Annotated in this window: 52 protein-coding genes and 1 pseudogene (2 of these 53 running past the window's edge); 35 read left to right on the top strand and 18 right to left on the bottom strand. The window is 65.8% G+C overall.

The features are described from left to right. The 5 genes and pseudogenes from ACFFJ6_RS12330 to ACFFJ6_RS12310 form a co-directional block, all read left to right on the top strand. Nucleotides 1–797, top strand: the 3' portion of a protein-coding gene (locus ACFFJ6_RS12330) for a hypothetical protein (RefSeq protein ID WP_378388048.1). It extends 106 nt beyond the left edge of the window; only the last 797 of its 903 coding nucleotides appear in the window; the start codon falls outside the window, past its left edge; the stop codon is at nt 795–797. After that, the gene (locus ACFFJ6_RS12325) at nt 794–1,165 is read left to right on the top strand and encodes a DUF2019 domain-containing protein (protein WP_378388046.1); all 372 of its coding nucleotides are present in this window, start codon (nt 794–796) and stop codon (nt 1,163–1,165) included. Before ACFFJ6_RS12330 ends, ACFFJ6_RS12325 begins: the two co-directional genes overlap by 4 nt. Nucleotides 1,166–1,269: 104 nt before the next feature. Further along, nucleotides 1,270–1,359 (top strand): annotated as a pseudogene (locus ACFFJ6_RS12320) (phage major capsid protein); the annotation flags it as partial. A gap of 137 nt (nt 1,360–1,496) precedes the next feature. Further along, a complete protein-coding gene (locus tag ACFFJ6_RS12315) occupies nt 1,497–1,871 on the top strand; it encodes a DUF2019 domain-containing protein (protein WP_378388044.1) in 375 nt (124 codons plus the stop codon). A 196-nt stretch (nt 1,872–2,067) separates the two neighbouring features. Then, complete coding sequence (locus ACFFJ6_RS12310; RefSeq protein ID WP_378388042.1) at nt 2,068–2,316, top strand: hypothetical protein; 249 nt, start codon at nt 2,068–2,070, stop codon at nt 2,314–2,316. A 30-nt stretch (nt 2,317–2,346) separates the two neighbouring features. Here ACFFJ6_RS12310 and ACFFJ6_RS12305 read toward each other — a convergent pair whose 3' ends face one another. After that, nucleotides 2,347–2,664, bottom strand: coding sequence for a hypothetical protein (locus tag ACFFJ6_RS12305; RefSeq protein WP_378388039.1), 318 nt, complete (start codon nt 2,662–2,664; stop codon nt 2,347–2,349). 283 nt (nt 2,665–2,947) lie between these two features. Continuing rightward, entirely contained in the window at nt 2,948–3,712 is a 765-nt protein-coding gene (locus tag ACFFJ6_RS12300; RefSeq protein ID WP_378388037.1) for a S1 family peptidase, read from the bottom strand. A gap of 62 nt (nt 3,713–3,774) precedes the next feature. Here ACFFJ6_RS12300 and ACFFJ6_RS12295 point away from each other — a divergent pair, with 62 nt between their 5' ends. The 8 genes from ACFFJ6_RS12295 to ACFFJ6_RS12260 all read left to right on the top strand — a co-directional run bounded on the left by ACFFJ6_RS12295 (nt 3,775) and on the right by ACFFJ6_RS12260 (nt 7,574). Then, the gene (locus ACFFJ6_RS12295; RefSeq protein ID WP_378388035.1) at nt 3,775–4,344 is read left to right on the top strand and encodes a head-tail connector protein; all 570 of its coding nucleotides are present in this window, start codon (nt 3,775–3,777) and stop codon (nt 4,342–4,344) included. Continuing rightward, nucleotides 4,341–4,661 (top strand): head-tail adaptor protein, encoded by a 321-nt coding sequence (locus ACFFJ6_RS12290; protein WP_378388033.1) that lies wholly within the window; start codon nt 4,341–4,343, stop codon nt 4,659–4,661. Before ACFFJ6_RS12295 ends, ACFFJ6_RS12290 begins: the two co-directional genes overlap by 4 nt. Nucleotides 4,662–4,837: 176 nt before the next feature. Then, nucleotides 4,838–5,245 carry a DUF3168 domain-containing protein gene (locus ACFFJ6_RS12285; protein ID WP_378388031.1) on the top strand — a complete coding sequence of 136 codons (408 nt, stop codon included), beginning with the start codon at nt 4,838–4,840 and terminating at the stop codon, nt 5,243–5,245. Nucleotides 5,246–5,261: 16 nt separating this feature from the next. Further along, complete coding sequence (locus tag ACFFJ6_RS12280) at nt 5,262–5,669, top strand: phage major tail protein, TP901-1 family (protein WP_378388029.1); 408 nt, start codon at nt 5,262–5,264, stop codon at nt 5,667–5,669. Nucleotides 5,670–5,680: 11 nt separating this feature from the next. Beyond that, nucleotides 5,681–5,998 carry a gene transfer agent family protein gene (locus ACFFJ6_RS12275; protein WP_378388027.1) on the top strand — a complete coding sequence of 106 codons (318 nt, stop codon included), beginning with the start codon at nt 5,681–5,683 and terminating at the stop codon, nt 5,996–5,998. Further along, nucleotides 5,995–6,195, top strand: a complete 201-nt coding sequence (locus ACFFJ6_RS12270; protein WP_378388025.1) for a rcc01693 family protein — start codon at nt 5,995–5,997, stop codon at nt 6,193–6,195. The genes ACFFJ6_RS12275 and ACFFJ6_RS12270 overlap by 4 nt, the downstream gene beginning before the upstream one ends. Further along, nucleotides 6,192–6,779, top strand: coding sequence for a phage tail tape measure protein (locus ACFFJ6_RS12265; protein WP_378388023.1), 588 nt, complete (start codon nt 6,192–6,194; stop codon nt 6,777–6,779). The genes ACFFJ6_RS12270 and ACFFJ6_RS12265 overlap by 4 nt, the downstream gene beginning before the upstream one ends. Before the next feature lie 159 nt (nt 6,780–6,938). Further along, entirely contained in the window at nt 6,939–7,574 is a 636-nt protein-coding gene (locus ACFFJ6_RS12260; RefSeq protein ID WP_378388021.1) for a phage distal tail protein, Rcc01695 family, read from the top strand. Nucleotides 7,575–7,608: 34 nt separating this feature from the next. Here the strand turns inward: ACFFJ6_RS12260 and ACFFJ6_RS12255 are convergent, their stop codons facing one another. From ACFFJ6_RS12255 to ACFFJ6_RS12245, 3 genes are all read right to left on the bottom strand, one after another. After that, on the bottom strand, nt 7,609–9,060 hold the full coding sequence (locus ACFFJ6_RS12255; RefSeq protein WP_378388018.1) for an argonaute/piwi family protein: 1,452 nt from the start codon (nt 9,058–9,060) through the stop codon (nt 7,609–7,611). Beyond that, the gene (locus ACFFJ6_RS12250) at nt 9,060–10,817 is read right to left on the bottom strand and encodes an SIR2 family protein (RefSeq protein WP_378388015.1); all 1,758 of its coding nucleotides are present in this window, start codon (nt 10,815–10,817) and stop codon (nt 9,060–9,062) included. The genes ACFFJ6_RS12255 and ACFFJ6_RS12250 overlap by 1 nt, the downstream gene beginning before the upstream one ends. Before the next feature lie 685 nt (nt 10,818–11,502). Beyond that, a complete protein-coding gene (locus ACFFJ6_RS12245; protein ID WP_378388013.1) occupies nt 11,503–12,744 on the bottom strand; it encodes a YeeE/YedE family protein in 1,242 nt (413 codons plus the stop codon). Between the two features lie 321 nt (nt 12,745–13,065). On the opposite strand from ACFFJ6_RS12245, the gene ACFFJ6_RS12240 reads away from it, so the two are divergent. After that, nucleotides 13,066–13,971, top strand: coding sequence for a phage/gene transfer agent baseplate hub protein (locus ACFFJ6_RS12240; protein ID WP_378388010.1), 906 nt, complete (start codon nt 13,066–13,068; stop codon nt 13,969–13,971). Nucleotides 13,972–14,005: 34 nt separating this feature from the next. Beyond that, the gene (locus tag ACFFJ6_RS12235; protein WP_378388008.1) at nt 14,006–14,449 is read left to right on the top strand and encodes a C40 family peptidase; all 444 of its coding nucleotides are present in this window, start codon (nt 14,006–14,008) and stop codon (nt 14,447–14,449) included. Between the two features lie 99 nt (nt 14,450–14,548). Here ACFFJ6_RS12235 and ACFFJ6_RS12230 read toward each other — a convergent pair whose 3' ends face one another. Further along, nucleotides 14,549–15,037, bottom strand: coding sequence for a hypothetical protein (locus ACFFJ6_RS12230; RefSeq protein ID WP_378388007.1), 489 nt, complete (start codon nt 15,035–15,037; stop codon nt 14,549–14,551). 169 nt (nt 15,038–15,206) lie between these two features. Between ACFFJ6_RS12230 and ACFFJ6_RS12225 the strand changes: the two genes are divergently transcribed. Both ACFFJ6_RS12225 and ACFFJ6_RS12220 read left to right on the top strand, forming a co-directional pair. Continuing rightward, on the top strand, nt 15,207–19,058 hold the full coding sequence (locus ACFFJ6_RS12225; RefSeq protein ID WP_378388006.1) for a baseplate multidomain protein megatron: 3,852 nt from the start codon (nt 15,207–15,209) through the stop codon (nt 19,056–19,058). 22 nt (nt 19,059–19,080) lie between these two features. Further along, nucleotides 19,081–20,412 (top strand): DUF2793 domain-containing protein, encoded by a 1,332-nt coding sequence (locus tag ACFFJ6_RS12220; protein ID WP_378388003.1) that lies wholly within the window; start codon nt 19,081–19,083, stop codon nt 20,410–20,412. Nucleotides 20,413–20,432: 20 nt separating this feature from the next. Here the strand turns inward: ACFFJ6_RS12220 and ACFFJ6_RS12215 are convergent, their stop codons facing one another. After that, entirely contained in the window at nt 20,433–21,905 is a 1,473-nt protein-coding gene (locus ACFFJ6_RS12215; RefSeq protein WP_378388001.1) for a hypothetical protein, read from the bottom strand. A gap of 350 nt (nt 21,906–22,255) precedes the next feature. Here ACFFJ6_RS12215 and ACFFJ6_RS12210 point away from each other — a divergent pair, with 350 nt between their 5' ends. The 10 genes from ACFFJ6_RS12210 (at nt 22,256) to ACFFJ6_RS12165 (ending at nt 32,405) form a co-directional block, all read left to right on the top strand. Continuing rightward, entirely contained in the window at nt 22,256–23,071 is an 816-nt protein-coding gene (locus tag ACFFJ6_RS12210; RefSeq protein ID WP_378387999.1) for a glycoside hydrolase family 19 protein, read from the top strand. 2 nt (nt 23,072–23,073) lie between these two features. Next, nucleotides 23,074–23,643, top strand: coding sequence for a 3TM-type holin (locus ACFFJ6_RS12205; RefSeq protein WP_378387997.1), 570 nt, complete (start codon nt 23,074–23,076; stop codon nt 23,641–23,643). 95 nt (nt 23,644–23,738) lie between these two features. Further along, entirely contained in the window at nt 23,739–24,425 is a 687-nt protein-coding gene (locus ACFFJ6_RS12200) for a response regulator transcription factor (protein WP_378387995.1), read from the top strand. A 40-nt stretch (nt 24,426–24,465) separates the two neighbouring features. Continuing rightward, nucleotides 24,466–25,863: a sensor histidine kinase gene (locus ACFFJ6_RS12195; protein ID WP_378387993.1), complete on the top strand. Its 1,398-nt coding sequence runs from the start codon at nt 24,466–24,468 to the stop codon at nt 25,861–25,863. 100 nt (nt 25,864–25,963) lie between these two features. After that, the gene (locus tag ACFFJ6_RS12190) at nt 25,964–26,464 is read left to right on the top strand and encodes an RT0821/Lpp0805 family surface protein (protein ID WP_378387991.1); all 501 of its coding nucleotides are present in this window, start codon (nt 25,964–25,966) and stop codon (nt 26,462–26,464) included. Nucleotides 26,465–26,673: 209 nt separating this feature from the next. Continuing rightward, nucleotides 26,674–28,074: a hypothetical protein gene (locus ACFFJ6_RS12185; RefSeq protein ID WP_378387989.1), complete on the top strand. Its 1,401-nt coding sequence runs from the start codon at nt 26,674–26,676 to the stop codon at nt 28,072–28,074. Between the two features lie 160 nt (nt 28,075–28,234). Continuing rightward, the gene (gene ccmI, locus ACFFJ6_RS12180; RefSeq protein WP_378387987.1) at nt 28,235–29,338 is read left to right on the top strand and encodes a c-type cytochrome biogenesis protein CcmI; all 1,104 of its coding nucleotides are present in this window, start codon (nt 28,235–28,237) and stop codon (nt 29,336–29,338) included. Between the two features lie 100 nt (nt 29,339–29,438). Then, nucleotides 29,439–29,927 (top strand): cytochrome c maturation protein CcmE, encoded by a 489-nt coding sequence (ccmE, locus tag ACFFJ6_RS12175; protein ID WP_378387985.1) that lies wholly within the window; start codon nt 29,439–29,441, stop codon nt 29,925–29,927. Beyond that, nucleotides 29,924–31,906, top strand: coding sequence for a heme lyase CcmF/NrfE family subunit (locus ACFFJ6_RS12170; protein ID WP_378387983.1), 1,983 nt, complete (start codon nt 29,924–29,926; stop codon nt 31,904–31,906). Before ccmE ends, ACFFJ6_RS12170 begins: the two co-directional genes overlap by 4 nt. Before the next feature lie 4 nt (nt 31,907–31,910). After that, entirely contained in the window at nt 31,911–32,405 is a 495-nt protein-coding gene (locus ACFFJ6_RS12165) for a cytochrome c-type biogenesis protein (RefSeq protein WP_378387981.1), read from the top strand. Between the two features lie 23 nt (nt 32,406–32,428). Here ACFFJ6_RS12165 and ACFFJ6_RS12160 read toward each other — a convergent pair whose 3' ends face one another. The 3 genes from ACFFJ6_RS12160 to ACFFJ6_RS12150 form a co-directional block, all read right to left on the bottom strand. Continuing rightward, on the bottom strand, nt 32,429–32,800 hold the full coding sequence (locus ACFFJ6_RS12160) for a nuclear transport factor 2 family protein (RefSeq protein ID WP_378387979.1): 372 nt from the start codon (nt 32,798–32,800) through the stop codon (nt 32,429–32,431). A gap of 73 nt (nt 32,801–32,873) precedes the next feature. Next, on the bottom strand, nt 32,874–33,314 hold the full coding sequence (locus ACFFJ6_RS12155; protein WP_378387977.1) for a nuclear transport factor 2 family protein: 441 nt from the start codon (nt 33,312–33,314) through the stop codon (nt 32,874–32,876). Between the two features lie 93 nt (nt 33,315–33,407). Continuing rightward, nucleotides 33,408–34,163, bottom strand: coding sequence for an SDR family NAD(P)-dependent oxidoreductase (locus tag ACFFJ6_RS12150; RefSeq protein ID WP_378387975.1), 756 nt, complete (start codon nt 34,161–34,163; stop codon nt 33,408–33,410). 92 nt (nt 34,164–34,255) lie between these two features. On the opposite strand from ACFFJ6_RS12150, the gene ACFFJ6_RS12145 reads away from it, so the two are divergent. Together ACFFJ6_RS12145 and ACFFJ6_RS12140 are read left to right on the top strand one after the other, a co-directional pair. After that, the gene (locus ACFFJ6_RS12145; RefSeq protein ID WP_378387973.1) at nt 34,256–35,176 is read left to right on the top strand and encodes a LysR family transcriptional regulator; all 921 of its coding nucleotides are present in this window, start codon (nt 34,256–34,258) and stop codon (nt 35,174–35,176) included. An 86-nt stretch (nt 35,177–35,262) separates the two neighbouring features. After that, nucleotides 35,263–36,438 (top strand): YihY/virulence factor BrkB family protein, encoded by a 1,176-nt coding sequence (locus ACFFJ6_RS12140; protein WP_378387971.1) that lies wholly within the window; start codon nt 35,263–35,265, stop codon nt 36,436–36,438. 14 nt (nt 36,439–36,452) lie between these two features. On the opposite strand, the gene cyoD is transcribed toward ACFFJ6_RS12140, so the two are convergent. The 6 genes from cyoD to ACFFJ6_RS12110 form a co-directional block, all read right to left on the bottom strand. Then, nucleotides 36,453–36,848 (bottom strand): cytochrome o ubiquinol oxidase subunit IV, encoded by a 396-nt coding sequence (cyoD, locus tag ACFFJ6_RS12135; RefSeq protein ID WP_378387969.1) that lies wholly within the window; start codon nt 36,846–36,848, stop codon nt 36,453–36,455. After that, nucleotides 36,845–37,492, bottom strand: coding sequence for a cytochrome (ubi)quinol oxidase subunit III (locus ACFFJ6_RS12130; protein ID WP_378387967.1), 648 nt, complete (start codon nt 37,490–37,492; stop codon nt 36,845–36,847). The genes cyoD and ACFFJ6_RS12130 overlap by 4 nt, the downstream gene beginning before the upstream one ends. Continuing rightward, nucleotides 37,489–39,492: a cytochrome o ubiquinol oxidase subunit I gene (gene cyoB, locus ACFFJ6_RS12125; RefSeq protein WP_378387965.1), complete on the bottom strand. Its 2,004-nt coding sequence runs from the start codon at nt 39,490–39,492 to the stop codon at nt 37,489–37,491. The genes ACFFJ6_RS12130 and cyoB overlap by 4 nt, the downstream gene beginning before the upstream one ends. After that, nucleotides 39,438–40,304: a cytochrome ubiquinol oxidase subunit II family protein gene (locus tag ACFFJ6_RS12120; RefSeq protein WP_378387963.1), complete on the bottom strand. Its 867-nt coding sequence runs from the start codon at nt 40,302–40,304 to the stop codon at nt 39,438–39,440. The genes cyoB and ACFFJ6_RS12120 overlap by 55 nt, the downstream gene beginning before the upstream one ends. A 191-nt stretch (nt 40,305–40,495) precedes the next feature. After that, the gene (locus tag ACFFJ6_RS12115) at nt 40,496–40,984 is read right to left on the bottom strand and encodes a ferritin-like domain-containing protein (RefSeq protein ID WP_378387961.1); all 489 of its coding nucleotides are present in this window, start codon (nt 40,982–40,984) and stop codon (nt 40,496–40,498) included. Nucleotides 40,985–41,051: 67 nt separating this feature from the next. Next, nucleotides 41,052–41,972 (bottom strand): 2Fe-2S iron-sulfur cluster-binding protein, encoded by a 921-nt coding sequence (locus ACFFJ6_RS12110; RefSeq protein WP_378387959.1) that lies wholly within the window; start codon nt 41,970–41,972, stop codon nt 41,052–41,054. Between the two features lie 346 nt (nt 41,973–42,318). On the opposite strand from ACFFJ6_RS12110, the gene ACFFJ6_RS12105 reads away from it, so the two are divergent. From ACFFJ6_RS12105 to ACFFJ6_RS12085, 5 genes are all read left to right on the top strand, one after another. After that, on the top strand, nt 42,319–43,899 hold the full coding sequence (locus ACFFJ6_RS12105) for a Do family serine endopeptidase (RefSeq protein ID WP_378387957.1): 1,581 nt from the start codon (nt 42,319–42,321) through the stop codon (nt 43,897–43,899). A gap of 274 nt (nt 43,900–44,173) precedes the next feature. Next, nucleotides 44,174–44,854, top strand: a complete 681-nt coding sequence (locus ACFFJ6_RS12100) for a response regulator transcription factor (protein ID WP_082363811.1) — start codon at nt 44,174–44,176, stop codon at nt 44,852–44,854. 165 nt (nt 44,855–45,019) lie between these two features. Beyond that, a complete protein-coding gene (locus ACFFJ6_RS12095) occupies nt 45,020–46,306 on the top strand; it encodes a methyl-accepting chemotaxis protein (RefSeq protein WP_378387955.1) in 1,287 nt (428 codons plus the stop codon). Nucleotides 46,307–46,612: 306 nt separating this feature from the next. Beyond that, nucleotides 46,613–48,085, top strand: coding sequence for a sensor histidine kinase (locus ACFFJ6_RS12090; protein WP_378387953.1), 1,473 nt, complete (start codon nt 46,613–46,615; stop codon nt 48,083–48,085). Beyond that, entirely contained in the window at nt 48,082–51,078 is a 2,997-nt protein-coding gene (locus ACFFJ6_RS12085) for a bifunctional [glutamine synthetase] adenylyltransferase/[glutamine synthetase]-adenylyl-L-tyrosine phosphorylase (protein ID WP_378387951.1), read from the top strand. Before ACFFJ6_RS12090 ends, ACFFJ6_RS12085 begins: the two co-directional genes overlap by 4 nt. A gap of 5 nt (nt 51,079–51,083) precedes the next feature. Here ACFFJ6_RS12085 and ACFFJ6_RS12080 read toward each other — a convergent pair whose 3' ends face one another. Further along, entirely contained in the window at nt 51,084–51,353 is a 270-nt protein-coding gene (locus tag ACFFJ6_RS12080; RefSeq protein WP_378387949.1) for a hypothetical protein, read from the bottom strand. Between the two features lie 79 nt (nt 51,354–51,432). Continuing rightward, complete coding sequence (locus ACFFJ6_RS12075; protein WP_378387947.1) at nt 51,433–52,434, bottom strand: helix-turn-helix domain-containing protein; 1,002 nt, start codon at nt 52,432–52,434, stop codon at nt 51,433–51,435. A 370-nt stretch (nt 52,435–52,804) separates the two neighbouring features. Between ACFFJ6_RS12075 and ACFFJ6_RS12070 the strand changes: the two genes are divergently transcribed. Then, nucleotides 52,805–55,638 carry the 5' portion of an autotransporter domain-containing protein gene (locus tag ACFFJ6_RS12070; RefSeq protein ID WP_378387945.1) on the top strand. It continues 625 nt past the right edge of the window, so only the first 2,834 of its 3,459 coding nucleotides appear in the window; the start codon lies at nt 52,805–52,807; the stop codon falls past the right edge of the window.

Genomic DNA, 55,638 nt, shown 5'->3' with positions numbered 1-55,638 from the left:
GCAGCAACGTCCTCGATGCATTTCCGCCGCTCGCATTCAAGTACAACCCAAATCAGCCGCGTGTGCCGGCCGGATATCCGGACGGCGGGCAGTGGACCAATGGCCGGGGCGGGTCGGCGATTTCGGCCAAGCCGAGTGGCGATGTTCGCTCCAACGCGGCACTACCGATGGGCAGCGTTCCGATTGCAGACGCCGCGCGAGAGAGTGCGAACCTCTTTTCCCTCGCGCCGAAAGAGCCAGACCGTACCGGCATCAGGCTTGCGGGGGATTTACCGGAGGGGAGCGATCCAAGTCCCCGAACACCAGTCGATCCCCCACCTGAGGTTCCGCCAGTCAAGCCTAAAACTAGTTCTGAACGAACGGCTCTGTGTCGCGCAGTTGCAAGTTGGATGGTGAGAAACGCTGGATTGCCAGCAAAGATCCTTTTCAGTGCTTTCGACCACGTCGAGTGGTTGAAAGATCGGCAAGCCCTAATCGTGGCAGCAACAGATCCGCCTATGAGTCTGCCAGAGCTTCAGAATGAGGTGGGCAAGAGACGGCCAGGATACGACGACCATCATATCGTCGAGAAGACTTGGGCAGAATGGTTTGGTTTCGGTCGATCAGATATTGATGACCCATCAAATTTGGTTAGCATTCCGCGGCTGAAACATTGGCAGATCACCGGTTGGTACATGACTGAGAATGAAGACTTTGGAGGACTCTCTCCGAGAGAATATCTCGCAGACAAGGATTGGAATGAGCGTAGGCGAGTGGGGCTACATGCATTGCGTAGGTTCGGAGTGCTCAAACCGTGAAGAAGGCCAGCCTCGAAGCCATGTCGACGGACGAATTGGTGCAGCGCTTTGCGGCGATTGGCGTCGCGCAAGACCAGGCTCTGCTTGGGTTCCGGCTCAAGGAATTCAATCGGCTATTTCGGAAAATGGCCGATGTGTCGCAGGAGCTCAAACGGCGCGAGGGTGATCAGCGGCGCGCGCTGCTAGCGCTTTTCAGTTATCCCAACATGCAGGTGCGATTGAAGGCGGCTAAACACACGTTGGCAGTCGCACCGTTTGATGCGCGACGACAGATCGAGGAGATCGCAGCATCCCAATGTTATCCTCAAGCCGGAGAGGCTGGCATGTCACTCGACAATCTGGACAACGGTATATTCAAGCCGACCTAGGCGGATAGCGTGCCGAACGCTTAGGACAAGTTGAGCAGGAGCGAATCCATCGCGCGGACCCAGCGACGAGGAGAATCGCTGAGCGCGCGCTGCTCGGTAACTCTCCCTACGTGCAGTTCTACACGACCAAGCGCGTCGGCGGCGGCGTGCAGGACTTCGACGCGATCAAGCTGCTGAAGTTCGCGGCGAGCTGAGGAGCGCCGCGACTAGTTAACTAAACGGCGCGCCCTTGCGGCGCGCCGTTCACCCGAAACGCTATTCAGCTGTAGCCTTGGCAATTCCGACGTCGTGCGCCATCATGATTTCCGAGGCCGCACGCCGGATTGCTCGCATGACGAAGAGAACTCGGTATCAAGAGGTTGCGACGCCAGAGCTCGTTGCGCTGTTCGAATCCATCACGACGGAGCAATGCGATGCGAGTTGGTGCTGGCAGGCGTCGCGCTATAATCGGCTTTTCGGGCAGATGGTGGCTATCTGCGACGAGTTGAAGTCGCGGGATGACGATCAGCGTTTGGCCTTGCTGCCGCTGCTGCAGTCCCAGAATGTTCAGGTGCGGCTGATGGCAGCGATCCAGCTTCTGGCACTTGCGCCTCAGCAAGCCAGAGACGCGCTCGAGAGTGTCATTGTATCCGGCTACACGCCGCAGGACGTGCAGGCGCGCAGTATGCTGCGGGCGCTCGACGAAGGCACGTATGTGCCGCAGTAGGTGTGAGCTGGCCTTACGGGCCGGTTGCGTGGGGGTGAGCGCGAGCGAAACCAATCGGCGTCGTGCCCGCGGTGATGTGGTTCGGTGGGTGACGCGCTCCGCGCTGACCCACCCTGCGGGAAGCGGGGATATGGCGGCTTGCCGCGGGGTGGAACGATTGCGGGCGGCGGGATTTGCCGGCGGGAGGGAGAACCGGATGAAGCGAACGATCACACTGGCCGCCGCCTGCGCCGCGCTCGCGCTGGTCGCGCTCGATGTCGGCCCGGCCCTGGCCCGCGGCGGGGCGCCGAGCATCATGGATTCGCCGGGCTATCAGCGCCGGCTGCAGGAGTCGCGGCAGCAGCTGCAGCAGCCCTATACGACGCCGCCGGCGGTGTATCCGCGACAGCGCGTCGACACGCCGCGCAAGGCCAGACCGCACGGCAAGCGCAAGCCGCGGCGCTGAGCGCGCGCGGGCGCCCCGGTCGCCGGCGGCTCAGCAGTAGCCGTGCCAGCCGCAGGCGTAGGGCAGGCGGCTGTAGATCGCGCTCGCCGGCGTGCCGTAGTAATTGAAGTAGTGATAGGAATTCGGCTTGCCGTAATAGCCGTTGACCAGCGGCGGGATGTCCACCTCGGGCGCATAGACCGGATAGGGGCTGATGACGTCGCGCGGCGGCGGCGCCACGGCGACGACGCGGCCGCGCGGCTCCGGCTCGGCGAAGATCCGCCCGATCTTGCTGTGCATCGGCAGATCGGCCGCCCGCGCCGGCACGGCGGCGATGAGGGCAAGCAACAGCAGGACAGCAAGGCGCATCGACGGGCTCCGGGTGAGCCGGCAGGGTGGGCCAACATGGTTAATGAAATCTGAAGAGGCGGGGCGGTGGCCCGAGTGCGCCGCGTCGGCACCGGCCGGCGCAGCACGCTCGGTCCTCATGGTGAGGAGCCCGGCGCAGCCGGGCGTCTCGAACCATGAGGCCACGCGCGACGCGCCCGCCGCGAGGCCCGCAGCGCATCCTTCGAGACGCGACCTGCGGTCGCTCCTCAGGATGAGGTCGATTGCGGGGCGCGGTCGGGAGAAGCCTCTTGAAGCGCGCCCCCTACCTTGCCAGCGCGCTGCCCCAGGCCTGCGCGGTTTGCTCGATCCAGTCGCGATACAGCGTCAGCGGGGTGATGCCGGTGAGGCCGCCGCAGCCGGCGGCGTTGCCCGCGCCGGTCGACCACGACACCACGCCGATCACCACGGCGCGGCCGTCCTGCGCCTGCAGCGCCGGGCCGCCGGAATCGCCGGTGCAGGCGCCCTGGCCCTCGCGCGCGTTGTTCGTTGCCGGATCGACCAGGCGGATTTGTAGCCGGCCGGGGCGGCCGGTGGCGGTCAGCGCGGCGCTGCGCACCGTGCCGCCGCTCTTGCCGTCGCCGCGCAGCGCGACGCCGATGCCGGCGACGGTGAAGCTCTGGCCTGCCGCGAGCGTACCCTCCGGCGCGCCGAGCGGCAGCGGCGTCTTGCCGGGCAGCGGCGAGGCGAGCTGCAGCAGCGCGACGTCGGCGCTGGCGCGATGCGCCAGGATCGCCTGCATGTCGAATTGCGGATGCGCCGCGACGCGGCGGACGTCACGCAGCTGTGGCTGCCGCTGCGCGTCGTAATGCACGATCTTGTAGTCCGCGCCGGGGCCGACGCAATGCGCGGCGCTCAGCACCAGATCGGGCGCGATCAGCGTGCCCGAACAGAAATTGCCGCGCGAGCCGACGATGGTGACGACCGCGCGGCCGAGCGCCGCATCCTCGCGCGCGCCGCCGACCATGGCGGTCGCGGGCGCGGCGAGCGCGGCGGTGAACAAGAGACACAGTTTCAGCGTGCGGATCATGGCGGGTCACCAGCCTCGCCGCCGCGCCGCTGTCAACCGGATCATTTGCGAAGGAGCTGACGATGCCCGCGTTGTTGTTGACGGGGCCGACGGTGGAGCCGTGGACCGTCGCCGAACTCAAGGCGTTTCTCCGCGTCGAGCACGACGCCGACGATGCGGTGATCGCCTCGCTGCTCGCTGCGGCGCGCAGCCAGGTCGAGGCACTGACCCGCCGCGCGCTGCTGCTGCAGAGCTGGCGGCTGAGTTACGACGCCTGGCCGCGCGACGGCCGGATCCGGCCGCGGATCGGACCGCTGCGCGCGCTGCTTGCGGCGCAAGTGTTCGACGCGCAGGGCGCCGCGCAGGCGATCGATGTCGATCGCTTCGTGGTCGACGGCGCGGGCGGCGTGATCGCCGCGCCGCCGGGATCGCTGCCGCCGCCGGGGCGGGGTGTCGCCGGCATCGCGCTCGACGTCGAGCTCGGCTATGGCGCCGTGCCGACCGATGTGCCGGAGCTGCTGCGCCACGCGGTGCGGACGCTGGCGGCGCATTGGTACGACAATCGCGGCATGGCGGCGATCGGCGGCAGCGTGGCGATGCTGCCCGGCAGCGTCGCGGCGATGCTCGCGAGCTTCCGGGTGCCGGCGCTATGATCGATCCGGGCCAGCTCACCACGCGGCTGACGCTCGAGGCGCCGGTCGACAGCGACGACGGCCAGGGCGGCGTCACGCGCAGCTATGCGGCGCAGGCCGTGCTGTGGGCGCAACTCGCGCCGCATCCCGCGCGCGACCACGTCACTGCCGACGACGCCCGCGCCGTGCAACGCGTGACCATCACGCTGCGCGGCGGCCTCGCGCTAAGCCGCGCGCATCGCTTCAGCGACGGCCCGCGGACCTATCGAATCGTGAGTTGGCGTGCCCGCGAGCGCGGCGCCTGGCTCGAGATCGATACGGAGAGCGAACTCACGTGATCTTCACCCTCCCCTGGAGGGGGAGGGTCGGCGGCCAGCCCGCGTAGCGGGATGGGCGTCGGGGTGGGGTGAGCCGCGGGCACTGCGGATGAACTCTTCGCCACCCCACCCCGCTCGCTGGCGCGAGCGACCCTCCCCCTCCAGGGGAGGGTGATCATCACCCCGGAGATAGTCTGATGCTCACCGCACCGGCGGCGCTGCGCGCTGCGATCTATCAGGCGCTGGTCGCCGATGCCGGCCTCGTCGCCGCGCTCGGCGGCGCGCTGGTCGGATACGAGCCGCCGCCGGGCGCGGCGTTTCCCTATGTCACGCTCGGCGAGGCGCGGATCACCGATGCTTCCGCCGACGATGCGTCGCTGCAGGAACACCAACTGACGCTGCACGCCTGGTCGCGGCAGGGCGGCCACAAGGAGGCGCATGTCATCACCGGCGCGCTGCTGCAGGCGCTCGACGACGCGCCGCTGCGGCCGGCCGGCCATCGCCTCGTCAATCTGCGCTTCGCGCTCGCCGACATCCGCCGCACCGGCGACGGCCGCACCTATCACGCGCTGGTGCGGTTCCGCGCCGTCACCGAACCGAACTAACAACGAGGAGCCGCGCATGGGCGCACAGAAGGGCAAGGATCTGCTGGTCAAGATCAACGACGGGGCCAGCTACGTCACCGTCGCCGGCCTGCGCAGCCGCAAGATCGCGTTCAACGCCGAGCTGGTCGATATCACCCACGCCGAATCCGCCGATCGCTGGCGCGAGCTCTTGGCCGGCGCCGGCGTGCGCCGCGCCTCGATCTCCGGCCGCGGCCTGTTCAAGGATGCGGCGTCGGATGCAGTGGTTCGGCAGGCATTTTTCAGCGGCCTGATCAGCGACTGCCAGGTGATCGTGCCGGATTTCGGCGCGATCAGCGGGCCGTTCCAGATCGCCAGCCTGGAATTTGCCGGCGAGCACAACGGCGAAGTCACCTTCGACATCACGCTGGAAAGCGCCGGCGCGCTCGGCTTCGCGGCGCTGTGAAGGAGGGCACCATGGCCAACAGACATCGCGGCGAGATCGACGCCGAACTCGGCGGCAGGCGGCGCACGCTGGTGCTGACGCTCGGCGCGTTGGCCGAGCTGGAAGCTGCTTTCGCCGCGTCCGACCTGGTGGCGCTGGCGCAGCGCTTCGGCAGCGGGCACCTGTCGGCGCGCGACCTCGTCCGCATCCTCGCGGCCGGCCTGCGCGGCGCCGGCGAGACGGTGAGCGACGACGAGGTCGCGGCGATGACGGTCGCGGGCGGCGCGCCCGGCTACGCGACGATCGCCGCCGAACTGATCACCGCGACCTTCGGCGAGGCGGCGGCATGACGCCGTTTCCCTGGGCCGAGGCGATGCAGTTCGGCTTCGGCGTGCTGCGGCTGTCGCCCGATCATTTCTGGCGGATGACGCCGCGGGAGCTCGCCGCCGCGCTGACCGGCGCGCGCGGCGGCATCACCGCGCCGCTCGACCGCGGCGGCCTCGACGCGCTGATGCGGCGCTTTCCCGATCAGGAGCAGGCGCGATGACGAATAGTTGCGAAGAGTGCGACTGCGGCTGCGTCGACGACACCTCGCAGAAGGTCTATCAGCTCACCACCAAGACTCAGGCGCTCAGCGGCGAAGCCAAGGGCTTCGCGCGGGCGATGACCTCGGCGTTCTCGCAGGCTGTCACCGGCGGCAAGCAGTTCGAGGACGTGCTGAAGTCGCTCGCCCTCAAGGTCTCGGATCTGGCGCTGAAGGCGGCGCTGAAGCCGCTGACCAACGGGCTTGCCAGCGGCTTCGACAGCCTGTTCTCCGGGCTGTTCGGCGGTACCACGTCGAAGAATGCCGACGGCGCGATCAAGCCGTTCGCGGCCGGCGGCGTGATCGGCACGCCGACCTACTTCCCGATGCTCGGCGGCGGCGTCGGCCTTGCCGGCGAGGCCGGGCCCGAGGCGATCCTGCCGCTGCAGCGCGGCGCGGATGGCCGGCTCGGCGTCGCCAGCGCGGGCGGCGGCAGCGTCGTCAACATCCAGATCGCCACCCCCGACGCCGACAGCTTCCGCCGCTCCGAAAGCTACGTCACCGGCCAGATCGCCCGCGCCGTCGCGCGCGGGCAGCGGGGGCTTTGATTATTCATCCGACAAAGGAGGCTCCGCGTCATTGCGAGCGAAGCGAAGCAATCCAGCCTGGTGCAAGGAGCTGGATTGCTTCGTCGCGGAGCCTGTGCCCGGACGGCGCGAAGCGCCGATCCGGGTGCTCCTCGCAATGACGGCTGAGAGGGCAGCTACATGACCCCATTCCACGAGGTGCTGTTTCCGCTCGACGTCGCGCTGAAGAGCGCGGGCGGGCCAGAGCGGCGGACCGAGATCGTGTCGTTCGGCTCCGGCCGCGAACAGCGCAACGCGCGCTGGGCGGACTCGCGGCGGCGCTACGACGCCGGCTACGGCATCAAGACGCTGGAAGCCTTGCAGGCAGTGGTGGCGTTCTTCGAGGAGCGCCGCGGCCAACTCTATGGCTTTCGCTGGCGCGACCGGCTCGATCATGCCTCCGCCGCACCCGGCCAGCCGCCATCGCCGCTCGACCAGGGCATCGGCACCGGCGACGGCACCACCGCGACCTATCAGCTGGTGAAGACCTACGGCACCGGCTTCGCCCCCTACACCCGCGCCATCACCAAGCCTGTCGCCGGCTCCGTCCGCATCGCCGTCGGCGGCGTCGAGATGACGAGCGGCTTCAGCGTCGACACGAGCACCGGCGTGGTCACGTTCGTGGCCGGCCACCTCCCGCCGCCTGGCGCAGCGGTGACGGCCGGCTATCAGTTCGACGTGCCGGTGCGGTTCGACACCGATTATCTCGAGGTCGATCTGTCGGCATTTGCGGCCGGGGCGATTCCGAAGATTCCGGTGGTGGAGATCAGGGGGTAGACGAGTTGTTTAAGTCGCTCACCCACGATTTGGCTCACATGAAGAGGCGGTATGGATAAACGTTTCTCGGCAGGTCCGCGACATTCGCGATCGTCCGTGCCAGCTTTTGGGAATAACGGATGCTCACAGGTACGGGGTCGTACAGCGCATCATTGTTCCAATCCATCTTGGTCAGCGCCAACGCTTCGTGAGCGCTCAATTCGAGTGGACCGCTGCCGGCATGTCGGATGAGCTGCAGCGGGCGCGGAATGCTCTTCTTCCCTTGATAATAGTCCCCCTTTGTCGAGACTTCAGGAGCATTCCCTGCTACCCATATCAACGCAGAATTGCCCGATCTTACCACCATTGTTCCCCGGGGCACGGGATAGCCGGACGGCCGCGTAGGGGGCTTTTGCTGGCCTGACTTGATCAGCCAGACGCCACGCCAGCAAGATGCCGAGCTGACCTCAAGGCACTCAATTTCTGGGACGCCGGCTAACGCGTCGAACGCCCCTTCGATTTCGCCATCCTTGAACGCGGTGGTCTTGTGTATGACCATCCGCTTAGGGAGGTGGCCACCGTTGCGCCCCTGATAGAGTTCGAGACTGCGGGCGAGCACCGCTCGCATATCGTCGCGGCTCAGAAATGGGTTTCTGCGGGCCTCCGCGACGTCTGCGACCGGATCGCGGGCCTCAAACGCGACGAACTGCATGCCACCGCCATCCATGTCGAAAACCTGTGAGCAGCAGGTCACATAGTGCGCATCTCGTTGATCGCCGCGGAGCGCATACGCGAGCCCAATATAGGCCGTATCTGCTGGCACACCTTCCAGTGGTGCAAGCTTCCAGGGCGTGCCGGCGGCTTTAACATACAGAGCAGTCGCGAGGCGCCACGCAAGTGACGCCCTATGGGGGAAGGTAAAAGCCCGATCATTTAGGACCTGCGTTGGTATGTTATGTTTCGCGCCAAGGGCCTTAAGCGCATCGTGCGCATCGAAGAATTTACCGCGCGTGGCTGGGTTCCAGCTGTCGGGAAAATGGACGAGCACGACATCAAACTCGTTTCGTACAGTATCGAGCCGTCGGAGCGCGGCTTCCATTGCGGAGAAAAGCCGCGCCTGCGGTTCGCCGTCGCCTGGGAGTTGGTGCAGATGCTCGGGCCATTTGATGTGGGCGTCACGGGGCGCGGCCTCGAGCGCGACATGGAAGAGCGTCTCGAAGCCGGGGTACTCCGGCACATATTCCGAGCGATCGGAAGGACGATGGGGACCACGCAGCGAACGCATAAGCTCGCCGCGCCGTTTGAAAGCACTCTCCGGCCCCACCGTCGCGATGCGTACTCGCGACGTGTATCCTCCGAACGATCCTTTCGAATAGGGTCCGAAGTTTGCTAGGCCCCTGAGCGGGTGGACATCGACCTGCGTGGGGTCGGAGGGCGAAAAAGCTAGAAGAGGCTCATCTAGAAGCGTGAACGGTGGCAGCTTCGTCACGAGGGCAGGATTGCTCATCACCTGCTCCTGTCGAAATAGACGTGGTGATGGCCCGGTCGACTCCAGCCGGTGACCGGTGCAACCTCGAACACCGCGTCAACTCCCGCTCCGTTTTCGAGCCCGAAGGCACGCCGATCGCCGCCGCCCTCATTGGCAAGAAGCTGAGCCCAAGCATCTATGATGCTCGCCCAATTCTTGTTGTAGCGCTGCGCCCACCGTTCTCGACGCCAATCACCTGCAGGGTCGCCCCCGCGATCCGAGCGGATGCCCATCGGATCAAGGTCGATCGCGCTCGGATCGTCCGGATTGCCGCCTTGGGAAAGATTCGGCCTCGGAACTTGCACGAAGGTAAACGGCTCGAAGCCGCACCACCAGCGTCCGCCGACTTGGTCCAACTTCAAGAAAACGCCTTCCTGGAAGTGAAATCCGAGCCCGGGGACGGTCCCGGTCAAAGCACATCCATAGGCATCTCGCAGCTTCTTCAGCACCTGCCCGTTCCGGCGAGTTCGCTCCGGATCTTCCTCATCGCGAGGCGCTGCAACGACGATCGAATGTCCAGAACGTTTATACCTGGGGATAAGCGGCCGTCGTCTCGCCAGCCCTCTTACGAGAGCGTCGTAAAGAATTCCCAGCGCCCAGCTGTCGGCGATGGGGTCCAGTGCGACCTCTCCTCCGAGCCCCGCGCCGAGTGGTGCGAGCGCGTCCAGCACATCTTGGTCTCTCCCGAAAACTGCCAACTCGCGTCCGTTCGCTGCGACGGTTGCCCTGCAGTTCTTTTCCTTGAGTAGTTCCCTGACGGCGGCTGACGTCGTGGGTGCAGCGAGCGTCATTCGCCTGGCCTTGCGCGGTATCGTTTCAATGAGAAGAGCGGAATAGCGCAGCACGGGGAAAGGCCGCGCTTCGGCGGTAGGTAGCTTCACGGGCACCAGCCGAGGCGCAGGGCGGCCGAGCATCACCCGATCGAACAAGATCGTCGGCAGGTCGACCGTTTTGATTATGTCTGCGGACAGCTCATCGAAAGTCGCACACTCGACGATTGCAACGTCGACTCCTGCAAGCTGCGCCTTTTCTAGGAACTCAGCGACTGCCGGTAGCAGCCGCGAGGCCGAGGAGGTGACCCAATATATGCCGTTGGGAAAGGGCGATTGATCGGCGAGTATGGAGTTCAGTGCCTCCATGATCGAGGCATCTCGTCCACTATACCCGACAAACACCATACCGAAGCGCTTACCGGCTTCCACCAGCACGCGTCGCATTCGGACATCCTGCTCCTCAAGCTCTGATCCCGTATTCTTAATGGCGATTGACTGGTAATCTCCATGGAGCTTTGCGACTAATGGCCAGTCGGACTCGTTCAGGCAACGCATCGCTCGGTCGGAAGAGTCGATCGCAGCAACCGTTGGACGAACTTGGTCGGTGACGGGCAATACGGCATTTGCCGAAAGAGCTGACTCCTCAATCAGCGGGTCGAAATTTGTCGTAAAAACGCAATCGACCTTTCCGCTGGCGATGAGGCTTCCGAGAACCTTGTGCCCGAAGCAGGGCGTGCCTTTGGAAATCGCGTCATCGATATATTGCCGGCGATGCCGAGGCTGCGGGTAGACCGCTTCGAAGGCAGCTGCATATTCGGTCGGATCGCCATCTAGCGGCAGGATCGGTGTCCGGCGAAAGAACGCGTCGATTCTTTCGATCCAAACCGGATCAGCCGTGTCGATTTCCCGCTTCGAGAGGCTGTTCTCGCGACAAAAGATCTGAGCCTTGAAGTCCCGGATCATGGCGTAGCCGGTCGGGATTCCCGATGCCGCCGACGCACCGGCGCCTAGAAACCATGCCACTAGGTTTGGTCTTAGAGCGAACACGGTTGCGAACTGTGCCGCGGACATGGTTGGAACTGAGCTAATTATATTAATCCCTCGAGAAATCGAAAGGTAATATTTGAGTGCGTGGAATTATTGAAGCCCAGATCGGGGCGTCCCGGTCTTGTAATGCCGAGTACGCTACTGCCTCGCGAAAATCCAAGGCCAATAACAAAGTTAGCCTAGCTGATGATTTGTGATTCTCCAACGGGAGCAAAGTAGTCGAAGGTGATGGTCAGAGTTTAGAACCGATCTTGCCCGGAATAAAGACCTCGCCGGGAGCTCATGATTCTAGAATGTGCGGGCAGCAAAGATGTAATTCGATCCGACCGAGCTGCTCGCGTACCTTGCTTTCGGTCGGGCAATTCAAATTCCCGGTTTCGCAATGCTAGATGAACTTCCAAGGTCAAGGCCAGCCTTCGCCGCGCGGTGAGTTCGCGGCTTCGATGGGGGAGCTAAGTTGGTATTGGCTATGTTCATCCTGCAGTGCAAATTAGTAAGTAATCAACTCCGTAGAACCGTCAAGTTTATGCTGTCGGCGATGAACGGGTCGGGTACGCGCCGATCGGTTGAGCGGACATCGTTCGCCCACTCGCCCGCGAACCTACGCCCGTCCACTTCTCTCCACCGACAGCCCGAACACCGGCCGCAGCCGCGTGCCGAGAATGCTGCCGGTGAAGGCGGCGACGAGCCACACCCAACCGTGCAGACTGCCGGAGGCGATGCCGCTGAAGTAGGCGCCGATGTTGCAGCCGTAGGCCAGGCGCGCGCCATAGCCGAGCAGGAGGCCGCCGATGATTGCGGCGATCAGCGAGCGGGCGGGGATGCGCCAGCTCGGGGAGAACTTGCCGGCCAAGCCGGCCGCGATCATGGCGCCGAGGATGATACCGAAATCCATCACCGAGGTGATGTCGGCGAACACGCTTTGCTGCAGCGACGCGGCTCGCGCGGGCACCTGCCAGTAGCCCCAGGACGCGACGTCGGCTCCGGTCAGCGCGACCAGCTTCGATCCCCACAGTGCGAACGCGGAGGTCACGCCCCAGGGGCGGCCGGCGAGATACAGCGTTGCGAAGTTGCCGAGGGCGAGCGCAACGGCGCCGGCCAGCAGCGGCCAGGGGCCTTGGAGCAGCCGGCGCCAGCCATGGTGCGTCGGCTCGGCGCCGTTCAGCAGCGTTCCGTGCTTCTTCTTTTCGACAAAGCGAGTGAGCAGCGCGATTGCGGCGAAGACCACGAGGCTGATCGCCAGCGCGGGCGCCCAGCCGAGGCTGGCGATGAGCGAGACGGGGCCGATGTTCGGCTGCGCCGACCACCACGGCAAATGCAGCGCGCCGACCGTCGAGCCGATGATGAAAGCCGACAAGGTTACGAACATGCGGGTGTTGCCGCCGCCGGCGGTGTAGAGCGTGCCCGATGCGCAGCCGCCGCCGAGCTGCATGCCGATGCCGAACAGGAACGCGCCGACAAGGACGGAAACGCCGACCGCGCCGTACTCGCCGCGAACCGCCTGGCCGAACACGGAGCCTTCCCCGAGGGCGGGAAAGAACAGAATGACGGCGACGGCGAGCATCAGCATTTGCGCCCGCAGGCCTGCGCCGCGCCCATCCGCGATGAACACGCGCCACGCCGAGGTGAAGCCGAACAGCGCGTGATACAGCACGAGGCCAAGACCACTGCCGAGCACGAACAGCGCGCCCTGGCGCCAGCCGTAAACGGCGCCCAAGCCGAGCGCGCCAGCCGCAAGCGCCGCGAGGCCGATCGCGACCACCGTCGGGTTGATGGAGTCGCGCCCGGAGCCGCTGGTGCGATCCGAGGCGAGAAGTCGTGCGTCGACGGAGAGGTCGGTCATGGAAGGCCCGCAATTGAAGGGGTGATGCATCGCTATGTAAAGCGGCTGCCGCACGTGGCAACCAGTCGCGCGTGAAAGGAAACACGCTTCTCCTTGCGGGCGTTGCGACGATGCGATGGTCCTCTGATGTCGTCATTTTCGAGACTGATCGCCTCTTCAGCCTGGCGGCCGGATCGGGGGGCGCGGTTCCCTGACGACGATCGCACAGTCAGCCCGGCCGGCTCTCGTCATGCGCGTGAGCGCGCATCGTTGTGGATGCACCGGCTGATCATGTGATCGATATCCGTCCGCTCGAGGGACGGACGAAGAAGGATGTCTCCCATGCGCTCCGTCCCCGCGTCTCTGCAAGCCAGGCTCGACTCCGGCGTCACCACGCTCGCGCAGTGTTGGATTTTGCGGCGGCGCGATGGCGCGGTGCTCGGCTTCACCGATCATGATCGCGACCTGATCATCGAGGGGATCGCCTGCCGCGCCGGCACCGGCTTTGCGGCGTCGGAGGCGGCGCAGCGGTTTGATCTGTCGGTTGATGGCGCGGAGATTTCGGGGGCGCTGGCGGATGATCTGCTCAGCGAGGCTGATCTCGCGGCGGGACGCTACGATGCGGCGGCGATCGAGAGCTGGCTGGTGGATTGGAGCGCGCCGTCGCTGCGCCTGTTGACCGCGCGCGGCACGCTGGGCGAGGTGCGGCGCGAGGGGCGGGCGTTCACCGCCGAGCTGCGCGGGCTCGCCGATCTGCTGTCGCAGGAGAGCGGACGGCTCTACACCGCGGCCTGCGGCGCCGATCTCGGCGACGGCCGCTGCCGGGTCGATCTCGGCAGTGCGGCGTGGCGCGGCGCCGGCAGCGTCGCGGCGACGTTCGGCGTGTCGACGCTCGCGGTGGCCGGCCTCGACGGCTTCGCGGCGGGGCTGTTCACCGGCGGGCGGCTGAGCTGGAGCAGCGGCGCCAATGCGGGCGCGGCGATCGAGATCAAGCAGCACCGCGTCGTCGCCGGGCAAGTTCGGTTGTCGCTGTGGCAGGCGACGGCCGATCCGATCGCGCCGGGCGATGCCTTCATCCTCACGGCGGGCTGCGACAAGCGCTTCGCGACCTGCCGCGACCGCTTCGGCAACGCCGCCAATTTTCGCGGCTTCCCGCAGATCCCCGGCAACGACTTCGTGGTCAGCTATCCGGTGCCCGGCACGCCGGGCCATGGCGGCGGCTCGTTGACCGGGGCGCTCAAGGGCTAGCGGCCTTCGCTTCTCTCCAATCGGACGAATTCAGATGAGCAAAGTGATCACGCGCGACGCGCTGGTCGCCGAGGCGCGGAGCTGGATCGGCACGCGCTATCGGCACCAGGCGTCGGTGAAAGGCGTCGGCTGCGATTGCCTCGGGCTGGTGCGCGGCGTCTGGCGCGGCTGCGTCGGCGACGAGCCCGAAGCTCCGCCGCCTTACGCGCCGGATTGGGCCGAAGCGCGCGGCGAGGAGGCGCTCGCCGCAGCGGCGCTGCGCCATCTCGTGCCGATCGGCCGCGATGCGTTCGGCGCCGGCGACGTGCTGCTGTTCCGCTGGACTGATAGCTGCGTCGCCAAACATGCCGCGATCGCGAGTTCGGCCAGCACGATGATCCACGCCCATGACGGCGCGGCGGTGTGCGAGGTCGCGATCGCGCCGTGGTGGCGGCGACGGCTGGCCTATGCGTTCGCGTTTCCGGGCGTGAGCGGGTGAGGGCGTGTTGCTGATCAGCAGGCGCGCGTGGCGTGGAGAGGCTGGCCGCTCACTCCGGCCTGTCCCAGCAAGGGCGGAGCGAAGGAGTCGCGAGCGACGCTACGACGGCGCGCCGCTCGCGGGGGCGGTGTCGTGGCTGGCGGCCTGGCTCTGGGCGATCATGCGCCGGATGGCGTCGACGGTTTCGCGCGGCAGATGCTTGTGGGCGGCGAGGGCGATGTACAGCGCGTTCAGCGTGTTGCGGCGCGCGTCCGGGAACGCCGGCTTGTCGCTGCGCGCGCCTTCGGCGAGGCCGAACAGGCACTGCGTGGCGAGGTCGAGATCGTAGCCCCAGGCCCAGCTCCACATCCGCACCGCGGTCGACCAGCCGCGGTGATAGGCGCGCAGCGCCACGCCGGCTTCGAACAGTGCCTTGGCGGCGGCGTCGCGCTCGGCCTCGCTGTCGCTGATGTCAACCGCGTAGTAGCGCTCGGCCGTCTGCAGCGCGGCGATGCGTTGCTGCTGCAAGGCGACCACCGGCTTGCCGATGAAGTACACGGCAAACCACGCCGCGATCGCGGCTCCAGCACTCGCCAGCAATTCCTGCATCATCCGATCCCGTAACAGCCCCCGCCGCGACGAACCTACGATGCAAATACCGCGATCGCCGTCAATGCGGCGGGACTAAGCAATCCGTCTCACCCCGGCGCCGGTGGCGCCGTCGCACGGGCCGTTTTGCTGCTAACGGCTCCTTCCCTCCTACTTATGGCTGATCCCCATGGCCGCTCTCGTTCTCTCCGTCGCCGGCGCTGCGGTCGGCTCGCTGTTCGGGCCGGTCGGGGCGATTGCCGGGCGGATCGCCGGCGCGCTGGTCGGCAATGCGCTCGATCAGTCGCTGTTCGGCGGTGGCGCCCGCAAGGTCGAAGGGCCGCGGCTCGCCGATCTCGACGTGATGGCCTCGACCGAAGGCGCGCCGATCCCGCGCGTCTATGGCCGGGCGCGTCTTGCCGGGCAGGTGATCTGGGCGACGCAGCTTGAGGAAGTGATCACCACCGAGGAGAGCTCGGCCGGCGGCGGCAAGGGGTTCGGCGGCCCGACCACGACCACCACGACCTACACGTACTTCGCCAATTTCGCGGTCGGCCTGTGCGAAGGGCCGATCGGCCGGGTCGCGCGGATCTGGGCGGACGGCAAGCCGCTCGATCAGGCCGGGCTCAATCTGCGCGTCTATCACGGCGGCGAGGATCAGCCGCCGGACGGGCTGATCGTCGCCAAGGAGGGCGCCGGCAACGCGCCGGCCTGTCGGGGCCTCGCTTATGTGGTGTTCGAGCGGCTGCCGCTGGCCGATTTCGGCAACCGGATTCCGCAATTGTCGTTCGAGATCGTGCGACCGATCGGCCTGCTCGAACAGATGGTGCGCGCGGTGACGCTGATCCCCGGCACCACCGAGTTCGGCTACGAGCCCTCGACGCTGGTGCAGATCATCGACAAGGGGACGTCGAAGCCGGAGAACCGCCATGTCGCGCAGGCGCCGTCCGACGTCGTCGCCGCGCTCGACGATCTGCAGGGCGTCTGTCCGCGGCTCGAGCGCGTCGCGGTGGTGGTGGCATGGTTCGGCACCGATCTGCGCGCCGGCGCGTGCAGCGTGCGGCCGGGCGTCGAGAGCCGCGACAAATGGCTCGACCTGACGACCTGGTCGGTCGCCGGCGCGAGCCGCGAGGATGCCTGGCTGGTGTCGCAGGTCAATGGCCGCCCGGCGTTCGGCGGCACGCCGTCCGACGACAGCGTGACGCATCTGATCCGCGAGCTGAAAGGCCGCGGCCTCAAGGTGACGTTCTATCCGTTCGTGATGATGGACGTGCCGGCTGGCAACGCGCTGCCGAACCCGTGGACCGGCGCCGCGCCGCAGCCGCCTTATCCCTGGCGCGGCCGTATCACCTGTGATCCGGCGCCGGGCCGGCCCGGCTCGCCGCAGGGCGCAGCGGGCGCGGCCGCACAGGTGGCGAGCTTCTTCGCGGGCGGCGACTGGAACTATCGGCGGATGATCCTGCACTACGCGCGGCTGTGTGCCGATGCGGGCGGCGTCGATGCGTTCCTGATCGGCTCGGAGCTGCGCGGGCTGACGCGGGTCCGTTCGGGGCCGGGCGTGTATCCGGCCGTGCAGCAGCTCGTCGCGCTGGCGACCGACGTCAAGGCGATCGTCGGCGGCGGCACGCTGGTGACCTACGGCGCGGACTGGACCGAGTACGGCGCCGACGTGGTGACGGCGGATGCGGCGGAGGTGCGGTTTCCGCTCGATCCCCTGTGGGCGTCGCCGGCGATCGGCGCGGTCGGCATCGATTACTATGCGCCACTCGCCGACTGGCGCGACGATGCGGGACATCTCGATGCCGCGAGCGCCGACTCGACCTACGACCGTGACTATCTCGCGCACAACGTCACCGCCGGCGAGGCGTTCGACTGGTACTACCCGGACGACGGCGCCCGCGCGGCCCAGAGCCGTGTGCCGATCACCGACGGGCTCGGCAAGCCGTGGACGTTCCGCGTCAAGGATATCGGCAGCTTCTGGGCGCAGCCGCACCACGAGCGGATCGGCGGCGCGGAGCTGGCGACGCCGACGGCGTGGGTGCCGATGAGCAAGCCGGTGTGGCTGACCGAGGTCGGTTGCCCGGCGGTGGACAAGGGCGCCAACCAGCCGAGCGTGTTTCCCGATCCGAAATCCAGCGAGAACTTTGCGCCGTATTTCTCCAGCGGCGATCGCGATGATCTGATCCAGCGGCGCTATCTCGAGGCGATCATCACCGCGTTCGATCCGGCCTTCGGCGCGAGCGATGCCCACAATCCGCTGTCGCCGCTGTATGGCGGGCGGATGATCGATCCGTCGGCGATCCATTTGTGGACCTGGGACGCGCGGCCCTATCCGGTGTTTCCCGGCGCCGAGGACATCTGGAGCGACGCGCCGAACTGGCAGACCGGGCACTGGCTGACCGGCCGGCTCGGCGGCGCGCCGCTCGACGCGCTGGTGGCGCGGCTGCTCGCCGACAGCGGCGTCGGCGGCGTGGATAGCAGCGCGCTGCGCGACGCTTGCGACGGCTATGTGGTCGATCGGCCGATGACGCCGCGGGCGATGATCGAGCCGCTGGCGATGGCCTATGCGTTCGACGCCGCGGCCGCCGAAGGCGTGCTGCGCTTCGTGCAGCGCGGCGGCGTGCCGGTGGCGGAATTCACCGAGGACGATCTGGTGCTGCCCGACAAGGGCGCGCCGTCGCGGCTGACGCGCGCGCAGGAGACCGAGCTGCCGCACGAGATCGCGTTCGGCTTCTCCGATGCGCTGGCCGATTATCGCCGCGCCGCGGCCGCGTCGCGCCGGCTGGTCGGCGGCGCCGCGCGGATCGTGCACAGCGACCTCGCCGTGATCACCAACGAGGCGGCGGCGGCGCGGCGCGCCGAGATCTTCCTGCAGGATTTGTGGGCGGCGCGGGAGACCGCGACCTTCGCGCTCGGCCCGCGGCATCTGCGGCTGGCGCCGGGCGACGTCGTCGGCGTGATGCTGAACGGACGGCGGCGGCTGTTCGAGATCGGCGAGATCGTCGACACGCAGGCGCGGCAGATCAAGGCGCGCAGCATCGATCCGGAAGTGTTCGCACTGCCGCAGCGCGCGCCGCGCCGGATGGCGCCGCAGATGCCGGCGGCGCTCGGGCCGGCGCATGTCGTGGCGCTGGATCTGCCGGTGATCGACGCGCAGGTTGCGGACGTGCTGACGCGGCTGGCGGTGTTCGCCAATCCGTGGCCCGGCGCCGAGCTGATCTACGCCTCCGCCGACGGCGCGAGCTATCAGCCGCTGGCGAGCGCCGCGGTGCGGGCGATCGTCGGCCAGACGCTGGATCCGCTGCCGCGCGGACCGCTGGCGCTGTGGGACCGCGGCAACCGCGTCCGGGTTAGGCTGTATGGCGGCGCGCTGTCGTCGCTGCCCGACGCGCGCGTGCTCGCCGGCGGCAATGCGGCGGCCGTGCAGAACGCCGAGGGCGAATGGGAGATCCTGCAATTTGCCAATGCCGAGCTGGTCGACGGAAACACTTACGTGCTGTCGCGGCTGCTGCGCGGCCAGGCCGGCAGCGAACAGGCGATGCGCGATCCGCTGCCGGCCGGCGCGCCGTTCGTGCTGCTCGATCGCAACCTGGTGCCGCTGGCGCGTGGGCGCGACGCGCTGGGCCGGCCCAGGCTGCTGCGCGTGGTCGCGGCCGGGCGCAGCCACGACGATCCGAGCGCGGTGGCGCTGTCGGTGACGCCGGGGCCGGCGGCGCTGCGGCCGTTGGCGCCGGTGCATCTCGCCGCGCGCCGCCGCGCTGATGGCGTAGCGATCAGCTGGATCCGCCGCAGCCGCATCGACGCGGACAGCTGGGACGGCGAGGTGCCGCTCGGCGAGGACGCCGAGGCGTACACGCTGCAGATCCTGTCGGGCGGCGCGGTGGTGCGCACCATCGCCTGCAGTGCGCCGCAGGCGCTCTATGCCGCGGCCGACGAACTGGCCGATTTCGGCGCGGCGCAGCGGAGCCTGCATCTGCGAGTGGCGCAGCTCTCCGCCGTGGTCGGCGCCGGCCGCGCCTGCGACCGCGTCGTCACCTTGTAACTCCCCGAACCGAGAGACGCCGATGACCACGACCGCCAATCTCGGCCTGCCGCTGATCGAAGCCGCGCAGGCGCAGAAGCACGTCACCCACAACGAGGCGCTGCGCATCCTCGACGCGGCGATCCAGATCGCGGTCGCCGATCGCAACCGCACCGCGCCGCCGGCGGCTCCGGCCGAGGGAGAACGCCATATCGTCGCGGCCGGCGCCGGCGGCGGCTGGAGCGGGCAGGCGCAGGCGATCGCGACCTGGCAGGACGGCGCCTGGGCGTTCCTCGCGCCGAAACAAGGCTGGTGCGTCTGGTCGGTCGCCGACGACGTGCTGCTGGTGTTCGACGGCGCGCGCTGGCGCGATCTGCGCGACCTGCCGCTGTCGCTCGACAACGCCGCCCATGTCGGCGTCAACACCACGGCGGCGTCGCCCAATCTGCTCAGCGTCAAGTCGAACGCCGCGCTGTTCGCTGCGATCGCCGCATCGGCCGGCGGCAACGGCGACGTCCGCCTGCAGCTCGCCAAGGAGACCGCGGCGAACACGGCCTCGGTGGTGTTCTCGGACAATTACTCCGGCCGCGCCGAATTCGGTCTGGTCGGCTCCGGCGCCTTCAAACTGAAGGTCTCGCCGGACGGCGCGGCCTGGGCCGAGGCGCTGGTGATCGATCAGGCCAGCGCCAATCTGGCGCTGCCGCGCGGCCTGTCGCTCACCGGCATCGTCGCGCCGCCGCCGCTCGCCGCCGACCAGAACGACTACGCGCCGGCCGGGCTCGGCGCCGCCGCGGTGCTGCAGCTCTCGGCGACCGCGGCGCGCGCCATCACCGGGCTCGCCGGCGGCACCGAGGGGCGGGTGCTGACGCTGATCAATGTCGGCGGCTCGCCGCTGACGCTGCGCGACGACAGCGCCGCCTCCGCCGCCGCCAACCGCTTCGCGCTCGGCGGCAACCTCGTCATCCCCGGCAAACAGGCGGCGCTGCTGCGTTACGACGGCAGCGCCGCGCGCTGGCTGGCGATCGCCGCCGGCCCGCGCCCCATCACCGCCACCTGGACCCCCGTCGTCGCCGCCCTAACCGGCACCCTCGGCGCCGCCACCGCGACCGGGACTTATACGATCACCGGGAACAGGGTGGATTGGAGTGCGACGATTACAATTAATTCTGTGGGAACGGCTGCCGCAGCCATCACGTTCTCACTGCCGAGCGCGCCCAATGGCTCGTATTCGGGTTACGGGCGTGAAGGCGCTGTAACCGGTTTTAGCGCGAGCGTTTCGATCAGCCCCGGCGGCGGGCTGGTACAACGCTATGACGGAATGTTTCTGGGCGGGAATGGCTACGTCATCTGTATCGGAGGTGTATTCTATACCTAAACGTTGATGTTCTTGCCGTGTCATCGATCTCCCGAGATGAGTTTTTTCATTTTTCTAATCGGTGCAGTTATTTTCCAAGAATTTGAATTGATCAGATCTTGCAGCTGTTTTTGAAGAATTGTGTTCTCAGCTTCAAGTTCCGCAACGCGTCGCTGTGCCTCAGAATCGTTGCGGCATTGCTCAGTAAGTTGAATTATTCGGAATCGATCGGGCCGCAGGTCTGCGTAGCATTTATAGAAGCCGTCTAGTTTGGCTTTAGGGATCGTCGCCGAAAGGGTTTCAAGCTCATCTGCAGTCTGTTGGTCCTCTGGTGATATCCATTGATACCCGATGCATCCGTATAGGCGATGAAGCATCAGCATGCCGCGAACCAAAAATCGTCGGGCTTCGTCAATATTGCCGTCCGTTAGGTGCTGCTTGATGATCGACACATTGGCTTTGATGTTCGACGCGGGGCTCATGACGACGGAAAACGTAACCATTCCATCTGGTGCGTCGAAGTAGCTCTTCGGTAACGGTAGTCGTATGCCTGCTTTATCTATTTCCGCGAGGGCGCGTCTAAAGGATATCGTATCGTTGACGTCGCAGAGTGATCGATCGCTCGTTATGTTTCTCAGCACCTGAGCGGCGGGGAAGAAGCGCCGCGAAACAGGGCCGTACTGCGTGAAAGTAAGTCTTATTTCGTCAATCCCTGCTTCGTTGGCAAAGTTCAAAAGTTTCGTCAGTTGTTCGTCGGAGTCGGTGTGGTCAAAGACGATATATTTCCAAGTGTGCTTGACCGATTTCGAGGCAGCTTTTGCTGTCGCGATCTGTGTGCGCATATATTCGCGTGCCTGATCGAAGTTGGCTCCATCTCTGTATTGAGAATATGATTGCTGGTCGACACCATCGACCGAGTAGACGATCGCGTCGAATGCGTGATCGAAGCTCCAGTTTTGATGTTTGCCTTGAGCGTTAGTGACAAGTTGAACCTTGGCGTTCGGGAAGCAAGATTTGGAAATTCTTGACATATCGCCAATTCGGCGATTCAGCGTTGGCTCACCCCAGCCTTGGAACTCGATCGTTCCAACGTCCACGTGGGTAGATAAATCTTCAAGGATCTTCCGAAATATGTCGATGTCGAGGATGGTATGGCCGTGCTTGTGTGCGACCCGATAGTTTTTGCGATTTTCAATGGTTTCGCAGGCTGTGCAGGAAATGTTGCATGCGACCGACGGCTCGACTTCAAGTGTGTGAATGAAGGGGCGGTTGGTTCTCGGCGACGGGGCTTGGTGCGCTTCGTTTAATACTGTGCAGCCAATACATTCATCCCCAAAAGGCATCTGATTGTCACGAAGACGTTTTCGGACACTTGAGGCGTCATCTCCGTTAAACACGTCTGTCCAGTAATTGATATTTGGAGTGTAGACGATCCAATCTTTGTGCTGTGTTTTGCCGCAAGCCAACGATCCGTTGGACATCACGAAAAGATCGAGACCTGCATCGCAGTTCATAGTGCGTCCCTAATATGGTGTTCGTGCACTCTAGAGCCGGGGGCTTTGCTTGCAAGATGTTCTGCCGACGGGGTGATAGGTGCGGTTCAGAAAATGCAGGCTTTGAGTGATAAGCGGCTATAGATAGAAATCGATCGCAGCTTGGAGCCGGCGCGGAGTGGTAGCTGGATCGTGTTCTTCGTAATTCTGGCGCTTGGGCCAAGCAATCACGCGCGTCGCTTTTGTTAAGTGGCATCCTGTCGGAGAGCTGGCGTGCTTGATGCGGACTTGCATTCGGCCGCTTAGAGGCACGGGCTATATGCGGTATTCCGCAGCCGATTTTCGAGTTTCTCACCTGGTGGAGCCGTCCCATGTCGTCTTTCGACATCGCTTTGTCGCGCCTGTGGCCTGACGGGGACCGTCGGATCCCCGGGCTGCGGGCTGGTATGATCGCATCTGCGGATGAGGTGTTTGGGCGGTTCGGGATGACCTCGCCGCTGCTGGTCGCGCATGTGATGGCGCAGCTCAGTCACGAATGCGGGGCGGGGCGCGAGGTCGTCGAGAATCTGAACTACACGGCGGCGCGGATGAGGCAGGTGTGGCCGTCGCGATTTCGCACGCTCGCCGCCGCCGTGCCCTATGCGCATGATCCGCGGGCGCTCGCCAACAAGGTCTATAACGGCCGGATGGGCAACGCGCCCGGCTCCGACGATGGCTGGCGGTATCGCGGCCGGGGTGCGGCGCAGACCACCGGGCGCGAGGGCTACGCGCGGCTGGCCGCGCTGACCGGGCTCGATCTGGTCGGCGATCCGGACCTCGTCAACGATCCGCGCTATTTCCTGCTGTGCGGCGTCGCCGACTTCGTGGCGTGCGGATGCGTATCATTTGCAAAAGCTGATGACGTCGTGGGTGTCACCCGGCGGCTGAACGGCGGCACGATCGGGCTGGCGCAGCGCCAGGCCTGGCTGGCGCGCTGGAAGGCGGCATTGGCCGAGGTGCCGGTCGTGGCGTCGCCGCCGTTGGCGCCGGTGCGGGCCGGCCGGCCGGCTGCCGGGCGCGCGGCTTCTCCTTCATGTTCGCCGGTACCTTCGGCTTCGGCTTTGCCATCGCCGGCCGCGGCGCACCCGCAGCCGGGCCGGCTGGCGACACTCATCGCGGCGCTGGCCGCCGCTCTCAGGAGGGGCTGATCATGGAGTGGAGCGACCTTGCCAAACAGGTGATCGCGCTCGGCGCGCCGATGCTGGGCAGTGCGCTCGGCGGTCCGCTCGGCGGCGCGGCCGGTCAGATCCTGTCCGAAGTGGTCGGCGCTGCGCCGACGCCGGCGGCCGTGCAGGCCTCGTTGCCGTCGGCCGATCCGGACAAGATCGCTGAGGCCGAGGCGCGCTGGGCCGCGGCGATCCAGGCCGAAGCGGAGACGCAGCGCACGGCGATCAGCGAGACCCATGCGACGATCCGCGCCGAGATCGCATCCAGCGACGCGATCCAGCGCTGGTGGCGACCGGCCTATGCGTGGGAGCTGACGCTGGAATGTGCAGCACTGTGGACCGTTCTGGTGCACGAGTTCTGGACCGGTGATATCCAAACCGTCAACGCGCTGATCGGCGCCACCGCGCTGCTGGCGACCTATTGGGCTTTCCGGTTCGGCGTGCTAGGCGTCTATGTCAGTGGCCGGACGCGCGAGAAGGTCTGCGCCGCCACCGGGCAGGACGCTCCCGGCGCGATCGAGAAGCTGGTGAAAGCCGTCGTGAAGAAAAAGTAACGGACGAGGCGGCGTTGTTCATCGCGCATTCACGCCGCCGCCGCTCATGTTCACGACGGTAATATCGCCCGTGAATCGAAAGAGCGGAGTTGAAGGTGCGGCTGCTCGTCGTCGAAGATGATCCTGATCTCAATCGCCAGCTTACCACCGCGTTGACCGACGCCGGCTACGTGGTGGACCGCGCCTTCGACGGCGAGGAAGGGCATTTTCTCGGCGACACCGAGCCGTACGACGCCGTGGTGCTTGACATCGGACTGCCCAAGATGGACGGCATCTCGGTGCTCGAAGCCTGGCGCCGCAATGCGCGCGCGATGCCGGTGCTGATCCTCACCGCGCGCGACCGTTGGAGCGACAAGGTGCAGGGCTTCGACGCCGGCGCCGACGACTACGTCGCCAAGCCATTCCATCTGGAGGAAGTGCTGGCGCGGATCCGCGCGCTGCTGCGCCGGAGCGCCGGCCATGCGCAGTCCGAACTGGTGTGCGGCCCGGTGTCGCTCGATACCCGCACCGGCCGCGTCAGCGTCCGCGGCCATCCGGTCAAGCTCACCTCGCACGAATATCGGCTGCTGGCCTATCTAATGCACCATGCCGGCCGCGTGGTGTCGCGCACCGAGCTGGTCGAGCATCTCTACGACCAGGACTTCGACCGCGACAGCAACACCATCGAGGTGTTCGTCGGCCGCATCCGCAAGAAGCTCGACGTCGATATCATCCAAACCGTGCGCGGCCTCGGCTATCTGCTGTCGCCGCCGCCCGGCGAAGCGATCAGCAGCCGGCCGTGAACGGGCGGGCGAGGGCGTCGCTGCGAAAGCCGGGCTGCTGATGGTGAGCCCGGCCGCTTCCGCCCAACCGCTGCGCCGCCGCGCCAGCTCGCTCGCCACCCGGCTGTTCCTGTCGGCGACCGCCTGGGTCGTGGTGATCCTGGCGATCACCGGCATCGTGCTGTCCTCGGTGTACCGGCAGGGCTCCGAGCGCGCCTTCGACCGCCGGCTCAATCTCTATCTGCGCACCATCATCGCCGAAGTCGCGACGCCGGACGCGGCGCCCGATCAGTTTCAGTCGATCGGCGAGCCGCTGTTCGATCTGCCGCTGTCCGGCTGGTATTGGCAGATCGTCCGCACCGACACCGACAAGATGGATCCGCGCGCCTCGCGCTCGCTGTGGGACCGCAAGTTGCCGCGTCTGGAGGATCAGGGCGTCGAGCTCGGGCCGTCCGGCGTCCGCCAGGGCTATGTCGAGGGGCCGGAAGGCCAGACCTTGCGCATGGTCGAGCGGCCGGTCGATCTCGGCGCCGACGGCAAATACGTCGTGACGGTCGCCGGCGACGCCACCGAGATTTTCGAAGAGACGCGGACCTTCGACTACTACCTGGCCGGCACCTTCGTGGCGCTGTCGATCGGCCTGGTGCTGACCACGATCTTCCAGGTGCGGTTCGGCCTCGCGCCGCTGAAGCGGATCTCCGACTCGATCGCCGACATCCGCTCCGGCCGCGCCGAGCGGCTGGAAGGCAAGTTCCCGGTCGAGATCGCGCCGCTGGCGCGCGAGACCAACGCGCTGATCGAAGCCAACCGCGAGATCGTCGAACGTTCGCGCACCCATGTCGGCAATCTCGCCCATGCGATCAAGACGCCGCTATCGGTGCTGGTCAACGAGGCCGCGGCACGGCCCGGCGATCCGCTGGCCGCCAAGGTGCTGGAGCAGGCCGAGATCATGCGCAGCCAGGTGGCGCATCATCTGGAGCGGGCGCGGATCGCGGCGCGGCTCACCGTGGTCGGCACCATCACTGAGGTCGAGCCGGTGATCGAGGCGCTGCGCCGGACCATGGAGAAGATCCACCGCGACCGCGAGATCCAGGTGCGGGCGGAGGTCGCGGGTGGCCTGAAATTCCGCGGCGAAAAACAGGATCTCGAGGAGATGGTCGGCAACCTCGTCGACAACGCCTGCAAATGGGCGGCCAGCCGGGTGTTCATCGAGGCGACCGCCGAACGCGGCGAGACGGCGCTGCTGCGGATCATCGTCGATGACGACGGCCGCGGCCTGTCGGCGGCCGAACGGGCGCAGGTCGCCCGCCGCGGCAAGCGCCTCGACGAGAGCAAGCCCGGTTCCGGCCTCGGTCTCGCCATCGTGGTCGATCTGGCCGCATTGTATGGCGGCGAACTGACCCTCAGCCACGCCCCGATCGGCGGTCTGCGGGCGGAACTGAGGCTGCCTGCGGCGTAATGCATCCAGCCTTGCCACAGCGGCGCCAAAATTTCCCGGTGTTGCCTTGGGCGTTAGGAATTTCGGTGTAAGACGCCCGCAGGAACGGTTGGGGATTGCGATGACGACGCGCCGGCGCACAGAGTCTTGCTTCGCGAAGCCGACGGCTTTGCTGGTGGTGTTCGGCTCGCTGGCGTTGGCCGGCTGCGACCGCACCACGGGCCTATATGCGCGGGTGGATTCCTTTACCAGCTCTGTCGGCTCGGACCTGGGTCGTGCCGGTCCCGATCGCACCGGCGACGGTGCAGCCGCGGCCGTCGACAGCGCCGCGATGGGCGGCCTGATCGGGCCGAAGATCGGCACGCTCCTGAATGCAGAGGACCGCCGGCTGGCCTATGCGGCCGAGCTTGAAGCGCTCGACCATGGCGAATCCGGCGCGCCGGTGCCGTGGAAGAACCCGTCTTCCGGACGCTACGGCAACATCGTGCCGGGTCCGGCCTACGCCAAGCAGGGCGCCACCTGCCGCGGCTTCTCTCACATGGTGACGATCGGCGGCCAGCTCGAGATCGCCCGCGGCACCGCCTGTCGGACCAATGACGGCCCATGGACGGCGGCCGGCTGAGGCCGCCTCGTTGTTCTGCTTCACATCGTGATTATCGCGCTTCGTCAACGGCTTGCGCGGGTGCCTTGCGGTTGATGTGGAGCCTGAATCAGGTCCGCTATCTGATCGCCTCAACTCCTTCTTAACATCGCGCCTGTTATCTCTGAGGGCAGTGTCCGGCGAGCATCCGTGCAGCCGACGCAACCGCAAGCACGCAGATTTTCGGGCGCATGAGCCAGACATCGACCGAACGGCTGAGGGAGTACCTCGCCCAGCTCCCGCCGCAGTCGCAGGCGTTGCTGATGCGCGAATTCGAACGCGCGCTGGAGCGTGGCGACGATGTCGCGGTGGCGCGGTTCGTGCTGGAGGAACTGCGCAAGATCGTGCGTGGGTCCGACGAGGATACGGCGCCGCGCACCGAAGATCCGGCGCGGCTGATGTTCCGGGCGCTCGAACCGTTCCTGATCGACACCAACCAGCAGCCGCGCCCCGGCCAGATCCGCCGCGGATCGCTGACCTCGATCTGGCAGTGGCTGGAGCGCGAGGCGATCCCGGCGTCGGTGCGTGAATTCGAAGGCGGTCTGATCGGCCTGCGCGGCGGCAGTGCCGCCCAGGTCGACGGGCTGGTGCGAAAGCTGCAGATCGCGGCCGCCGAGGCGATCGAGAAGGTGATCAATCCGGAACCGGGTGTCGACCGGCAGCGGGCGATGTCGCGGGTCGGACCTCCGTCCACGGTCGAGGACCTGCCGGGAGTCGGTGCTGTGCTCGCCAATCGCGAGGCGCTGGAAACCTTCGACGGCAAGCTGTCGTCCAATCTGCGCAGCTTCGGCGACTCGCAGGTCAATTCGATGATCGGGGCGCTGAACGTGCCGGCGCTGCAGACGCCGATCATGCTGCCGTTCGCCCTGACGATGATCCTGCAGCATCTGACCCAGCCCTGGCAGATCGTTCGGCTGGCCATCAAGGTCGCCGGCTCCGACGACGAGATCCGGGTGGCCGCCACGCCCTATGGCGTCGCCGTCACCATGGCGATCCATGATCTCGCCCAGCTCACCGCCGATCTCCACGACGAGCTCAAGCGCGGCCACTACACCAACGTCGCCGAGAAGCTGAAGCTGATCCACGACGGCGTGCGCGGGCTGCGGACCGAGCTCGACCTGCGCAGCGACTCGACCTGGGGCAAGCGTCTCGCGGCGATCCGGGTCGACATCTCGAATGCGCTGAAGTCCGAGATCGAGAGCGTGCCCGGCCGGGTGCGGCGGCTGCTGCGGCAGCGGCCCGACAAGGAGGTCTCGGCCAACAGCCGGATCGACCAGCTCGAGGTCGACGAGGCTGCGGCGCTGATCGATTTCGTGGCGATCTGCCGCAACTACGCCAGCGAACTGGCGATCAATGAAATGACGCTGCGGACCTATTCGGAGCTGCAGCAATATGTCGAGAAGTCCACCGAGGCGCTGGTGCAGTCGCTGCGCGGCTGCGACCCGCGGGTGAAGCCGTTCCGCCACCAGCAGGCGCTGGCTGCGATCCGGTTCTGCGAAGTGCTGTTCGGCCACGACTACGCGCAATTGATGCGGCGAGCGGTCGAAAGCGCGATGGTGGTGGTCGAGCGCAAGCCGGCGCGGGCAGGCTGATCTCGCCGCTTGATTCATATCAAGATTTGCGTGCTGCAGTGCCGTATCCCGGTGTCGCAAATGTCAATTGCGCCACCGGTCTTGCCATGGTGTAACCCGGCCGGTTTTTGAACGTGCCGCAACCCGGCGCTCGCGCATTTCACCCCGGAACCCTTCACCCATGTCGCCCTGGTTTGTGTTCGCGATCATGACGGCCATCGCGGCGTTTGCCGTGCTGTGGCCGCTCGGGCGCGGCGCGGCGCGGCAGCGTGAGGGCAGCGAGGCGGCGGTCTACAAGGACCAGCTCGCCGAGGTCGATCGCGACGCGCAGATCGGGTTGATCGGGCCGGCGGAAGCGGCGGCGGCCCGGGTCGAAATCGGCCGGCGGCTGCTGGCCAGCGCCGATGCCGAACGCGCCGCGCCGGCGACCTCGCGCCGCGGCTGGCGGCGCGGCGTTGCGGTGCTCGCCTTGCTCGGGCTGCCGGCGCTCGCACTCGCCGTCTATCTGCCGATCGGCTCGCCGATGATGGCCGACGATCCGCTGGCGCAGCGCACCAAGACGGCAAGCGCGTCGCAGCCGCTGGAAAACCTGGTCGCGCAGGTCGAGGCGCATCTCGAAAAGAATCCGAGCGACGGCCGCGGCTGGACCGTGCTGGCGCCGGTGCTGACCAAGCTCGGCCGGCTCGACGATGCGGCGCGCGCCTATCGCAATTCGCTGACCTATGCGGGCGAGTCCGCCGACCGCCACGCCGATCTCGGCGAAGTGCTGGCAATGGCGGCGGGCGGCGTGGTCACCACCGAGGCGAAGGCCGAGTTCGAGCGCGCGGTGGCGATGAACGCCGACGACGTGAAGGCGCGCTACTTCCTCGGCCTCGCCGCCGAGCAGGACGGCCGGCCGAAGGACGCCGCCGCGATGTGGCGCGCGATGCTGGACAAGGCGCCCGCCGATGCGCCGTGGCGGCCGATGCTGCAGGCGCAGGTCGCGCGCGTCGAGGGAACGCCGCTGCCGGCGCTGCCCGACGAAACCATCGCGTCCGCCAAGACCATGAGCGAGGCCGACCGCAGTGCGATGATCCGCGGCATGGTCGACAAGCTCGCGACGCGCTTGAAGCAGAACGGCGACGATGTCGAAGGATGGCTGCGACTGGTGCGCGCCTATATGGTGCTGGGCGAAGCCGACAAAGCGAAGAGCGCGCAGGCCGAGGCACGGCAGGCGGTCGCCGGCAATGCCGAGCGGCTGAAGCAGCTCAACGAGGGTCTCAAGAACCTCGGGCTCGACGGGTGAGGACGAAATCGGTGCGCGTGCGGTTTTTCCGACAGAATTGTGCGCCAAGCATCGCTCGTGATCGAAGCGCCGATTTTCGGCGCCGGGACAGGATCTGGCAATGACGCGGAAGCAGCGGCGGTTGTTGATGATCGGCGGCGCGGGCGTGGTGCTCGCGATCGCGGTGGGGCTGGTGCTGAATGCGCTGCGCGGCTCGATCGTGTTCTTCTCGACGCCCAAGATGGTGTTCGAACAGCATATCGGCGTCGGCAAGCGCTTCCGCCTCGGCGGCGTGGTCGAACCCGGCTCGCTGCAGCGCGGCGATCACCTCGCAGTGTCGTTCAAGGTCGCCGACGGCGAAGCCGCCGTACCGGTTGCGTTCAAGGGAATCCTGCCCGACCTGTTCCGCGAAGGGCAGGGTGTGGTGGCGGAAGGCGCGCTCGACAACACCGGCGTGTTCAAGGCCGACACCGTGCTGGCCAAGCACGACGAGACCTATATGCCGAAGGAAGTGGCCGACGCGCTGAAGAAGCAGGGCCACTGGAAGGACGATTACGAGAAGAAACCATCCGGCGCCGCCTCCGCCAGCGCCGCGGAGCCGGGCAAGTGATCGCCGAGGCCGGGCACTATGCGCTAGTGCTGGCGCTCGCGCTGGCGCTGATCCAGTCGACGGTGCCGATCCTCGGCGCGCGGCTCAATGACGGCGGGCTGATGAATGTGGCGCGCTCCAGCGCGCTGGCGCAGTTCGCGTTCGTCGCGCTGTCGTTCGCCGCGTTGGTCTGGCTGAACGTGACCTCCGACTTCTCGGTGGTGAACGTCTACGAGAATTCGCATTCGGCCAAGCCGCTACTCTACAAGATCACCGGCGTGTGGGGAAACCACGAAGGCTCGATGCTGCTGTGGGTGTCGATCCTGGCGCTGTTCGGCGGGATGGTCGCGCTGTTCGGCAACAACCTCCCGCTGTCGCTGCGCGCCCATGTTCTGGCGGTGCAGGCCTGGATCGCCAGCGCGTTCTATCTGTTCATCCTGATCACCTCGAACCCGTTCCTGCGCATTCCCAATCCGCCGATCGAGGGGCGCGACCTCAATCCTGTGCTGCAGGACATCGGCCTCGCGGTGCATCCGCCGCTGCTCTACCTCGGCTATGTCGGGTTCTCGATCTCGTTCTCGTTCGCCGCCGCGGCGCTGATCGAAGGCCGGCTCGACGCCGCCTGGGCACGCTGGGTGCGGCCGTGGACGCTGATGGCTTGGATCTTCCTGACGCTCGGCATCGCGATGGGCTCGTACTGGGCCTACTACGAACTCGGCTGGGGCGGCTGGTGGTTCTGGGACCCGGTCGAAAACGCCTCGCTGATGCCGTGGCTCGCCGGTACCGCGCTGCTGCACTCCGCGCTGGTGATGGAGAAGCGAAACGCGCTGAAGGTCTGGACCATCCTCTTATCGATCCTGACCTTCTCGCTGTCGCTGCTCGGCACCTTCCTGGTCCGCTCCGGCGTGCTCACTTCGGTGCATGCCTTCGCCACCGACCCGTCGCGCGGCGTGTTCATTCTGATGATCCTGTGCGTGTTCATCGGCGGCAGCCTGTCGCTGTTCGCCTGGCGCGCGTCGTCGCTGAAGCAGGGCGGGCTGTTCGCGCCGATCTCGCGCGAAGGCGCGCTGGTGCTGAACAATCTGTTCCTCACCACCGCCTGCGCCACGGTGTTCGTCGGCACGCTGTATCCGCTGGCGCTGGAAGTCGTCACCGGCGACAAGATCTCGGTCGGCGCGCCGTTCTTCAATCTCACCTTCGGGCCGCTGATGGTGCCGCTGATGCTGGCGGTGCCGTTCGGGCCGCTGCTGGCCTGGAAGCGCGGCGACCTGCTCGGCGCGGCACAGCGGCTGATCGCCGCCGGCGTGGTCGCGCTCGTCGCCATCGCGTTCGTGTTCGCTTGGACGACGGGCGGTGCCGTGTTGGCGCCGCTGGCGATCGGGCTTGCGGTGTTCGTGATCATCGGCGCGCTGGTCGATATCGTCGAGCGCACCGGGCTGCTGCGCAATTCACCGCGTATCGCCTGGCGCCGCGCCAGCGGCCTGCCGCGTTCGGCGTGGGGCACGATGTTCGCGCATGCCGGTCTCGGCGTGGCGCTGATCGGCATCGTTTGCGAAACCACCTGGAACAGCGAGCACATCGCCGCGATGAAGGAAGGCGATGCCGCGCGGCTCGCCGGCTACGACCTGAAATTCGAAGGCGCGGTGCAGCGGCAGGGGCCGAACTATCGCGAATTGCAGACCGTGTTCTCGGTCAGCGAGGCCGGCAAACCGCTCGGCGTGATGACGCCGTCGAAGCGAAGCTTCTCGACCCGCGGCACCTCGACCACCGAGGCGGCGCTGATGAGTCGCGGCTTCAGCCAGCTCTACGTCTCGCTCGGCGATATCAATGCCGAAGGCGCCGTAACGGTGCGGATCTATCACAAGCCGCTGGTGCTGCTGATCTGGTACGGCCCGCTGCTGATGGCGTTCGGTGGATTGCTGTCGCTGTCCGACCGCCGGCTTCGCGTCGGCGCGCCAAAGCCCGCCAAGCCGCAGCGCGCGCTGCAACCCGCGGAGTAAGGCGATGCGCAAGCTGATCGCCGCGCTCGGGATCGTGCTCGCTGTGGCTTGCTCCACGCCGCTCGCTTATGCGGTGCAGCCCGACGAGGTGATGGCCGATCCGGCGAAGGAAGCCCGCGCGCGCGAGCTGTCGCGCGAGCTGCGCTGCATGGTGTGCCAGAACCAGTCGATCGACGACTCCGACGCGACGCTCGCCAAGGATCTGCGTCTGCTTGTGCGCGAACGCATTGCCGCCGGCGACAGCAACAAGCAGGTGCTCGATTATCTGGTCGCCCGCTATGGCGAATTCGTGCTGCTGAAGCCGCGCTTTGAGGCGCACACCCTGATCCTGTGGCTGATCCCGCCGCTGGTGCTGATCGGCGGCGGGCTGGCGCTGTGGCTGCACATCCGTCGGCGCGGTCGCGCCGCCGAAGCCGCCACTCCGGTGCCGCTCAACGCCGAAGAGCACGCGCGGCTGCAGCAGTTGCTGAATGATCCGGCCGAAACCGGCCGCATCTGACTCTGCAGCGCGCGTCGCGCAGCCTAAGTGGGCGGATTTAACAGCACCCACAACCGTGCAATCCGGCCGTCTTGGATCTCTGCAACGTCGGCTCCGGTCACCGCCACGGGTCCGTTGTTCGGACCGGCCTGCCAGGCGAGATGTGCAAGGCCGTGGTGGCCGACCGCCGAACCGATAGGCGTGAAAGCAAAGTCCGGCCCGAACCGCTCGAGCAACTGTCCCGCAATGCGCGAGATTTCGGCGCGACCATGCACCACGGCGTCGGGTTCGAACATCGTCGGCTCGGCGACGTAGAGTTCGTCGAGAGCGGTTGCGCGCGCCGCAGGATCGCGTTCGTTGAACACGCGTTGAAGATTGGATCGCAGCAGATGATCGTAGTCTGGTTCGGTCGACATGTTTCTCTCCTTGAATCGAAGCGGCGGCTGCGGTCGTCGCACCTCGCCGTCGTTGGTGACGAAAGCCGATCGCTCAGCCGCCGATCGCAGCCTGGAGATTGGCCAGCACGCCGAGCTGTCCCAGCATGATGGTCCCGGCCGTGTAGCAGTGGAAGGACTTTACCTTGCCGTCCTCGAGCTGAAAGACGTCGCAACACGGCGCGTGTATCTCGTTGCCGGTCGCCGGGATCGTGCCGGCGGGCAGGGCGAGGGGACCCTTGTGGGTGCCGTTGAGCGACAACTCGACGATCACGGTGTCGCCACTGACGTAGACGCGCTCGAGCGCGCGGTGCATGTCCGGGAAGGCGATGGCGTAAATTTCGACGGTTTTGCCGATATCCTCACCGTAGTAGCGCGCGCCGGCGGAGACGTCCCAGAAATAGCCGTCCGCGGTGAACAGCGCAGTGAAGGCCTGAGCGTCCTGGACTTCGGCGACGTCGTAGAGATGGCGGATGATGCGTTCATTCTCGGTCATGATAGATGTCTTTCTGATTGAAGGAGGGGCCTCAGGGGAGCTCACGAACGGCAGCCGTCGCGGCGCCCGTCCGTGAGCTGAATCGGCCGGCTTTCAGACCTGAGCCTGTCCGCCGTCGACGAACAATTCGATGCCGCTCACGAAGCTGGCGTCGTCTGAGGCGAGAAACACCGCGGCCTTGGCGATCTCGTCCGGATCGCCGACGCGGCCCATCGGGACTCGGGACGCCAAATAGTCCAGCAGGCCTTGTTGTTGGGCCGCGTCCGGGCCGGCGAGCTCGACCAGACCCGGGGTCTTGGTGGCACCGGGGCTGAGCGTATTGACGCGAATGCGGCGGTCCTTGAGGTCGAGGATCCAGTTGCGCGCGAACGAGCGCACGGCAGCCTTGGAAGCCGCGTAGACGCTGAAGGCCGCAGTCCCTTCGGTGCCGGCCGTTGATCCGGTCAGAATGACCGAGGCGCCGTCGCGCAGTAGCGGCAACGCTTTCTGCACGGTGAATAGAACGCCTTTGACGTTGCGATCGAACGTGTCGGTGTATTGCTGCTCGGTGATCTGGCCGAGCGGCAGCATCGAGCCGCCGCCGGCATTCGCGAATAGCACGTCGATGCCGCCGGCTTTTGCCTTCACCGTCTTGAACAGCAGATCGAGATCGCTGAGCTTCGACGCATCGGCCTGCACGCCCGTCGCGCTCTTGCCGATCGCGGCAACCGCTGCATCCAGCTCCGCCTTGCGGCGGCCGGTGACGAACACCCGGGCGCCCTCAGTCGCGAAGCGTTTCGCCGTCGCCAGTCCGATGCCGCTCGTGCCGCCGGTCACGACAGCGACCTTTCCGTTGAGTTTCTGAGCCATGGCTCTCTCCTGTTGTTGACAAGAGACAGGATGGTGCGGAGCCGATCATTCCGGTATGGCAACGATTGAAAAGTATCGTTGCAGGAATGTCGATGTCGATCTCGAAGCTTCCCGATTTCGAGGGCTTGGCGCTGCTGGCCAAGGTGGCGGAAGAGCGGTCATTCGCCGGCGCGGCGCGGTCGCTCAATCTCTCGGTCGCGACGGTGTCACGCGCGATCGCGCGGCTCGAGCTTCGGCTCGGCGCGCAGGTCTTCAATCGCAGCTCCCGCAAGATGACGCTGACGGACTTCGGTCGCCGTTTGGCCGAACGAGCAGCACTTGTGCTGGCGGAGGCCGAGCAGGCGGAAAGCGCGGCCCGCGAGCTCTCCAGTCGGCCGCGCGGGACGGTAAATCTCGCGGTGCCGATGTCGTTCGGCCTGCGCGAACTCAGCCCGATCCTTCCGCAATTCATCCGGCGCTATCCCGAGATCACGCTGAACTTGCATCTCAGCGACGCCACCACCGACCTGATCGGCGACGGCTATGACGCGGCACTGCGGATCGCCGCGCTGCCGGACTCATCGCTGATCGCCCGTCGCTTGCGGCCGGTCAACCGCTATCTCGTCGCCTCGCCGGGTTACGTCAAGCGCAACGGCCGGCCACAATCGCCCTCTGAATTGAACGCTCATCACTGCCTCGGCTACACCTACCGGGCGCGCACCGGGACCTGGCACTTCACCCACGCGGACGGGCAGGTGGCTTCGGTCACCCCGGTCGGCCCGTTGGCGGTGAACAACATTGACGCCCTGGTACCAGCCTTGCTCGACGGGCTCGGCATCGCCGAGCTGCCGTCGTTCGTCGCCGATCCCTATGTGGCGGACCGGCGCCTCGAAATCCTGCTGCCAGAGTGGCGTCTGCCCGGCGGCGGGTTGTACTTCGTCACGCCCAGCGCGCGCGTGCGACCGGTGCGGATCGAAGTGCTTGGCGACTTTTTGGCGGAGCATTTGTCTGCATCGCGGTCGCCGCGGGATTGAGGGAAGCCTTCCGTCCCGGACCTGCAAGGAACGATCCAGCCGCATGAGCCGTTGCAGCTCTTCCAGGCTTCACGGATCCAAGGTCAATGTCCGAAACTCAAATTACCAGGCGGGACTCGCGGCTGCAGGGCATGAGTTTGGGGCGGGTGGCGCTGCTGATCGCGTTTTCGGCGGTTGCCGACCGGCTGCTTCCGCGTCCCCCGCTGACGACGCACGGGCACCACCGTGATGGCCATGGGGAGCGAAGCGGACAGCCTGCGAGCAATGATCAGTTCGCCTCGGCCGCGGACGACAACAGCAGCGCGGCTCCGGAGACCGGCGATCGCGGCCGGTCGGCCTCGACCCCGTCAGAGATCCCTTTGCGTGGCTGGAAGGACATTCTGCTGCGGGTGTTTCAGAACATCTCGGCTCACCGCATCATGTCGCTCGCGGCCGGCGTGACCTATTACAGTCTGCTCGCGCTGTTTCCGGCGCTGGCAGCGCTTGTGGCGATCTACGGCCTGTTTTCCGATGCGTCGAGCATCACCAAACATCTCGACCAGTTCAGCGGATTCTTGCCGAGCGGGGCGATCGATGTCGCGCGCGATCAGCTGACGCGTGTGGCCTCGAAAGGCGCCGAGACCCTCGGCTTCACCTTCCTGATCGGGCTGGTTGTCTCGCTGTGGAGCGCCAACGCGGCGGTGAAGTCGCTGTTCGATACGCTCAACATCGTCTATCGCGAAGAAGAGAAGCGGAGCTTTCTCAGACTGAACGCGATCTCGCTCGGTTTCACGCTGGGTGGTATCGTGCTGGCCGTCGCGGCGATCACCTCGATCGTCATCGTTCCGGTGGTGTTGCAATGGGTCGGCCTTTCTGGCTTCGGCGATGTGCTGCTGCGGATCGGCCGATGGCCGTTGATGTTGCTGATCCTCGCGCTCGCCCTCGCGGTGGTCTATCGCTACGGACCGAGCCGCGAAGCGCCGCGGTGGCGCTGGATTAGTTGGGGAAGCGGCGCGGCGGCGCTGCTCTGGCTACTCGCGTCCGGCCTGTTCTCGTTCTACGCGGCCAACTTCGGTAAGTTCAACGAGACCTACGGCTCGCTCGGCGCCGTGATCGGCTTCATGACCTGGCTGTGGATGTCTGCGATCGTCATCCTGCTCGGCGCCGAGCTCGACGCAGAGATCGAACATCAGACGGAGCGCGATACGACCACCGGGCACCCGCGGCCGATCGGCAGCCGAGGTGCGCGCATGGCCGACAGCGTTGGTCCGGCCCAAAGCTAGAGCATCCATCGCCATCATCTCATCATCCGCAACAGGTGCTCGGTCGGCATCATGTTGTGATTTAGATGTCCCATGATCCAGATCGATCCGCCGACGACCAGCACGACGATCAGCGTGCCGAAGGCGAGGGCGAGCACATTGTTGGTGTTGTCCGGCCCCGTGGTGATGTGGAGAAAGAACACCAGCTGCACTCCCATCTGAGCGATCGCCAGCACGCCGATCGCGACGGGAATGCTCGGTTGCCACACCAGATCGGTGCCGGCGATGAAGAACGACGTCGCCGTCAACAGCAGCGATAGACCGAGGCCGACCACATAGCCCCACAACCGCGGCGCAATGCGAACTTCATTCTCGTCGCCTGGCGCGACGTCGGAGGTGTGATGGACGTCCTGGAGCTGTTGTTCGCTCATGCGTGGCTCCCGAGAAGATAGACCATCGAGAAGATGGCCACCCAGATGATGTCCAGCGCATGCCAGAACAGCGAAAAGCACAGCAGCCGACGTTGGATGTCGGCACGAAAGCCCTTGGCATAAACCTGGGCCATCATCGTCAGCAGGCAGAGCAGGCCGACTGAGACGTGCAGCCCGTGGCAGCCGACCAGCGTAAAGAACGCCGAGAGAAACGCGCTGCGCGTGGGGCCCGCATCGCGCGCGATCATGTCGGCGAATTCGCGGAATTCCAGGACGAGGAAGCATCCGCCGAGAATAGCCGTCGCCAGCATGGCCAGCTGAAACCAGCGCTGGCTGCGGATGGCCGCGGCGATGCTTGCCAGCCCGCAGGCGAAGCTGGAGAACAGCAGCAGGACGGTTTCGATCGCGACATTGCGCCAATCGAACAGCTGGGTGCCCGTCGGTCCGCCTGCCGTCGCGCTCGACAGCACCGCATAGGCGGCGAAGAAGCAGGCGAACATGATGATGTCGGACAGCAGGAAGATCCAGAAGCCGTAGCCGGTGACGATCCGCTTTGGCGCCGGACCCGCCTGTTCGGACGCGGCTTGCAGCCCGCGCAAATGATGCGGGTCAGCGTGGCCGTGGGAGAGCGCGGCGTCGGTCATGCCGGGCTCCCCGCAGGCCGCAGTGCACGGCGGCGCTCGGCGATATTCGCGGCCTCGATCCGCTCCACCTCTTCGGCCGGAACGACGTAGTCCTCGCGGTCGCGCCATGCGAACACGACGAAGGTGGCGAACGCACCCAGGAGGCCGAGACAAACCATCCACCAGATGTGCCAGATCATAGCGAAGCCAGTGACGGTCGCGAAGAAGGCGCAGATGAAGCCGGTGGGCGAGTTGCGCGGCAGCTCGATGTCGCGATAGTTCTGCTTCGGTTGTTCCTCGCCGTGCTCGCGCGCCGTCGACTTCGCGGTCCAGTACGCGTCCTCGCCAGCGACATCGGGATAGACCGCGAAATTGTAAACCGGTGGGGGCGACGCCGTTGCCCATTCCAGCGAACGTCCATCCCACGGATCGCCGGTCCGGTCACGCAGCTGCTCGCGACGCCGGATACTGACGATGAACTGGACCAGCTGCAGGACGACGCCGACCGCAATGATCGCGGTGCCGAGGCTGGCGACGATCATCCAGGGCCGCCATTCCGCGACATCGTAGTGCTGCATCCGCCGTGTCATGCCCATCAGGCCGGCGATGTAGAGCGGCACGAAGGTGACGTAGAAGCCGAAGAGCGTGAACCAGAACGCCGCCTTGCCGAGCCCTTCGTGCAGGCGGAAGCCGAACGCCTTGGGGAACCAGTAGGTGTAGCCGGCGAAGGCGCCAAACAGTACGCCGCCGATGATGACGTTGTGGAAGTGCGCGACCAGGAACAAGCTGTTGTGCAGCATGAAGTCGGCCGGCGGCACCGCCAGCAGCACGCCGGTGAGCCCTCCGAGAATGAAGGTGACCATGAAGCCGACCGCCCACAGCATCGGCGTCTCCAGCCGCACCCGGCCGCCATACATCGTGAACAGCCAGTTGTAGATCTTCACCCCGGTCGGGACTGCGATGATCATGCTGGCGATGCCGAACACCGCGTTGACGGTGGCGCCGGCGCCCATAGTGAAGAAATGATGCAGCCACACCGTGAAGGCGATCAGGCAGATGGCCATGGTTGCCAGCACCATCGACCGGTAGCCGAACAGCGGCTTGCTCGAGAACGTCGACACGACCTCGGAAAACACGCCGAATGCCGGCAGCACGAGAATGTAAACCTCGGGATGGCCCCACGCCCAGATCAGGTTCATGAACATCATCATGTTGCCGCCGGCTTCATTCGTGAAAAAATGGAAGCCGAGGTAGCGATCGAGCAGCAGCATCGCGAGCGTCGCGGTGAGGATCGGAAATGCCGCGACGATCAGCAGGCAGGAGGCCAGCGTGGTCCAGCAGAACATCGGCATGCGCAGATAGGTCATGCCCTTGGTGCGGAGCTTGAGCACGGTCGTGACGAGATTGATGCCGGCCACCAGAGTTCCCACGCCGGAGATCTGGATCGCCCATGCGTAATAGTCGACGCCGACGCCGGGCGAGTAGCTCAGCTCGGACAGGGGCGGGAATGGCAGCCAGCCGGTCCGTGCGAATTCGCCGATCACCAGCGAGACGTTCACCAGCAGGGCACCGCTCGCGGTCAACCAGAAGCCGACCGAGTTGAGCGTGGGAAATGCCACGTCGCGGACGCCGAGTTGCAGCGGCACCACGAAATTCATCAGTCCGATGATGAAAGGCATGCCGACGAAGAAGATCATGATGGTGCCGTGCGCGGAGAAGATCTGGTTGTAGTGCTCCGGCGGCAGAAAGCCCTGGGACTGAAATGCCACCGCCTGCTGCGTCCGCATCATGATCGCGTCGGTGCCGCCGCGCAGCAGCATCACCATGGCGAGCAGCACGTACATCACGCCGATCCGCTTGTGATCGACGCTGGTGATCCATTCGTCCCAGAGGTAAGGGAAGTAGCCCTTGATTCCGGCCCAGGCCAAAACACCAAGGATCAAGACCAGCACGATCGCGGCGGCGATCAGCGGGATAGGTTGATCAATTGGTATGGCCGACCAGTCGAGCTTGCCGAGCATATCGCGTTGGCTCCGAAGTTGGCTTGCAAATAGGGAGGCGAAGCCTCCTTGGACGGCAGCGGGCCTGGCTGAGGCGGGATCTTCTGAGTACTGATCGCGTCGAACAGCAGCGGATCGCCGAGCCAATAGGTCGGCCTGCCACTTTCGATCGTTCGCTCGAACAGCATCTTGTAGCTGTCGGCATCGAGCACGCGATCGATCTTCGCAGTCGCTGCGACCCATTCGGGAAATGCCAGCGGCGAGACGACGTGGACGTCGAACATCATGTCGGGGAAGCCGTCACCGCTGAAATGCGACGACAATCCTTGCAGCGTGCCTTCGCTGTCGGCGCGCAGGTTGAGCCGCGTCACCATGCCGTTCATGGTGTAGATCATGCTGCCGAGCTGCGGGATGAAGAACGCGTTCATCACGCTGGCGGACGTCAACTCGAATTTGAGCGACGCGCCGACCGGCACCGTGATGGAATTGATGGTGGCGATGCGCTGGTCCGGATAGATGAACAGCCACTTCCAATCCAGTGACACGACCTGGATCCGGATCGGGTTGCCGGTGCTTTCGACGGGCACTGCGGGATCAAGCTTATGTGCCCCGATCCAGGTGACGCCGCCGAGCAGCATGATGGTCAACAGCGGAATCGACCAGACGACGAGTTCGATCTTTCCCGAATAGGCGAAGTCAGGCCGGTGGGTCGCGTGCTTGTTGGTGTGCCGAAACCAGAAAGCGAATGCCAGAATGGCGACGATCGTCGGCAGCACGATCGCCAGCATGATGACGACCGAGTCGACGAGGATGGTCGAATTTCCGTACGCCACTGGCCCTTTCGGGTCGAAGATGTTCATGAGCGGGACGGCGGGCTGTGCATCGGGTTCCCCCGTGAAGACAGCCCGTCAACCCTCGGCGTCCAAGTCGGTTCCTAGATTTGTCGCACCCGTGTCGCAGGCGGCAGGACGCCCGCGGCGAAAATCGCAACGACAGGTCTGGCGAGGGATTGTAGCGCCAGGTATCAGAACGGCACGATTTCTTCCGGCAGAGGCTTGCCAGCCTTGTGCAGGGCAATCCAGCGGTGCAGCTCGGCGACGTGGCCACTCTCCTCCGCGACGAACTCTTTGGCCAGCGCCTTGATCTCCGGATCGTCCGTGGTGTCCAGCACGTTCTTGTACCAGTCGTACGCGCCGGTTTCGGCTTCGAGCGCGATCTGCAGTGCGAGGTCGCGGCCGATGAACGGATCGGTGCCCCAGATTGCGGCCGCCTCAGGGCTCTCGACGCCGGGCCACTTGAAGTCGCCCGCTTCCATCTGCGGGATGTCGCGGAAGCCGGCGCGGGCCTGGGCGTCGGCCTGATGCATCCGTGAGTAGTCCGCGAGTTGCCGGAACAGCTTGGAGACTTCCTTGTTGCCGCAGCTGTCCATCGCGTCGGCGAGCTGCCCGAACCGCAGCGCCGCTTCCTGTTCGAGGCGGATGGAGTGCGCCAGAAACTCTTCGACCGTTTCCATGTGAGATGATCCTTCGTTGTTCGGCCGCCGCCGGAGCGACGGCGGCCGTCTTCGTTGGGTGACGTCTTCAGGCGTTTTCGGCAGTCCGGGATTCCGAGTTCTTCGCGTGCTTCAGCGCCCATTCTTCCTGGGTGATCCAGGCTTCGAGAATGCGGACATGCTCGGCTTCCTCGCCGACGAATTCCTTCGCCGCCGCGGCGACCTCGGTCGACTTGGTCGTGGCCTCGACTGCGCGATAGAATTCGTAGCCGCGCCGCTCGCCCTGCAGCGCCGCCTTCAGCGCGCCGAGCCGGGTGAGGGTGACGTCGGAGGCCCAGACCGCGGCGCGCTCCGGCGTCGCGTGATCCGGCCACGCGTAGTCCGGCGGCACGTTCTTGCTGATATCGATCGATCCGGCGCGTGCTTTCACCTCGGCGAGGTGCAGCCGCGAAAAATCGGCTAGCTGCGCGAACAGCTTGGCGACCGGCTCGTTGCCCGCTGCGGCCATCGCCTTGGCAAGATCGTCGTAGTGCGTAGCGGCGTCTTCCTCGACCTTCGCGGCGTAGCTGAAGAAGTCCTGCAGCGTGTTGATCTCCAGGCCGCCTTTGTAGCGCGCCGCCGCCGGCGTCACCGCCATCTTCTGCGGCTGGGTCTTGTCGCCCTCGAACCTGACTAGGATGTCCTCGTTACGCACGAAGGTCTGGCAGGCCAGACGGTAGCGCGGCGGGATGTCGTTGACTTCAGCGTTCGCGATCTCGTCCTTGGTGATCTTGCCGAGCTGACGCAGGACTTCCTTTTCCTTCTCGGTCAGCGCGACCGCCGACTTGGCTTTCGGATTGAAGTGCTCGACCTGCACCAGGCAGGAGCCGCACTCGCCGTCCTGGCAGTCGAACGGGATCGGGATCTTGTGCGCCTTGGCAACGGCCAGAATGGTGCCGCGATCGCCGGCGACGGCATAGACGGTAACGTCCTTCGCCATCACGGGCGAAGAGAAGGTAATGTTGGCCAAGGCGCTCTCCTGTTAGCTGGATATCGACCGACGCCGCAGCGTCCTTGGTCACCGCCTTGGCAAGAAGCAGGCCATCCAAAACTGGAAGACATATCAGTTAGTTGTCTGAAACCTGGGGAGTAGTGACCGGATCGCCGGGGATCGCGTTTCCGACACAAATGTACGAGTGTTGACAAAACCGTGAGCACTTCACGGCCGGATCGCGACCATGCGTCGCGGCCGGATACCTCCGTGTTACAAAATTTTAATTCCGCCGCCAGCGCGCGGTAAGGCGCGAGCCCCCATCTTCAGACCCATAGGTGCTGAACCCCGCACCGCAAAATTCATGGTTCTGGAGATTCTTCGAATGACTGACCGCCGTTCCGACGCACCCTCGCAGCCGACCCGTCCGGCAGCCCGCCGTTCCGTGTTGTCGGCCCGCAAGTTCGCGCTGATGGCTTCGGTGGTGGCCGGTCTCGGCGCCGGTGCGTTCGGCCTGTCGCAAACTCCAGCCTCGGTCGATCTGTTCAGCACGCCGGCCCATGCCCAGGTTGGTAACAAGATCAACCAGGCTCAGCAGCCGGTCGGCTTTGCCGACATCGTCGAGAAGGTGAAGCCCTCGGTTATCTCGGTGAAGGTGAACATCGCCGAGAAGGTGGCGAAGAACGACGATCGCAGCGAAGATTCGCCGTTCCCCCCCGGTTCGCCGATGGAGCGCTTCTTCCGCCGTTTTGGCGGTGAGCTTCCCCCGGGCATGCGCGGCCATCGCGGCGGCGGCATGATGACCGGGCAGGGCTCGGGCTTCTTCATCACCGCCGATGGCTATGCGGTGACCAACAATCACGTGGTGGACGGCGCCGACAAGGTCGAAGTCACCACCGACGATGGCAAGACCTACAAGGCCAAGGTGATCGGCACCGATCAGCGGACCGATCTGGCGCTGATCAAGGTCGAAGGACGCACCGACTTTCCGTTCGCGAAGCTGTCCGACAGCAAGCCGCGGATCGGCGACTGGGTGCTCGCAGTCGGCAATCCGTTCGGCCTCGGCGGTACCGTGACGGCCGGCATCGTCTCGGCCTCGGGCCGCGACATCGGCAACGGTCCGTACGACGATTTCATCCAGATCGACGCGCCGGTGAACAAGGGCAACTCCGGTGGCCCGGCGTTCGACACCAACGGCGAGGTGATGGGGGTCAACACCGCGATCTATTCCCCGTCCGGCGGCAGCGTCGGCATCGCCTTCTCGATCCCGGCGTCGACGGTGAAGCAGGTCGTGCAGCAGCTCAAGGAGAAGGGCTCGGTCAGCCGTGGCTGGATCGGCGTCCAGATCCAGCCGGTGACGCCGGAGATCGCCGACAGCCTCGGCTTGAAGAAGGCCGAAGGTGCGCTGGTTGCCGAGCCGCAGAAGGACGGCCCCGCCGCCAAGGCCGGCATCGAATCCGGCGACGTCATCACCGCCGTCAACGGCACCGCGGTGAAGGATGCGCGCGAATTGGCGCGGACTATCGGCGGCTTCGCGCCGGGCAACACGGTGAAGCTGACGGTCGTCCACAAGGGCTCCGACAAGGAGCTCAGCCTGACGCTTGGCCAGCTCCCGAACCAGATCGAGGCCAAGGCCAGCAACGATGACGACAGCGGCCGCAGCTCGGGGCGGGGCATCGAGGAACCGCGGCTCGGCCTGACGGTGGCGCCGGCCAGTTCGGTCGCCGGTGCCGGCAAGGACGGTGTGGTGGTGACGGACGTCGATCCGAAGAGTGCCGCGGCAGACCGTGGCTTCAAGGAAGGCGACGTGATCCTCGAGGTCGCCGGCAAAACCATCGCCAGCCCCGGCGACGTGCGTGAAGCGATCAACGCCGCCAAGGCCGACAACAAGAACAGCGTGCTGATCCGCGTTCGCTCCAGCGGCTCGTCGCGCTTCGTGGCGCTGCCGATCTCGGCCAAGGGCTGATCGGCGCCGTCGTAGCAGAGTTGGAGAGTGTCGCCGGCAACGTCGCCCCCGCCGACGGCCTTTCCAGGGGACGGGTGAACAACTCGTCCCCACCCTCTACCTTCCGCCCGGAGTCAGCCCCCCTCCGTCGGAAGGACTAGGCGGGCGATGGAGTCCCCCCAGCTCCATCGCCCGCTCTCGTTCCCGGTGGGCGCATCCTGCCGCCTTGCATGGAGGCTGAAGTCTCGTCATGGTGCCCGAAACCATCAAGCCGTCGAGCGAATCCGAATCCAATATGCGCCTCCTGATCATCGAGGATGACCGCGAATCGGCCGATTATCTGGTCAAGGCGTTTCGCGAAGTCGGTCATGTCGCCGATCTCGCCAGCGATGGCGAAGAGGGCTTGGCGCTCGCCGACAGTGGCGACTACGACGTGCTGGTGATCGACCGGATGCTGCCCAAGCGCGACGGTCTGTCGGTGATCGGTACCTTGCGTGACAAGGGCAACCGCACCCCGGCGCTGATCCTGTCGGCGCTCGGACAGGTCGACGACCGCATCAAGGGCCTGCGGGCCGGCGGCGACGACTATCTGCCGAAGCCCTATGCCTTCGCCGAGCTGCTCGCCCGCGTCGAGGTGCTGTCGCGCCGACACGGCGGGCCGGCAGAAGAAACCAGCTACCGCGTCGGCGATCTCGAACTCGACCGGCTGTCACACCGCGTCACCCGCGGCGGCGAAGAACTGACGCTGCAGCCGCGCGAATTCCGCCTGCTCGAGTATCTGATGAAGCATGCCGGCCAGGTCGTGACCCGCACCATGCTGCTGGAGAACGTCTGGGACTATCACTTCGATCCGCAGACCAACGTCATCGACGTCCACATCTCGCGCCTGCGCGCCAAGATCGACAAGGGCTTCGACCGGCCGCTGCTGCACACCATCCGCGGCGCGGGGTATATGATCCGGGATGGGATCCGGTAACGCGATCGATCTCCCGAGCTTCGCGCCAAGCGTGTGTTGCAGCATCGGCGGGTTCCGTGGCCGCGATGGGGATCGCGTCGGTCCTCGACGAGCGCGAGACACGCTCTTTTAATTCTCTGGTGCGATGTTACTCCCCTAATTCAAGGAAAGAAGCGGGGGAGCGGAATGTTCAGGGGGCGGGCTGCCAAACAGGAATTGCAGCACAAGGCGGAATGGCTCGACACGCTGTCGCTTCATTGCGGGATCGGATTGTGGGATGCAATCCTGCACGAGGGCGACGCGATGCATGCTAAGGCGCGTTGGACGTGGTCTTCCGAGTTTCGGCGCCTGTGCGGCTACACGACGGAAGCCGAATTTCCCAATGTCGTTCAATCCTGGTCTGACCGCCTCCATCCCGACGACGTGGCTGGGACATTCGCCGCTTTCGGAGCCACCTGCCAGTCGGGCATCGGCTACGACGTCAAGTATCGCTTGAAGGTCAAGGACGGAAGCTATCGCTGGTTTCGAGCCACCGGCGGCGTCGTGCTCGATGAAAATCGCAAGCCGCGCCGCGCCTGCGGATCGCTTGTCGATATCGATGATCTGGTGCGGGCGGAAGAAGAAAAGCGGGCAGTGATTCACCAGCTCGCTGCGGATTTCGAAAGCGCAATCGGCAAAATCGTTGGGACGGTGTCGTCCGCTTCGGCGGACCTCGAGGGATCGGCACGTCAACTGGCGGCAACGGCTGAAAGTTCGCAGCATCTGGCTTCTACCGTCGCCACGGCGTCCGAGGAGGCATCCACCAACGTTCAATCAGTCGCGTCCGCCACGGAAGAGCTGTCGTCCTCCGTCAGGGAGATCAGCAGGCAGGTTCAAGAATCTGCACGGATCGCCAACGAAGCGGTGGGGCAGGCGCGCAATACGACCGACCGCGTCAGCGAACTGTCAAAGGCCGCGACCCGCATCGGCGACGTCGTTGAACTGATCAACACGATCGCCGGGCAGACGAACCTGCTGGCGTTGAACGCGACGATTGAGGCTGCGCGTGCCGGCGAAGCGGGCCGTGGCTTCTCGGTGGTCGCTGCCGAGGTCAAGGCGCTCGCCGAGCAGACCGCGAAGGCCACCGGAGAGATCGGCCAGCAGATCAGCCGGATTCAGTCGGCGACCCAGGAGTCGGTTGGTGCGATCAGCGAGATCAGCGGGACCATCGAAAAGCTCTCGGAGATTTCGTCGACGATCGCCGCTTCGGTCGAGCAGCAGGGAGCGGCGACGCAGGAGATTTCCCGCAACGTGCAGCAGACGGCTGAAGGCACCGGGCGTGTGTCCGCCAGTATTCTGGACGTCAAACGTGGCGCCGTTGAAACTGGTACGTCCTCCGAACATCTTCTTTCCTCGGCTCAGTCGCTGTCGAGCGAAAGCCGACGGTTGGAAGACGAGGTCAGCCGCTTCCTAAAGACGGTCCGCGCGGCCTGACCCGGGCCTGCTAGGGCCGTGTTGACAGCGGTTGCCGATGCTGCTTCGGCGTGAGCGCCGGCCCTCGCGCAGAGCGCTTGAACGCTCTGCTAAGGCCTGATTCACGGCCGGCATGCGGCGCTCGTCAGGTGAGTGCAAAGCTGTGTCGCGGCCGTGGAATGCTCCCGGCTGTGGCGCTGCTCAAAATCGGCCGCCCGTTCTCAGTCCTTACTTGAACGATTTGTCACTTTAGGTTCTGGGAACAAGTGGTTACCTTGTTCCGCATGGACGCTTTGAGACGACATCGATGCCGACGGGGTTCGATCAGTGACCGCATTCGGTAAACTGATCCGAACCACCGCGTTTCGGCTGACGCTGGTCTATCTGTTTCTGTTCGGGCTGTTCGCGGCGTCGTTGCTCGGCTACTTCGCCTGGAATACGCGGCGGCTGATCACCGATCAGATCACCACCACGGTGAACGCCGAGATCGGCGAGATCGACGACATCTACACGCGGCGCGGCCTGCGCGGGCTGGTGTTCACGATCGAGAACCGGGCGCTGCGGCCGGGCGCCAACCTCTATCTTGTCACCACGCCCGCAGGGCAAGCGGTCGCCGGCAATGTCGGTGCGCTGGCGCCCGGCGTGATGAGCAAGACCGGTTGGAGCGAAACATTCTATCGCCGACTCGACGATCAGGATCGCGGCGACCATCGCGCGCTGGTGCGCGTCACCGAATTGTCGAGCGGCTTCCGGCTGCTGGTCGGCCGCGATCTCGAGGAACGGCGGCGACTGTTCAAGGTGGTGGCCTCAGCGGCGCAATGGTCGGTGCTGATCGTGGTGGTGCTTGGGCTCGGCGGTGGCATCTTCGTCGCGCGCCGCGTGCTGCGCCGCATTGATGCCATGACCGGCACCACGCAGCGGATCATGGCCGGCGATCTGTCCGGCCGGCTGCCGGTCGGCCGCAGCGGCGACGAGCTCGACCGCCTGGCGGAAAATCTCAACGCCATGCTGGAGCGGATCGAGGCGCTGATGAACGGCCTCAAGGAGGTCTCCGACAACATCGCCCACGATCTCAAGACGCCGCTCACGCGGCTGCGTAATCGGGCCGAGGAGGCGCTCGCTCTGTCTGGCAGCGAGGCCGACTATCGGGCGGCGCTGGAGCGCACCATCGAGGAGTCCGACGGGCTGATCCGGACCTTCAACGCGCTGCTGATGATCGCTCGCGCCGAATCCGGCCATGCCAGCGGCGAGATGGACGCTTTCGACGCCGCTGACATTGCGCGCGACATCCACGAACTCTACGAACCGTTGGCGGAAGACAGCGGCCTGACCCTGCAGGTCGCGGCCGACTCGGCGCCGGTGCGTGGCAATCGCGAATTGATCAGTCAGGCGGTCGCCAATCTGGTCGAGAACGCGATCAAATACGGCCAGCCGCAGCTTGCGCTGGCCGCTCCCGGCGCAGAGCCGCAGCAGATCGCCGCCCAGGAGCTGGCGTCGATCCTGATCGAAGCGCGGCGCGACGGCGACCGGGTGCTGCTCAGCGTGACCGACCATGGCCGCGGCATTCCTGAAGCCGACCGCAAGCACGCCGTCGAGCGCTTCGTGCGGCTCGAAGCCAGCCGGACGCTGCCGGGTTCCGGCCTCGGTCTCAGTCTCGCCTCGGCGGTGGCGACGCTGCATGGCGGCGAACTGCGGCTCTCCGACGCGCAGCCGGGATTGCGCGCCACGCTTGCAATTCCGGCGCACACAGGCGAAGGACTGGCTCCAGCCAACACGACCCCAGAACCGACGCCGGCATGACTTCTTCCGCGATTGACGCGGACATCCCATCCTCCGCACTGGCCGCGCGCTTCGCGGCCGGGCTGCAGGTGTATGCGCCGGCGGAGGCGCAGAAGAAGCTGGCGGACTGGCTCGCCGATCTCCCCGCCGAGCAGGCCGGCGCGATCCGCGCGATCGCCGATCGCCATCCCCCGGTGGACACGCTGCTTCACGCGCTCGCGGAGGCATCCCCCTATCTGTTCGATCTGATCCGGGCCGACCCCGCGCGTCTGCTGCGCGTGCTGCGCAGCGACCCCGATGTCGGCTTCAGCACGCTGCTCGACAGCACCGCCGGCGCGGTGGCTGCGGCTTCCGATGAAGCCGAGGTGATGACGATCCTTCGGAAGATGAAGGCGGAGGCGGCGCTGTCGATCGCTCTGTGCGACATTGGCGGGCTGTGGCCGGTGATGCAGGTGACGCAGGCGCTGACCGATCTGGCGGTCAATTCGGTTCAGATGGCGCTGCGTTTTCTGCTGCGCCAGGAGGCGGCACGCGGCCGCATCAACCCGCCCAACAGCGACGCGCCGGAGCAGGGCTCCGGCCTGGTCGTGCTGGCAATGGGCAAGATGGGCGCCGGCGAGCTGAACTACTCCAGCGATATCGATTTGATCGTCTTCTACGATCTCGAAGCTCCGACGCTGGCGCCCGACATCGAGCCGCAGCCGTTCTTCGTGCGTGTAACGCAGGGGCTGAGCCGAATCCTGCAGCAGCGCCGGCATGACGGCTACGTGTTCCGCGTCGACCTGCGGCTGCGCCCCGATCCCGCGTCGACGCCGGTGGCGCTGTCGACGGTGTCAGCTCTGAACTACTACGAGCGCGAGGGTCGCACCTGGGAGCGCGCCGCGATGATCAAGGCGCGGGCCTGCGCCGGCGATCTGGTCGCAGGCGAAGCGCTGCTGGCCGACATCGCGCCGTTCGTCTGGCGCAAGCATCTCGACTTCGCCGCGCTGTCCGACGTTCATGACATGAAGCGGCAGATGCAGACCTTCCGCGGCCAGACCGAGATCGCGGTCGAGGGCCACAACGTCAAGGTCGGCCGCGGCGGCATTCGCGAGATCGAGTTCTTCGCCCAGACCCAGCAACTGATTGCCGGCGGACGGCATTCGGAACTACGGGTGCGTCCGACGCTCGCCGCGCTCGATATTCTGGCGGCGCGCAACTGGATCACCCACGAGGCGCGCGACGAACTGACCGCCGCCTATCAGTTCCTGCGGCGCGTCGAGCATCGCATCCAGATGATCGCCGACGAGCAGACCCACACGCTGCCCGACAGTGTCGAGGGCATCGAGCGGTTCGCGCGCTTCTTCGGCTACGACAACCGCGCGACCTTCGCGCGCGATCTGCTGGCGCATCTCGAATGCGTGCAGGGCCACTACGCCAAGCTGTTCGAAGGCGATCCGGCTGGTACTGCAAAAGAGCCGATCGACTATGCGGGCGGCCCGGAGGATACGCGGCTGCTCGACCATCTGGTCGCGCTCGGCTTCAAGAAGCCGCTGATGGTCGCGACCACGCTGCAGCAATGGATGGCGGGCGGCTACCGCGTCCTCAAGGTCGAGGCGACGCAGCGTGCATTCCGCGAGTTTGTGCCGGCGTTGATCGAGGAGCTGGCGCGCGCCGAAGAGCCGGACAACGCAGTCAATTCGTTCGACCGGCTGCTGCAGGCGCTGCATCGCGGTGGCCGCCTGATTTCGTTGCTGAGCCAGAACCGTGAGCTGCTGACGCTCGTGGCGCTGGTGCTCGGCGCGGCGCCGCGGCTCGGCGACATGCTGGCGCGGCAGCCGCAGATTCTCGACGGGCTGATCGATCCACGCTTCTTCGGCGCGATGCCGGACCGCGCCGAACTGTCGTCCCGTCTCGCAGCGACGCTGGTCGACGCCGGCTCCTACGAGGAGTTTCTCGACCGGCTGCGGCTGTTCGGGCAGGAGAGCCTGTTCCTGATCGGCACGCGGATTCTCTCCGGCACGGTGTCGACCCAGCAGGCCAGCGTCGCCTTCGCAGATGTCGCCGAGGGCATCGTCGGCACGGTGCATCAGCTCGTCAGCGTTCAGTTCGCCACGCAGTACGGCCGGATCAAGGGGCAGGAGACGGCGATCCTGGCGATGGGTAAGCTCGGCAGCCGCGAGATGACGGCGTCGTCCGATCTCGATCTGATCCTGATCTATGATTTCGACAACGAGCAGCCGGACAGCGACGGCGAACGGTCGCTGCACGGCGCGCAATACTTCGCCCGCTTCACCCAGCGGCTGATCTCGGCCTTCACGACGCGGACCAACTACGGCGTGCTGTACGACGTCGACATGCGGCTGCGCCCTTCGGGGCGCGCCGGCCCGGTCGCGTCGCGATTGGATGCGTTCGCCGAGTATCAGGAGAGCGAGGCCTGGACCTGGGAGCACCTGGCGCTGACGCGCGCGCGGGTGATTTCGGCGTCGCCGGAATTCCGGGCCCGGATCGAAGCGGTGATCCGGGCGGTGCTGACGCGGCCGTGCGATGCCATGATCATCGCCAACGACGTCGCCGAAATGCGTCAGGCGATCGCGCAGGAGAAGGGCGAGGACGACGTCTGGGATTTAAAATATGCCGCCGGCGGCATGGTCGATATCGACTTCATCGCGCAGTATCTGCAGCTCGTGCATGCTCACGCCAAGCCCGACATTCTCGCGGTCAATACGCTGGCGGCAATCGACAACGCGGCGCGGCTCGGCGTTCTGGCGCAGTCCGACGCCGATGTGCTGCGTCCCGCGGCACGGCTGTATCACGACCTCACTCAGATCCTGCGGTTGTGCGTGAGCGAGAAGTTCAGGCCGGAAGCCGCGGGCGACGACTTGTTGCGCGTGATGGTCCGGGCCGGGGACGCACCTGACTTCTCCTCGCTCGAGGCGCGGGTGAAGGAAACGCAGGCCGAAGTGCGGGCGATCTTCAACCGACTGATCGGCGGCGGTAGCGATGGAACTGCCGGCAACGGGGCTGGAGCTTAAGCGGCCTAGTTGGCGTTGGCGGTCGGCGAGGCCGATTCCAGAGGCGGTGACACGCAATCCATTGAATACACGAGCTCGCCGTTGGCCATCTGGCCGATCGGCTGGCACGGCAGGGCATCGCTAACGGATGCGGCGTGCTGGGCCGTCACGAGCTGCGCGCCGGGCATGTCGGCATCGCCGCGAAACGCAAAATAGACGACGCCGACGAGCCCACCGGCGATCGCCGCGCGGAATGTCCACGTCGCAAATTGATGGAAGATGGCACTGAAGTTCAACGCCTTTACCTCCGCCGCTGCTCGCTCTTACACGCGGCGAAGACCGCGGCACAATACGGATTTCGGCTAAGCGGTACGTCTAGGTAGCGACGGTCCTCCACCATTGCTGCACCACCGCGGGGCTGGTGAGCTGGATCATTGCGGAAGCGTCGATCTGGGCCTGGCGGTAGGCGCTGGCGGTGACGCCGAAGCGGGTCCGGAACGTGCGGCTGAAATGCGCCTCGCTGGTGAAGCCGAGATCGGCGGCGAGGCGCGAGAGCTTCCGGGTGTCGAGTGGATCGCTCAGGGCGGCCTGGACAGCCAGCAGCCGGCGCTCCCGCACGTAGCGCATGATGCCGCCGCGATCTGCGAACAGCCGATACAGCGTGGCGCGCGAGACGTCGAGTTTTCGCGCGAGCCAATCCGGCGACAGGTCCGGCGAGGCAAGGTTTTCGCGGATCAGCGCCTCGGTCAGTGCAAGGATCGTGTCGTCAGTTTCTCGAAGCGGCTCCAGCGCGCCGGGGGCGGCGGGGGCGAGCAGGCACCTGAGGAAGTCGGCGGTTTTGGCGACGGTACTGGCCACGTCATCCGAGGTCAGCTGCGCGCTGCGTTCCTGCAGTGACAGAATATGCGCGGCAAGCAGATCGTTACGCAGCGGGTCGAGCCGTGGCTTCAGCCCATCGAGATGCACCCCACTGAGCAACTTCCGCGGGACCACAAGGCACACGGTCCGCGACGCGAAGGCGCGCGTCGCGACCGAGTGGGCGAGGTCGATCAGCGCCACTTTGCCCGGTCCGATCGTGGTCTGCTGCCGGGTAACGGTCCCGTTGAAACCGCCGGTCACGTAGAGATGCAGCAGAAGGTGGTCCGGCGTCGCGGCGACGCGCTGGTCGTCCCGGACGAAATCCTGCGCGTTGAACGCGACCTTGGCGACGACGAGATCGCCGATGATTACGCCGAATGCGGACCCGGTCGGCGTCTTGCCGCCGCGTAAGCATGGACGCGGCTCGAATAGCGGTGAGATCACCGCGCGCCAAGTTTCGAAGGCGTTGGCTTGGTCGAGACCAGAGGTGACGTAGAACAGGCGGGAAAGCGCAGCCATGAATCAGATTTGTGACAAGCCCTTGATCCGATGCCCGGCGGGCGAAGGCCGGATCGAGAAGCTCATACTAACGCATCTCGCTGTCAGATACGAAGTGCTAAGTCATTGGAATTGCGGTTCCAGGTGAGGTCGCGGCTGCAACCCCCGGGCGAACTATCCACAGCAGCCTCAGCGCTGGTGGCGAGTGAGACGCACGGTCAAAGGAAACCGCAGTCGGTGGGCGGGATGGAGCGATGACGCACTGTCGCGGCGCTCCGAGGCTGCCTTACAACCGTGGCCAGACACATTTCGTTGCATACGCGAAGCGTGAAGAAACAACGAGTGACCACGCACGTACCGCGCGCGTGGCCAGCAGGGGGCTGCCTTCGTGATGAATGGGGTTGGTAAGTATACGGCGCTGTTTTTGTGCACCACGTTTCTGGTGAGCGTCTCCGGATCGATCGTCGTGGCGGCGGAAGCCGCTGCAACAACGAGATCTGCCTCGAAAACCGTGTTGCCGATGCAGCTCCGTGCGACATTGGCCGAGGCGCTGCGTCAGGGCGAGCGTGAACTGATCGCTCAGGCCTACGACAGTGCGTACCAGAATCCCGCCTTGCGGAACGCGGTCGTGGAGTTCGCGGCCGGGCTTTCGCCGGTGGCCGCTCGGAATGTGGCCACTGCAGCCGATCTTGGCGTGTTGACGTCGGGGCAAACGCTGACCTTGGCACCCAATGCGGCCCAAGTCATGGCTGCTAGGACGACGACGGCCTCGGGTCTCGGTCCGACGTCGTATCAGCACGTCGCGATGGCGAACAACACCTCGCCCAATCTGCCCAATCCACTGCCGAGCGTCGCCGATCAGACCTGGAACCTCGACATGATCGGAGCCCAGACCGCGTATTCGCGCGGCTTCACGGGCGCCGGGGTGAATGTCACCGTTGCGGATACAGGGTTCGACCTTAACAATGCGGGTCTGGTCAACAAGCTGCTGACCAATCTTGGCCACAACTACGTCGTGAAGAACGGGACGGTTTACGACCCGACCGAACTCTCGCCACTCACGAGTACCGATATCCACGGCTCGCATGTTGCCGGAATCGTTGCGGCCGAGAAGTTTGACAACGTCGCGGCGCATGGCGTCGCTTACGACGCGAATGTCATCCCGCTGCGCATTCTGACGGCCGCGGGCTATACGGTCGCAGCCGGCAATGATGCGTCCGCAAGCGCGCTGAACTATTTCGCCAGCCTGCCCGGAACGTTGGTCTACAATGCCAGCTACGGCCCGGACTTCACCGGCATCACCAATCTGACCAAGTGGCCGGCCGCGTCCAGCTCGGAAGAGGCGGCGGCCGCGCTCAATGTGCTGCAGGCGGGCAAGATCATCGTCGCCGCCAACGGCAACGACCGTGCGACAAATCCGATCGCGGCGCGCAACCCGTCGGGTCTCGCGCTGCTCCCCTTCCTCAATCCGGCCCACGCCGGCCTCGGCGTGTATGACGACGAAGGCAACAATCTCGACGCGACGCTGCTACAGCGCCAGAGTGGTCAGATCATCGGCGTGATGTCTGTCGGTAGCACGAAAGCGCCGGCCTATTACTCGAATCTCTGCGGCGTCACCGCGAGCTGGTGCGTTGCGGCGCCTGGCGGCGACTCACAAACCGGCCCGGAGATCTATTCGACCGCCCCCGCCAACACTTATATGTTCGAGGCCGGTACCTCGATGGCCGCGCCGACGGTGTCGGGCGCCATCGCGGTATTGATCCAGGCTAATCCGACCTACAACGCGCAGGACCTCGTACACCTGCTGTTCTCGACGACGGAAGATCTCGGCGCGCCCGGACTCGACGCGGTGTTCGGCCAGGGCCTGATCCGTCTCGACCGCGCGACCGAGGGCCCGACGACGCTGGCCGCGAATTCCACGGTCACCGTTGCAGCCAACCAGACTACTTATTGGAGCCAGCTGCTGACCACCCAAGGTGATTTCAGCAAGACGGGCGCCGGCATTCTGACGGTTTCCGGCCGCACCAATGCGGGCGGCAACGTCTTTGCGCAGCTCGGCACATTGGCGGTCGACGGCACGCTGACGATGGCCGCCGGCAACCAGCTCTCTGTCGCGCAGCCGGCGACGCTGGCGGGCTTTGGCACCATCGTCGGTAACTCGGTCGTTGCCGGTACGCTGTCACCCGGCAAGATGGCGAATATCGGCGATCTGGTAGCCAATAACTCCGTCGCGCCCGGCACCGTTCTGAACGGGAATTCGGTCGGCTCGCTGACCTTCAACGGCAATGTGACACTGACCTCCACGGCGACGACGAGGATCGACATCGACGGCACCCTAATCGTTCCCGGCGGCCCCGGCACCTACGACAAGATCTATGTCACCGGCGCCGGCAACGTGTTCTATGCCGCCGGCACCCTGACACCGGTGCTGCGCGGCAGCGTCGGCACGGTGAGCAACTACACGCCGGCGCTGGGCACCGATTTCGCCATCGTCCAGGCGCAGAACGGCGCCAGCACCGCGGGCAGCTTCTCTTCGCTGTCGCAGCCGACCGCCGGCCTCGCGGCGAATACCCGGTTCGACCTTTTGTACGATCCCACGGCTCTGACGCTCGTCGTTACGCCGGCAAGCTTCAGCACTCTCGCGGCCAGCGGTCAGCTCGGCAGTAACCAGCGCTCGGTTGCCGGCGCGCTCGACGGTGCCCGCCCGGCGGCCGGTGTGCTGCCCTCGGCCCGCGAAAAGTCGCTGTTCGACGCGCTGTATCGGCTCGATACCGAAGCTCAGTACGACAAGGCGTTGGGTCAACTCGCAGGCCCGGGCCAGCCGGCAGTTTCCAGTTCATCGCTGCAGGCTTTCACCGGCTTCCTTGGCGCGATCGGCGACCGCCAGGAGACGATCGCGCTCGGCGGCGAGCAGGGTCAGAACGGCGCGGCACAATCCTTTGCGCTGTCCTATGCGGGTCGGAACACGATGACTGCCGAGACGTCGTCGGCGATGAACGCGTTCGCGGCGATCTCTCCGGCGGAGCGCGTTCAGGACGGCTGGTCGGCCTGGGGGCAGGGCTTCGGCCGCGACGCCCGCGTTCGTGACAGCGCCGATTTGGCCGGCTCCAAGGCGACGAGTGGTGGTTTCGTCGTCGGCGCCGACCGTCGCTTCTCCAATAATTTCGTGGCCGGTGGTGCGTTCGGCTATGCCCGGACCACAGCGACCAGCGCCGACACGCAGGG

Source organism: Rhodopseudomonas telluris (genome assembly GCF_042432815.1).
Classification (GTDB): domain Bacteria; phylum Pseudomonadota; class Alphaproteobacteria; order Rhizobiales; family Xanthobacteraceae; genus Rhodopseudomonas; species Rhodopseudomonas telluris.
Note: the sequence above shows the minus strand (reverse complement) of the source record. Positions and strands in the feature narration are given on the sequence as shown.

What these genes read in the sequence shown, in the direction of transcription:
- ACFFJ6_RS12315 (WP_378388044.1), top strand. Translation starts at nt 1,497, where the DNA reads ATGACGAAGAGAACTCGGTATCAAGAGGTTGCGACGCCAGAGCTCGTT.
- ACFFJ6_RS12310 (WP_378388042.1), top strand. Translation starts at nt 2,068, where the DNA reads ATGAAGCGAACGATCACACTGGCCGCCGCCTGCGCCGCGCTCGCGCTG.
- ACFFJ6_RS12305 (WP_378388039.1), bottom strand. Translation starts at nt 2,664, where the DNA reads ATGCGCCTTGCTGTCCTGCTGTTGCTTGCCCTCATCGCCGCCGTGCCG.
- ACFFJ6_RS12300 (WP_378388037.1), bottom strand. Translation starts at nt 3,712, where the DNA reads ATGATCCGCACGCTGAAACTGTGTCTCTTGTTCACCGCCGCGCTCGCC.
- ACFFJ6_RS12295 (WP_378388035.1), top strand. Translation starts at nt 3,775, where the DNA reads ATGCCCGCGTTGTTGTTGACGGGGCCGACGGTGGAGCCGTGGACCGTC.
- ACFFJ6_RS12290 (WP_378388033.1), top strand. Translation starts at nt 4,341, where the DNA reads ATGATCGATCCGGGCCAGCTCACCACGCGGCTGACGCTCGAGGCGCCG.
- ACFFJ6_RS12285 (WP_378388031.1), top strand. Translation starts at nt 4,838, where the DNA reads ATGCTCACCGCACCGGCGGCGCTGCGCGCTGCGATCTATCAGGCGCTG.
- ACFFJ6_RS12280 (WP_378388029.1), top strand. Translation starts at nt 5,262, where the DNA reads ATGGGCGCACAGAAGGGCAAGGATCTGCTGGTCAAGATCAACGACGGG.
- ACFFJ6_RS12275 (WP_378388027.1), top strand. Translation starts at nt 5,681, where the DNA reads ATGGCCAACAGACATCGCGGCGAGATCGACGCCGAACTCGGCGGCAGG.
- ACFFJ6_RS12270 (WP_378388025.1), top strand. Translation starts at nt 5,995, where the DNA reads ATGACGCCGTTTCCCTGGGCCGAGGCGATGCAGTTCGGCTTCGGCGTG.
- ACFFJ6_RS12265 (WP_378388023.1), top strand. Translation starts at nt 6,192, where the DNA reads ATGACGAATAGTTGCGAAGAGTGCGACTGCGGCTGCGTCGACGACACC.
- ACFFJ6_RS12260 (WP_378388021.1), top strand. Translation starts at nt 6,939, where the DNA reads ATGACCCCATTCCACGAGGTGCTGTTTCCGCTCGACGTCGCGCTGAAG.
- ACFFJ6_RS12255 (WP_378388018.1), bottom strand. Translation starts at nt 9,060, where the DNA reads ATGAGCAATCCTGCCCTCGTGACGAAGCTGCCACCGTTCACGCTTCTA.
- ACFFJ6_RS12250 (WP_378388015.1), bottom strand. Translation starts at nt 10,817, where the DNA reads ATGATCCGGGACTTCAAGGCTCAGATCTTTTGTCGCGAGAACAGCCTC.
- ACFFJ6_RS12245 (WP_378388013.1), bottom strand. Translation starts at nt 12,744, where the DNA reads ATGACCGACCTCTCCGTCGACGCACGACTTCTCGCCTCGGATCGCACC.
- ACFFJ6_RS12240 (WP_378388010.1), top strand. Translation starts at nt 13,066, where the DNA reads ATGCGCTCCGTCCCCGCGTCTCTGCAAGCCAGGCTCGACTCCGGCGTC.
- ACFFJ6_RS12235 (WP_378388008.1), top strand. Translation starts at nt 14,006, where the DNA reads ATGAGCAAAGTGATCACGCGCGACGCGCTGGTCGCCGAGGCGCGGAGC.
- ACFFJ6_RS12230 (WP_378388007.1), bottom strand. Translation starts at nt 15,037, where the DNA reads ATGCAGGAATTGCTGGCGAGTGCTGGAGCCGCGATCGCGGCGTGGTTT.
- ACFFJ6_RS12225 (WP_378388006.1), top strand. Translation starts at nt 15,207, where the DNA reads ATGGCCGCTCTCGTTCTCTCCGTCGCCGGCGCTGCGGTCGGCTCGCTG.
- ACFFJ6_RS12220 (WP_378388003.1), top strand. Translation starts at nt 19,081, where the DNA reads ATGACCACGACCGCCAATCTCGGCCTGCCGCTGATCGAAGCCGCGCAG.
- ACFFJ6_RS12215 (WP_378388001.1), bottom strand. Translation starts at nt 21,905, where the DNA reads ATGAACTGCGATGCAGGTCTCGATCTTTTCGTGATGTCCAACGGATCG.
- ACFFJ6_RS12210 (WP_378387999.1), top strand. Translation starts at nt 22,256, where the DNA reads ATGTCGTCTTTCGACATCGCTTTGTCGCGCCTGTGGCCTGACGGGGAC.
- ACFFJ6_RS12205 (WP_378387997.1), top strand. Translation starts at nt 23,074, where the DNA reads ATGGAGTGGAGCGACCTTGCCAAACAGGTGATCGCGCTCGGCGCGCCG.
- ACFFJ6_RS12195 (WP_378387993.1), top strand. Translation starts at nt 24,466, where the DNA reads ATGGTGAGCCCGGCCGCTTCCGCCCAACCGCTGCGCCGCCGCGCCAGC.
- ACFFJ6_RS12190 (WP_378387991.1), top strand. Translation starts at nt 25,964, where the DNA reads ATGACGACGCGCCGGCGCACAGAGTCTTGCTTCGCGAAGCCGACGGCT.
- ACFFJ6_RS12185 (WP_378387989.1), top strand. Translation starts at nt 26,674, where the DNA reads ATGAGCCAGACATCGACCGAACGGCTGAGGGAGTACCTCGCCCAGCTC.
- ccmI (WP_378387987.1), top strand. Translation starts at nt 28,235, where the DNA reads ATGTCGCCCTGGTTTGTGTTCGCGATCATGACGGCCATCGCGGCGTTT.
- ccmE (WP_378387985.1), top strand. Translation starts at nt 29,439, where the DNA reads ATGACGCGGAAGCAGCGGCGGTTGTTGATGATCGGCGGCGCGGGCGTG.
- ACFFJ6_RS12165 (WP_378387981.1), top strand. Translation starts at nt 31,911, where the DNA reads ATGCGCAAGCTGATCGCCGCGCTCGGGATCGTGCTCGCTGTGGCTTGC.
- ACFFJ6_RS12160 (WP_378387979.1), bottom strand. Translation starts at nt 32,800, where the DNA reads ATGTCGACCGAACCAGACTACGATCATCTGCTGCGATCCAATCTTCAA.
- ACFFJ6_RS12155 (WP_378387977.1), bottom strand. Translation starts at nt 33,314, where the DNA reads ATGACCGAGAATGAACGCATCATCCGCCATCTCTACGACGTCGCCGAA.
- ACFFJ6_RS12150 (WP_378387975.1), bottom strand. Translation starts at nt 34,163, where the DNA reads ATGGCTCAGAAACTCAACGGAAAGGTCGCTGTCGTGACCGGCGGCACG.
- ACFFJ6_RS12145 (WP_378387973.1), top strand. Translation starts at nt 34,256, where the DNA reads ATGTCGATCTCGAAGCTTCCCGATTTCGAGGGCTTGGCGCTGCTGGCC.
- ACFFJ6_RS12140 (WP_378387971.1), top strand. Translation starts at nt 35,263, where the DNA reads ATGTCCGAAACTCAAATTACCAGGCGGGACTCGCGGCTGCAGGGCATG.
- cyoD (WP_378387969.1), bottom strand. Translation starts at nt 36,848, where the DNA reads ATGAGCGAACAACAGCTCCAGGACGTCCATCACACCTCCGACGTCGCG.
- ACFFJ6_RS12130 (WP_378387967.1), bottom strand. Translation starts at nt 37,492, where the DNA reads ATGACCGACGCCGCGCTCTCCCACGGCCACGCTGACCCGCATCATTTG.
- cyoB (WP_378387965.1), bottom strand. Translation starts at nt 39,492, where the DNA reads ATGCTCGGCAAGCTCGACTGGTCGGCCATACCAATTGATCAACCTATC.
- ACFFJ6_RS12115 (WP_378387961.1), bottom strand. Translation starts at nt 40,984, where the DNA reads ATGGAAACGGTCGAAGAGTTTCTGGCGCACTCCATCCGCCTCGAACAG.
- ACFFJ6_RS12105 (WP_378387957.1), top strand. Translation starts at nt 42,319, where the DNA reads ATGACTGACCGCCGTTCCGACGCACCCTCGCAGCCGACCCGTCCGGCA.
- ACFFJ6_RS12100 (WP_082363811.1), top strand. Translation starts at nt 44,174, where the DNA reads ATGCGCCTCCTGATCATCGAGGATGACCGCGAATCGGCCGATTATCTG.
- ACFFJ6_RS12095 (WP_378387955.1), top strand. Translation starts at nt 45,020, where the DNA reads ATGTTCAGGGGGCGGGCTGCCAAACAGGAATTGCAGCACAAGGCGGAA.
- ACFFJ6_RS12085 (WP_378387951.1), top strand. Translation starts at nt 48,082, where the DNA reads ATGACTTCTTCCGCGATTGACGCGGACATCCCATCCTCCGCACTGGCC.
- ACFFJ6_RS12075 (WP_378387947.1), bottom strand. Translation starts at nt 52,434, where the DNA reads ATGGCTGCGCTTTCCCGCCTGTTCTACGTCACCTCTGGTCTCGACCAA.